This is a genomic window from Pseudomonas sp. NPDC085632, assembly GCF_044541255.1.
GTDB lineage: Bacteria > Pseudomonadota > Gammaproteobacteria > Pseudomonadales > Pseudomonadaceae > Aquipseudomonas.
Window position 1 is genome coordinate 1 of record NZ_JBITSX010000029.1, and the last position, 55,885, is coordinate 55,885.

Here is a 55,885-nt window from a genome sequence, read left to right on the forward strand (position 1 = left end):
GCCACTTAGGATCACACTGATAGTCCGGGTACCAGCCCGGATGCCCCTGCTTGTCTCATTTCTTCAAAATAAGAGCCGCAGCTTATGGCTACTGCTCTGGTTATAGCCATGACGCGGGTTGAAGCCCGCGCCACAGCCTCTACGGTGCAGCGGTTACAGCAGCTGAATCACACGCCGCTCGAAAGCAACATGTTACGGATGTGACCGATGGCCTTAGTCGGGTTCAGGCCTTTCGGACATACGTTGACGCAGTTCATGATGCCCCGGCAGCGGAAAACGCTGAACGGGTCATCGAGCGAAGCCAGACGCTCGGTAGTCTTGGTATCACGGCTGTCTGCCAGGAAGCGATAAGCTTGCAGCAGTGCAGCTGGACCCAGGAACTTGTCCGGGTTCCACCAGAAGGACGGGCACGAAGTCGAGCAGCAGGCGCACAGGATGCACTCGTACAGACCGTCGAGCTTTTCACGCTCTTCTGGCGACTGCAGACGCTCGATGGCCGGAGCCGGCGTGTCATTCTGCAGGTAAGGCTTCACCTTCTCGTATTGCTTGTAGAAGATGCTCATATCAACGACCAGGTCACGGATAACCGGCAAACCTGGCAGCGGACGAACGATCAACTTGTTACCTTTTACAACGGCAGACAGCGGCGTGATGCACGCCAGACCGTTTTTGCCGTTGATGTTCATGCCGTCGGAACCACAAACGCCTTCACGGCAAGAGCGACGATAGGAGAAACCTTCGTCCTGCTCTTTGATCAGGGCCAGTACGTCCAGCACCATCAGGTCTTTACCACCGGTATCGACCTGGAATTCCTGCATGAACGGCGCGGCGTCCTGATCAGGGTTGTAACGATAAACGCTGACTTGCAACATGGCGGCCACCCTTAATAAGTCCGAATCTTAGGTTCAAAAGTCGGAACAGTCTTCGGCGAGAAGTTCACGGCACGCTTGGTGACGCGCTTGTCACCCGGGAAGTACAGGGTGTGGCACAGCCAGTTTTCGTCGTCACGGTCTTCGAAGTCTTCACGGGCGTGAGCACCGCGCGACTCTTTGCGGACTTCAGCGGCGATGGCGGTAGCTTCAGCCACTTCCAGCAGGTTTTGCAGTTCCAGCGCTTCGATACGGGCAGTGTTGAACGCCTGCGACTTATCGTTGATCTTCACGTTGGCGATGCGGGTACGCAGGTCAGCAAGCTGAGCGATACCTTTCTGCATGTATTCGCCGGTACGGAATACACCGAAGTAGTTCTGCATGCAGTTTTGCAGTTCGCGACGCAGGGTAGCCACGTCTTCGCCATCCGTACGGCTGTTCAGCGCGTTCAGACGCGACAGGGCAGCTTCGATGTCGGCTTCGGTAGCGTCGTCGTATTCGATGCCGTCGGTCAGCGCTTTTTCCAGGTGCAGGCCAGCAGCGCGGCCGAATACCACCAGGTCGAGCAGCGAGTTGCCGCCCAGACGGTTGGCACCGTGAACCGATACGCAAGCCACTTCGCCTACAGCGAACAGGCCCGGGATGATCTTGTCGACGCCTTCAGCGTCCTGGGTGATCGCCTGACCATGAATGTTGGTGGCAACGCCGCCCATCATATAGTGGCAAGTCGGAACAACCGGAACCGGCGCAACAACCGGGTCAACGTGTGCGAAAGTCTTCGACAGTTCGCAGATGCCTGGCAGACGGCTGTGCAGTACTTCCTCGCCCAGGTGGTCGAGTTTGAGCAGTACGTGGTCGCCATTCGGGCCGCAACCGTTGCCGGCGATGATTTCTTTAACCATCGAGCGAGCAACAACGTCACGACCGGCAAGGTCTTTGGCGTTCGGAGCATAACGCTCCATGAAACGCTCGCCGTGCTTGTTGATCAGGTAACCACCTTCACCACGGCAACCTTCGGTCACCAGTACACCGGCGCCGGCGATGCCGGTCGGGTGGAACTGCCACATTTCGATGTCTTGTACCGGCACGCCAGCACGCAGAGCCATGCCGACGCCGTCACCGGGGTTGATCAGGGCATGGGTGGTGGATGCGGAGATACGACCTGCACCGCCGGTAGCCAATACGGTGGCTTTGGCGCGGATGTAGGTGGTTTCGCCGGTTTCGATGCAGATCGCGATCACACCGACGAAGTCGCCTTCCTGGTTTTTCACCAGATCGACAGCGTAGTACTCGTTCAGGAACGTGGTACCGGCTTTCAGGTTGCCCTGATAAAGGGTGTGCAGCAGTGCGTGACCGGTACGGTCGGAAGCGGCGCACGTACGGGCAGCCTGCCCGCCTTTGCCGTAGTCCTTGGACTGACCACCGAACGGACGCTGGTAGATACGGCCCTGTTCGGTACGCGAGAACGGCATGCCCATGTGGTCCAGCTCATAAACAGCAGCCGGGCCTTCCTGACACATGTATTCGATAGCGTCCTGGTCACCGATGTAGTCGGAACCCTTGACGGTATCGTACATGTGCCAGCGCCAGTCATCGTTCGGGTCAGCGGACGCGATTGCGCACGTGATGCCGCCCTGAGCGGATACGGTGTGCGAACGGGTCGGGAAAACCTTGGTGATCACGGCAGTCTTGTGACCGCCCTGTGCCAATTGCAGCGCAGCGCGCATGCCGGCACCGCCACCACCAATAATGATGGCGTCGAAAGAAATCGTTGGAATGTTAGCCATGACTCAGATACCCCAGAGAATCTGCACACCCCAGACGAAGTAAGCGAACATCGCAACGCCGCATACTGCCTGGAAAAGGAAACGTATCGCCGTTGCGGACTTGCCGAACGCCATTGGCGTCAGGTAGTCAGTCGCGATGGTCCACATGCCGACCCAGGCGTGAGCGCCGAGAGCAACAAGGGCCAGCAGGCTGAAAATACGCATCCCGTTGTGGGCGAACAGTTCATGCCACTGGGCATACTCGAGGCCTGGGTGGGCCACGACGTATCCGATCAGAAAGATGAAGTAAGCCGCGAGAACGACCGCAGACACACGTTGCGCCATCCAGTCATAGAGGCCCGAACGCGACAGGTTCGTGACGTTAGTTACCATATCCAAACTCCTGCCAGAACGATTACCACCACGGAAACGGCGATAACGATTTTCGAGCCCAGCTTGCCGCCTTCCAGCGTCTCACCGATGCCCATGTCCATGATCAAATGGCGCACACCGGCTACCAGGTGATACAGCAGAGCGGACAGGATGCCCCAAATCACTAGCTTGGCTAGCGGACTGGTCAGACACGCTTTCACCTGACCGAAGCCTTCCTCGGAGCTCAGCGACTTGTCCAATGCGTAAAGCATGATGGCAAGGCACACGAAGAGGATGACACCGGAGATTCGGTGAAGAATGGACGTGTAAGCAGTGACTGGGAGTTTGATGGTCCTTAGGTCTAGGTTTACAGGTCGTTGGCTTTTCACGGCTTTTTTTTCACACTGAAGAGCCCCTAACAATCAGGGCAAAGTTGTTGGGGAGTGCACTGGTCAGGTAACCACCACCCAGGGATGCGACCCCCAATGAAAGCAAGCCCAAAAGCCCTTGGCGGTCGGTGGCCGAGTATAGACAGTTAGGCTACTAATGACAACGCAATCACCTACCCCCAATAGCTGATTGCACAAGTTGCATAAAAGGCGTAAATGGCAGTCAATTTCGAGGAAAAAGTGCGCTTAAAGCCTTCTGGAGCAAGACTTTAGGCAAATTGACATTCGAATTTATCTCACTATAGTGGTGCGGGCCCTGCGTGGGGGGTCTGTCTGATGGTTCAAGCATAAATAGGAGGCCACATGGCTGACAAAAAAGCGCAGTTGATCATCGAGGGCGCAGCCCCCGTCGAGCTGCCCATTTTAACCGGCACCGTTGGTCCCGATGTAATCGATGTTCGGGGCCTGACGGCCACGGGCCGCTTCACGTTCGACCCTGGTTTCATGTCGACCGCTTCGTGCGAGTCGAAGATCACCTATATCGACGGCGACAACGGCATTCTGTTGCACCGCGGCTACCCGATCGAACAGCTGGCTGAAAAGTCGGACTACCTGGAAACCTGCTATCTGTTGCTCAACGGCGAACTGCCGACCGCAGAGCAGAAGGCCCAGTTCGTCAGCACCGTGAAAAACCACACCATGGTTCACGAGCAGCTGAAAACCTTCTTCAACGGTTTCCGTCGCGACGCCCACCCGATGGCCGTCATGTGCGGTGTAGTCGGCGCCCTCTCGGCCTTCTACCACGACTCCCTCGACATCAATAACCCGCAGCATCGCGAAATCTCCGCGATCCGTCTGGTTGCCAAGATGCCGACCCTGGCAGCGATGGTTTACAAGTACTCCATGGGCCAACCCATGATGTACCCGCGCAACGACCTGACGTACGCGGAAAACTTCCTGCACATGATGTTCAACACCCCGTGCGAGATCAAACCGATCAGCCCGGTGCTCGCCAAGGCCATGGACCGGATCTTCATCCTCCACGCCGACCACGAGCAGAACGCATCGACTTCCACCGTACGTCTGGCAGGTTCTTCGGGTGCCAACCCGTTCGCCTGTATCGCCGCCGGTATCGCCGCACTGTGGGGCCCTGCCCACGGCGGTGCGAACGAAGCCGTGTTGACCATGCTTGACGAGATTGGCGATGTGTCGAACATCGACAAGTTCATCGCCAAGGCCAAGGACAAGAACGATCCGTTCAAACTGATGGGTTTCGGTCACCGCGTTTACAAGAACCGCGACCCTCGCGCGACTGTCATGAAGCAGACCTGCGACGAAGTACTGAAGGAACTGGGCATCAACAACGATCCGCAACTCGAACTGGCCATGCGCCTGGAAGAGATTGCGTTGACCGACCCGTACTTCATCGAGCGCTCGCTGTACCCGAACGTCGACTTCTACTCGGGGATCATCCTCAAGGCGATCGGCATTCCGACCAGCATGTTCACGGTGATTTTCGCGTTGGCACGTACTGTTGGCTGGATTTCGCACTGGAAAGAGATGCTTTCGAGCCCGTACAAGATTGGCCGTCCGCGCCAGTTGTACACTGGTTACGAGTCGCGTGATATTTCCAAGCTGGAAGACCGCAAATAAGATTTGTCTTGCGATAACGTTTTAATGTTGTACCGGGAACGGCCTCTATTTATATAGGGGCCGTTTTTGTTTGTTTGGGTTTGGGATTGGGATTGGGATTGGGGGCATATCCGTTGCTGCGGGTGTTGCCGCTGGCGGTTTCGCTCTTACAGCGACTCACTTTTTCAAACGCCGGAGTGCCGGCCCAGCAAAAAGGAACCAAAAGGCTTTGCCCCTGGCGTACGGCACTTCGCTGAGGCTCAGTGTTCCCTCGCTACGGTGTCCATCCGGGGGCATCGCCTACGGTTTGCTTCGCTGCACCTCCTCTCGATGTATGCGGCTTCGCCGCACGGCGCTTCGCGCCTAACCCCCGGATGAACACCTCCGCTCGGCCTGCCGAAAGGGGCAAAAGATCAAAAGCCAAGGCCAAAGCAAGATCAAAAGCCAGATCAAGAGCCCCTCACCCTAGCCCTCTCCCGGAGGGAGAGGGGACTGATCGCGGTGTTTGGGAAATGTACGCCGACGTGAAATACCGAGTCGAATTCAGATTCTGGAACAGATCAAAAGCCCCTCACCCTAACCCTCTCCCGGAGGGAGAGGGGACTGACCGCGTGGACTGGAAGAGCTACGCCGACGTGCGATAGCGCGTTGAACTCAGATTTTGAAAAGCCCAAAAATCGGCTCCCTCGCCCTCGGGAGAGGGCTGGGGTGAGGGGCGGCAACAACGCAAATCAAAAGCCGAACACCCGCGCTCTTCACCACTCAATAGGCCGAGTGTCAGCTCGCCTGCTCTTGATCTTGCTCCACGGGCGACGTCGGAAGGCTTCGTTCCGGGATTGATCCGGGCGTGGGAGCGCAGCGACCGTTTGGCGAAGCCAAACACAGCGAGAGGAGGTGCAGCGAAGCAAACCGTAGGCGCTGCGCCCGGATCGATCCCGGAGCGAAGGAACCCCGAGCCCCAGCGAGCGGGCCGCACGTAGGAGCAAGCGTTTTTTTGCTTACTTTTTTTTGGCGCTTGTAAAAAAAGTGAGTCGCCGTAAGGGCGAAACCCTAAGAAGCCGTTACCGCAGCAACGGATATGTACACAGCTCTAGCCGATAACCGCCCAATAAAAATGCCCCGATCTCTCAACCGGGGCATTCAGCACAACATTAAAAAACCATCAAACCATCAATGCGAAACCGCCCCACTCGCCCCCAACCCCGTCTGCGAACGCACAAACTGCGGGAAGAACAACGCCCGCTCGTTATCCGCAGCCGCCGACTTGTCAGTGATCGAGAAGAACCAGATCCCGACAAAGGCAATGATCATCGAAAACAGCGCCGGATACTCGTAAGGGAAGATCGCCTTCTCATGATGCAGAATCTGCACCCAGATGGTCGGACCAAGAATCATCAGCCCCACCGCACTCACTAGCCCCAACCAGCCGCCGATCATCGCACCACGAGTGGTCAGCTTCTTCCAGTACATCGAAAGCAGCAGCACCGGGAAGTTACAGCTCGCCGCGATCGAGAACGCCAGACCCACCATGAACGCAATGTTCTGGCTTTCGAACAAGATACCCAGGCCAATCGCCAGGATCCCCAGTGCGATGGTGGTGATCTTCGAAACGCGAATCTCATCCTTGTCGTTGGCCTTGCCCTTCTTGATCACGCTGGCATACAGGTCGTGAGACACCGCCGAAGCACCGGCCAGGGTCAGACCCGCCACAACTGCCAGAATGGTCGCAAAGGCTACCGCCGAGATAAAGCCAAGGAAGATACTGCCGCCCACCGCGTCAGCCAGGTGCACCGCCGCCATATTGTTGCCACCGAGCAGAGCGCCCGCCGCATCTTTAAAGGCCGGATTGGTGCTGACCAGCAGGATCGCGCCGAAGCCGATGATGAAGGTCAGGATGTAGAAGTAACCAATGAAGCCAGTGGCGTAGAGCACGCTCTTACGGGCTTCTTTTGCGTCACTCACGGTGAAGAAGCGCATGAGGATGTGCGGCAGACCAGCCGTACCGAACATCAGTGCCAGGCCCAGCGAGAACGCTGAAATCGGATCTTTCACCAGACCGCCCGGGCTCATGATCGCCTCACCTTTCGGGTGAACCTTGATCGCTTCCGAGAACAGCATGTTGAAGTCGAAGTTGACGTGCTTCATCACCATCAGCGCCATGAACGAAGCACCGGACAGCAACAGCACGGCCTTGATGATCTGCACCCAGGTGGTCGCCAGCATGCCGCCGAACAGCACGTACATGCACATCAGGATGCCGACCAGAATCACCGCCACGTAGTAATCGAGGCCGAACAGGAGCTGGATCAGCTTGCCGGCACCGACCATTTGCGCGATCAGGTAGAACGCCACCACCACCAGCGAACCGCAGGCCGACAGCGTGCGGATCTGGGTTTGCCCGAGGCGGTAGGACGCCACGTCGGCAAAAGTGTATTTACCCAGGTTACGCAGGCGCTCGGCGATCAGGAACAGAATGATCGGCCAGCCCACCAGGAAGCCGATCGAGTAGATCAGGCCATCGTAGCCGGAGGTAAACACCAGCGCGGAAATCCCCAGGAAGGACGCCGCCGACATGTAGTCACCGGCAATCGCCAGACCGTTCTGGAAACCGGTGATCTTGCCGCCCGCCGCATAGTAGTCGGCAGCCGACTTGTTGCGCTTGGACGCCCAGTACGTGATGCACAGAGTCGCACCGACGAACACGACGAACATGGCGATCGCTGCGACGTTGAGCGGTTGTTTGTGGACTTCGCCGGTCAGGGCGTCAGCGGCCCAGACGGCAGGCGCGAACGCCGAAATGCTCAAAAGAGCCAGTAGACGCCGGATCATTGCTGAGCCTCCTTGAGAATCGCATTGTTCAGGTCGTCAAACTCGCCATTGGCGCGGCGCACATAGATACCGGTCAGGATGAAAGCCGAAATAATCAGGCCGACACCGATCGGGATACCCCAGGTAATTGAAGATCCAGGACTGAGTTTCGCCCCGAGCACTTGCGGCCCGTACGCGATCAGCAAAATGAATGCAGAGTAAAGCCCGAGCATGATTGCCGAGAGTATCCAGGCGAATCGTTCCCTTTTCTTGACCAGCTCCTTGAATCGGGGACTGTTTTGAATCGAGAGGTAAATGCTGTCGTTCATTGTTTTTATCCTCGCAGCACAGATTATTGTTGGAACATAGCTAATGTATGCGGCTGCGAGCGCGGTAACAGACGACCTTAGTAGTAGAACGCCATGACACTTTTGCCAATTTCAAGCATGCATAAATAAATGTGGGAGCGAGCCTGCTCGCGAAAGCGTCGGATCAGTCGAAATATGTATCAACTGACAGATCGCATTCGCGAGCAGGCTCGCTCCCACAGGGTTAGGCGGTGAGGCGGTTATTTGGTCCAGTCAGCCACGCGATCCGGGTGCTTGGCGACCCAATCCTTGGCCGCGGCTTCAGGCTTGGCGCCGTCCTGAATTGCCAGCATGACTTCGCCGATCTCGTCTTTCGACGCCCACTGGAAGTTCTTCAGGAACTTGGCCACTTCCGGCGCCTTGGCGTCGAGTTCTTTGCTGCCGATGCTGTTTACAGTTTCAGCCGCGCCATACACGCCTTTCGGGTCGTCAAGGAAGCGCAGTTTCCACTTGGCGAACATCCAGTGCGGCACCCAGCCGGTGACGGCGATGGATTCGTTTTTCTTCTCGGCACGGGTCAGCTCGGCGATCATGCCTGCGCCGGAACTGGCCTTGAGCGAGTACTTGTCGAGGCCATAATCCTTGATCGCCTGATCGGTCTTGAGCATCACGCCTGAACCGGCATCGATACCGACGATACGATTCTTGAAGGTGTCATCGGTTTTCAGATCTTCGATCGACTTGGCTTTCACATACTCCGGCACGATCAGGCCGATTTTTGCATCCTTGAAGTTCGGGCCGTAATCGACGACCAGATCCTTGTTCTTCGTCCAGTATTCGCCGTGGGTCACTGGCAGCCAGGCCGAGAGCATGGCGTCGAGTTTGCCGGTGGCCACGCCCTGCCACATGATCCCGGTGGCGACGGCTTGCAGCTTCACGTCGTAGCCGAGTTTCTGCTTGATCACTTCGGCCGCCACATGGGTGGTCGCGACGCTGTCGGACCAGCCATCAACGTAACCGATGTTCAGGGTCTGTTTTTCTGCGCTGGCGAAAGTGGAACTCATCGCAAGCACCAGAGCAGCACTTGCGCCTAAAAGTCGTCGCATCTTCATCGTTACTTCCCCGAAATGCTGCGCCCGACGGATGACGGGCGGCGTCAACGTATTGTTATGGTGCACGGCGCCCCCATCACGCCCGACCGCAAACTCGTTAGAACATCAGCGGAGTACTGACACTTCGATCATCGACCTGACGACAATAGCGACCTGCTCTGCCAGCGACCTCAAGACAACGAGAAACGACATCACAAGGCCATTAATGGCGTCTGAATATTTGACGCCAGACAATCCGCCCGAACTTTGCATGTCAAAATCGTGCGGACCACCAACCCCTCTATAAATGCAGGTAACATGCGTCGCTTTGCAGCCACTCGGCCTGACCATGTCCGCGACTTCCCGCTTCCCTTTTTTGCCTTATCTCTTCGCCTGCCTGCTGGGCTTGTTCGCACTCGCTGGCTTCTGGTACGGCCTCGGCCAACCGGTGATCCTGCCGGACGCAGCGACGCCGACGCATAAATTGCAATGCGCCTCCTACACCCCATTCGACAAAGATCAGTCGCCGTTCGACGTGCCGTTCAAGCTGCGCCCGGAGCGCATGGACGCCGATCTCGCATTGCTGGCGACACGCTTTGAGTGCATTCGCACTTATTCGATGACAGGCCTGGAAGCACTGCCGGATCTGGCGCGCAAACACGGTTTGAAATTGATGATCGGCGCATGGGTCAACAGCAACCCGGTAGACACCGAGAAAGAAGTCGACCTGCTGATCAAATCAGCCAACGCCAACTCGGACGTGGTTAGCGCGGTGATCGTCGGCAACGAAGCGCTGCTGCGCAAGGAAGTCACGGGCGCGCAACTGGCGAAGCTGATCAATAAGGTCAAGCGCCAGGTCAAGCAACCGGTCACCTATGCCGATGTCTGGGAGTTCTGGCTCAAGCATCCTGAAGTCGCGCCAGCGGTGGACTTCCTGACCATCCACTTGCTGCCGTACTGGGAGGATGACCCGTCGAACATTGACGTTGCCCTGCAACATGTCGCGGATGTGCGTCAGGTGTTCGGCAATAAATTCGCACCGAAAGACGTGATGATTGGCGAAACCGGCTGGCCGAGCGAAGGCCGCCAGCGCGAGACCGCCCTGCCGAGCCGCGTCAACGAGGCCAAGTTCATTCGTGGTTTTGTCGCGATGGCCGAGAAAGAAGGTTGGCATTACAACCTGATTGAAGCGTTTGACCAGCCGTGGAAGCGCGGCAGTGAAGGCGCGGTCGGTGGGTATTGGGGCTTGTTTGACGCCGATCGTCAGGACAAGGGTGTGCTGGCCGGGCCGGTGACCAACGTGCCGTACTGGAAAGAATGGCTGGCGGTCGGTGGACTGATCTTCCTCGGCACGCTGATGCTTGGCGGGCGGGTTCGCACAACGCGCTCGGCTTTGGTCTTGCCGCTGCTGGGCGCCCTCGCCGCTTGCTCCATCGGCGCCTGGGGTGATCTGGCGCGGGTGACCACGCGGTTTGCCAGTGAATGGTTGTGGGTTGGACTACTGACTCTGTTGAATCTGCTGGTGTTGGCGCACGCCGCATTGACGCTGAGTGCGCGTGCCGGTTGGCGTGAACGGGCGTTCAATTTGCTTGATCGTCGCGCTGGGTGGCTGGTAGCGGCGGCTGGTTTTGCGGCGGCAGTGATGATGCTCGAGATGGTATTCGATCCGCGCTATCGCAGCTTTGCGAGCATGGCATTTGTGCTGCCGGCGCTGGTTTATCTGTGCCGGCCAGTGAGCGTGCCGCGTCGGGAGATTGCGTTGCTGACCTTTATTGTCGGTGCGGGGATTGCGCCGCAGTTGTATCAGGAAGGGTTACAGAATCAGCAGGCGTGGGGTTGGGCGTTGGTCAGCGCTCTGATGGTCGCTGCGTTGTGGCGCTGCCTCCGCGTTCGCAAGGCCTGATCTTTAGCGCCTTCCAAGCCCTCATCGCTGGCAAGCCAGTTCCCACAGGATATTGATTGAACACAACATGTGTGTACGACACAAAAACCTGTGGGAGCTGGCTTGCCAGCGATGACTGACTGTCAGGCGCTACGGGACTCGCGGACCAGACGCAACCCGGCAATCACCAACGCAAACACCGCCAACGTGGTGTTGTACAACGCCAGTGCCGGCGCCCCAAACACCAGCGCCAGCACCGCCAGCCACCACCCTGCTCGCCTCGGCAAGACGAAACCGATCAACGCCGCGCCCAGCGCCGTCCAGCCCAGCACCTTGAAGTGAATCATCAAACCCAGGTTCGAACGCACCTGACACTCCCAGCGACTGGCCTCGTCCACGCAGATACCGACCCACTTTCCGTCCTCCATAAAGCCATAACGCACGCCATAACTGGCGGCCAGCCACAACGACAACAGAACGAGCAGCACAATCACGGGCAAGCGGCGGGACATGAAGCACTCCAATCATGAGAAATCGGCGGCCAGCTTAATCTGCCGTCATGCATACGCAAGCGCTAACAACACTTAACTGTTCATTCAGACCGTGCAAAGTGTATCGTCCAGCTACTATTACTCCGAATTCTACCTGTTTGGTGCCGCAGCATGGCACTTTGGCGCAAACCCGGTGGTCATAGCCTGCGAACTTCATTCGGCACCTTCCTCTAAGGGATCTAGTCATGCTCCGTTCCTTGCGCTTCGCCGCGCTGTTCAGCGGCCTTATTTTGAGTGCGTCCGCACTGGCGGTAGATATCGATGCCGCCAGTTATGGCTACCCCCTGACCAACCCGTTCGAGGCGACTATCGCCACGACCCCGCCGGACTTGCGCCCGGAGCTGCCGCTGGATGACGACATCACTCAGTCGGACCGCAGCCTGACGCTGCGCCCGGAACGCGAGTTCATCCTGCCGGACAATTTCTGGGCAGTGAAGAAGCTCACTTACCGCATCGCCACCCAGGACAAACCGGCCCCGCTGATCTTCCTGATTGCCGGTACCGGTGCGCGCTTTGACAGCACGCTCAACGAATACCTGAAAAAGCTCTATTACAAGGCCGGCTACCACGTCGTGCAGTTGTCGTCGCCAACCAGTTTCGACTTCATCAGCGCCGCCTCACGCTTCGCCACCCCGGGCGTGACCAAGGAAGACGCCGAAGACATGTATCGGGTGATGCAGGCCGTACGCGCACAGAATCCGAATCTGCCGGTGACCGAGTATTACCTGACCGGCTACAGCCTGGGCGCGCTCGATGCCGCATTTGTCGCGCATCTGGACGAAACGCGTCGCAGCTTCAACTTCAAGAAAGTCCTGCTGCTCAACCCGCCGGTCAACCTCTATACCTCGGTGACCAACCTCGACAAGCTGGTACAAACCGAAGTTAAAGGCATCAACAACAGCACGACGTTCTATGAACTGGTGCTGTCCAAGCTGACCCGCTACTTCCAGCAAAAAGGCTACATCGACCTCAATGATGCACTGCTCTATGACTTCCAGCAGTCCAAGCAGCACCTGACCAACGAACAGATGGCGATGCTGATCGGCACCTCGTTTCGCTTCTCGGCGGCCGACATCGCCTTCACTTCGGACCTGATCAACCGTCGCGGCCTGATCACTCCGCCGAAATTCCCGATCACCGAAGGCACCAGCCTCACGCCGTTCCTCAAGCGTGCGCTGCAGTGCGACTTCGATTGCTACCTGACCGATCAAGTGATTCCAATGTGGCGTGCGCGCACCGACGGCGGCAGCCTGTTGCAACTGATCGACCAGGTCAGCCTGTACGCGCTCAAGGATTACCTGCACGACAGCCCGAAAATCGCCGTGATGCACAACGCCGACGACGTGATCCTCGGCCCGGGCGACCTCGGTTTCCTGCGCAAGACCTTCGGTGATCGCCTGACTGTTTATCCACTGGGCGGCCACTGCGGCAACCTTAACTACCGCGTCAACAGCGACGCCATGCTGGAGTTCTTCCGTGGCTAAATATCTCCTGCTGATTGCAGCGCTTCTCTGCGCAGGCGTGGCCCAGGCCGACAACAGTAAAGCCAACGCGCCCGTCGTGGTCGACAGCGACGGCTTCAAAGAGCCGCTGTCCAAACTCAAGTTCAACCCGGGGCTGGATCAACGCGAATTCGAGCGCTCGACGCTCAACGCGCTGAACGTCTACGACCCGCTGGAATCCTGGAACCGCCGGGTTTACCACTTCAACTATCGCTTCGACCAATGGGTGTTCCTGCCGGTGGTCGATGGCTATCGTTACATCACGCCGAGCTTCGTGCGTACGGGCGTGAGTAACTTCTTCAACAACCTCGGTGACGTGCCGAACCTGGTCAACAGCCTGTTGCAGTTCAAGGGCCAGCGCTCGATGGAAACCACCGCGCGCCTGCTGCTCAACACCACCATCGGCATCGCCGGCCTGTGGGACCCGGCCACCGCCATGGGCCTGCCGCGCCAGAGCGAAGACTTCGGTCAGACCCTGGGCTTCTACGGTGTTCCGGGCGGCGCTTACTTCGTACTGCCGATCTTCGGCCCGTCGAATATCCGCGACACCGCTGGCCTGGCCGTGGATTACACCGCCGAATCGGCGATCAACTTCCTCAATGTCTCGGAAGTCAGCTCCAACCATCCGGAAATCTGGGCTCTGCGTGCGGTCGACAAGCGTTATCAGACCAGCTTCCGCTACGGTCAGATGAACTCGCCGTTCGAGTACGAGAAAGTGCGTTACGTGTACACCGAGGCGCGCAAGTTGCAGATTGCCGAGTAGTTTTCGGCAGGCGCAAAACACTGTGGGAGCGAGCTTGCTCGCGAATGCGGTAATCCAGTCAACATTTAAGTCGACTGATACTCCGCTTTCGCGAGCAAGCTCGCTCCCACATTTGTTTTGTGTCGCGGGTTAGCCCTTCACGGCTTTCCAGATTTTGCTGACCACAGAAACCACCGCCAACACCACAGCACCGGCAATAATCCCCGCCACACCGTTGAGCAACATCGGCACCGCAAACCCGGCACTCCCCGCCGCCGCACCGACACCCTCAATCCAGTGATGCACCACCGGCACACCGTGAGTCAGGATGCCGCCGCCAACCAGGAACATCGCCGCCGTACCGACCACCGACAGGGTTTTCATCATGTACGGCGCAGCGCTGAGAATGCCGCTGCCAATCTTTTTGGCCATCTGCCCAGGTTTCTGCGTCAGCCACAGGCCGAGGTCGTCAAGTTTGACAATGCCCGCCACCAGCCCATACACGCCCACCGTCATGACAATCGCGATGCCCGACATCACGATTACTTGCTGAGTCAGCGAAGCAGTAGCCACGGTGCCGAGCGTAATCGCGATGATTTCAGCCGAAAGAATGAAGTCAGTGCGAATCGCACCTTTGATCTTGTCCTTTTCATAGGCCACCAGATCGGTCGCTGGATCAGCGACAGCCTCAGTCAGCTGCGCGTGCCCTGCTTCATCTTCAGCCGCGCTGTGCAAAAACTTGTGCGCGAGCTTTTCAAAACCCTCGAAGCACAAATACGCACCACCGACCATCAACAACGGCGTCACCAACCACGGCACAAACGCACTGATCGCCAGCGCCGACGGCACGAGGATCAGTTTGTTGACGAACGAGCCCTTGGCCACGGCCCAGACCACGGGAATTTCCCGCTCGGCACGCACCCCGGAGACCTGCTGGGCATTGAGCGCCAGATCATCACCGAGCACGCCGGCGGTCTTCTTGGCGGCCATTTTGCTCATCAACGCCACGTCATCCAGCACGGTGGCAATATCGTCGACCAGCACCAGCAAACTGCTTCCTGCCATGAATCCTGTTTCCTTTTATGTATGAATGTTGCGAAGCATAACGCGACCACAGACCACGCGGGGCATTCTTGAGCGCTGCGCGAGGCCGGTGCTACCATGCGCAACCGCCAGAACAGGCAAGGAACCACCGGGTTTATGAGCACAATCCGCGAGCGCAACAAAGAACTGATCCTGCGTGCCGCCAGTGAGGAGTTTGCCGACAAGGGCTTCGCTGCGACCAAAACCAGCGACATCGCCGCCAAGGCGGGATTGCCCAAGCCCAACGTCTACTACTACTTCAAGTCCAAGGAAAACCTTTACCGCGAGGTATTGGAAAGCATCATCGTGCCGATCTTGCAGGCTTCGACCCCGTTCAATCCGGACGGCGTACCGAGCGAAGTGCTGAGCGGCTACATCCGCTCGAAGATCCGCATCTCCCGCGACCTGCCCTTCGCCTCGAAAGTGTTCGCCAGCGAAATCATGCACGGCGCGCCGCACCTGAGCGCCGACCTGGTCGAGCAGTTGAACGGCCAGGCCAAACACAACATCGACTGTATCCAGAGCTGGATAGACCGCGGGCAAATCGCCCCGATCGACCCTAATCACCTGATGTTCAGCATCTGGGCCGCGACCCAGACCTACGCCGACTTCGACTGGCAGATTTCTGCAGTCACGGGGAAGGACAAGCTGGACGAGGCGGATTATGAAGCGGCGGCGCAGACGATTATCCGGTTGGTGCTGAAGGGGTGTGAGCCGGACTGAAGTATTGCGGTGACGCCATCGCTGGCAAGCCAGCTCCCACAGGTTTCTGTGTTGAGTTCAGATTTAGCAACCAACACAAATCCTTGTGGGAGCTGGCTTGCCAGCGATGGAGGCAACTCCATTCAAAATTGTTAAAGCCAGACTGCATCCCACAGCGGATAGTCGCCAATCTCTTCGACGAGTCCCGCCCTTAAAGGGTTGGCTACGACATATCGCGCCATTTTCACCAGATCCTCTTCCCGCCGCAGCGCACGGTCGTGAAAACCCTGTTGCCAAAGCGGTCCTTTCCGGTTGATGGACATATTCACTTCCCGCGTAATCAGCGACTTGGTTTCACGCATCAGTTTTTTGAGCGAACAATTTTCCAGTTCGATCAGCCAGTGAAAATGATCCGGCATAACAACCCAGGCCAGTGACTTTGCCAGTCCAAGATTTTGCGCACGACGAAACTGATGAACGACCAATCTGCCCAAAGTGAAATCGGCAAAGATCGGTTCTCGATCAAGTGTGTTGGTAGTCAGTAGATAGATTCGATGCGGCTCGGCATAGCGGCCGGCTCGCAGGCGATGTGAAGCAGGAAGATCAGGCAATCCATTGCCCCTTCATGATGAGTTCATCAGAAGGCTAGACCTCAGTGATCCATTTGGTTGGTTTAGTCTTTTTTCTTGATGTGTCAATCAGGCTGCCATCGCAGGCAAGCCAGCTCCCACAGTGGTTTGTGTCGTTCAAAAATCTTTGCTCAACACAAAACCTTGTGGGAGCTGGCTTGCCAGCGATGACTATCGATCAGACGCCAGAGATCAAGCAGCCACCCCCGCATCCGCCCGCAAATCCAGCGCCTCCACCGCTTTAATCGCCACCTGCTCATCAATATCCGACAGATCGCCACTAATCCCGATCGCGCCCAGCACGTTCCCCGCCTGATCCCGAATCAATACACCACCCGGTGCCGGCACGACGCTGCCCTGGCCCATGCTGTTCAGTGCGGCAATAAAGGCTGGGCGTTGTTGCGCGTCGAGTGCCAGCAGGCGTGAGCCTTTGCCCAGGGCGATGGCGCCCCAGGCTTTGCCGATGGCGATGTTCGGGCGCAGCAGGCTGGCGCCGTCTTCGCGTTGCAGGGTGATCAGGTGGCCGCCGGTATCGAGTACCGCGATGGTCAGCGGCGCAGCGTTGATGCCGCGCCCTGCGTTGATGGCTTCGTTGACCAGGTTGACTGCGACTTTCAAGGTTAAAGCGCTCATGGTGCCGTCCTCATTTTGTTATAGGGAAAGTCGTGGGCCTGCGGTTTTCTGCCGCAGGCCGATGCAACAAATAGAACACAATGAATTATTTTTTTGTATACAATAATTCTCGAAAAGCGCCACATGCGACGAAAAGCCACAGTCATAAAGGCTTCCGACGAATGAAACAGGCGCTTGAGAAAATGGATTGACCTGCGCCGTCCGCCGTGAATACACTCTGCGCAAAGCCACTTGTATACACTTACAAAACGTAAAGAGGCACAAAACCATGAGCAAAATGAGAGCAATCGAAGCCGCCGTTCTGGTGATGCGCCGTGAAGGGGTTGATACCGCTTTTGGCATCCCGGGCGCTGCCATCAACCCGCTGTACTCCGCCTTGCAGAAAGTCGGTGGCATCGATCACGTCCTTGCTCGCCACGTTGAAGGCGCCTCGCACATGGCCGAGGGCTACACCCGCACCAAGGCCGGCAACATCGGCGTGTGCATCGGCACTTCCGGCCCTGCCGGTACCGACATGGTCACCGGGCTCTACAGCGCCTCGGCCGACTCGATTCCAATCCTCTGCATTACCGGCCAGGCACCCCGCGCCCGTATGCACAAGGAAGACTTCCAGGCTGTCGACATCACCAGCATCGTCAAGCCAGTGACCAAGTGGGCGACCACTGTTCTGGAACCGGGCCAAGTGCCTTACGCGTTCCAGAAAGCGTTCTTTGAAATGCGCTCCGGCCGTCCAGGCCCAGTGCTGATCGACCTGCCGTTCGACGTGCAGATGGCCGAAATCGAGTTCGACATCGACGCTTACCAGCCGCTGCCATTGGCCAAACCGACCGCGACCCGCGTTCAGGTCGAGAAGGCTCTGGCTCTGTTGGATCAGGCTGAGCGCCCACTGTTGGTTGCCGGTGGCGGCATCATCAACGCCGACGCCAGCGATCTGCTGGTTGAATTCGCTGAGCTGACCGGCATCCCGGTGATCCCGACCCTGATGGGCTGGGGCACCATCCCGGACGATCACCCGCTGATGGTCGGCATGGTCGGTCTGCAGACTTCGCACCGTTACGGCAACGCCACCATGCTGAAATCCGACGTGGTGTTGGGGATCGGTAACCGTTGGGCTAACCGCCACACCGGTTCGGTTGACGTTTACACCGAAGGCCGCAAGTTCATTCACGTCGACATCGAAGGCACGCAGATCGGTCGTGTGTTCACGCCGGATCTGGGCATCGTTTCCGACGCCGCCGCTGCGCTGACCGTGTTCATCGAAGTGGCTCGTGAATGGCAAGCCGCCGGCAAGCTGAAAAACCGCAGTGCCTGGTTGCAGGACTGCCAGCAGCGCAAAGCCAGCCTGCATCGCAAGACCCACTTCGACAACGTGCCGGTGAAACCACAGCGCGTTTACGAAGAAATGAACCAGGTGTTCGGCAAGGACACCTGCTACGTCAGCACCATTGGTCTGTCGCAGATTGCCGGCGCGCAGTTCCTGCACGTCTACAAGCCGCGTCACTGGATCAACTGTGGCCAGGCAGGCCCGTTGGGCTGGACCATTCCGGCCGCGCTGGGCGTGGTGAAGGCCGATCCGAACCGCAAAGTCGTGGCCCTGACGGGGGACTATGACGTCCAGTTCATGATCGAAGAACTGGCGGTCGGCGCTCAGTTCAAACTGCCTTACATCCACGTCGTGGTGAACAACTCGTACCTGGGTCTGATCCGTCAGGCCCAGCGCGGGTTCGAAATGGACTACTGCGTGCAGCTGTCCTTCGATAACCTCAACGCGCCGGAACTCAACGGTTACGGTGTTGACCACGTCGCAGTGGCTGAAGGCCTCGGCTGTAAAGCGCTGCGTGTATTCGAACCATCGGAAATCGCCCCTGCCCTGCGCAAGGCCGAACAGATGATTGAAGAGTTCAAGGTGCCGGTGATCGTCGAGATCATTCTGGAGCGTGTGACCAACATCTCCATGGGTACCGAGATCAACGCCGTCAACGAATTCGAAGACCTGGCGCTGGTCGGCAACGATGCGCCAACGGCGATTTCGCTGCTTGATTGATTGCTTTTAGCCCCCTCTCCCCTTGGGAGAGGGCTGGGGTGAGGGAAAGGTTTTGCGGTGCTCGCACAATCGGGATCAGACTCAGGATTCCCCCTCACCCTAGCCCTCTCCCCCAGGAGAGGGGACTTGATCGCGTTCAGTCTGACCAACCGTGTCACATCCGTTTTTAGGAGACCACCATGCCGCGTTTCGCAGCCAACCTGTCCATGCTGTTCACCGAACAGGATTTCCTTGCCCGTTTCGACGCCGCCGCCAAGGCTGGTTTCAGCGGTGTCGAGTATCTGTTCCCGTACGACTTCAGCTCCGCTGAAATCAAGGCCAAGCTCGACGCCAACGGTCTGACTCAAGTGCTGTTCAACCTGCCGGCCGGTGACTGGGCCAAGGGCGAGCGCGGTATCGCGTGTCTGCCGGATCGGGTTGAAGAGTTCCGCGCCGGTGTCGATCTGGCGATCGCTTACGCACAAGTGCTGGGCAACACCCAGATCAACTGCCTGGCCGGTATTCGTCCGCAAGGCGTTGACGATGCCACGGTAGAAAAGACCTTCGTTGCCAACCTGAAATACGCCGCCGACAAGCTGCAGGCAGCGGGCATCAAACTGGTGATGGAAGCGATCAACACCCGCGACATCCCGGGCTTCTACCTGAACAACACGGCGCAAGCCCTGTCGATTCGTGAACAGGTCGGCAGCGCCAACCTGTTCCTGCAATACGACATCTATCACATGCAAATCATGGAAGGTGATCTGGCCCGCACCCTGCAATCGCACCTGGGCGAGATCAACCATGTGCAGCTCGCGGACAACCCGGGGCGCAACGAACCAGGCACCGGCGAAATCAACTACCGCTTCCTGTTCGAACACCTCGATCGCATCGGTTATCAGGGTTGGGTCGGCTGTGAGTACAAGCCGCTGACCACCACCGAAGCAGGCCTCGGCTGGCTGAAAACCCACAACGCAATCTGACAAATACATGACCCTGCAGGAGCTGCCGCAGGCTGCGATCTTTTGATCTTGTTTTTACAGATCAAGATCAAAAGATCGCAGCCTGCGGCAGCTCCTACAGGGAGACATACAAAAACAAGAGGATTTTCTCATGGCTAAAATCGGATTTATCGGCACCGGCATCATGGGCCACCCAATGGCTTCGAACCTGCAGAAAGCCGGTCACAGCCTATTCCTGTCGGCGCACCACGACGCCGCTCCAGCCGACCTGGTTGCCGCCGGCGCCGTCGCCCTGGCCAACCCGCGCGAAGTCGCGCAGGAAGCTGAATTCATCATCGTCATGGTGCCGGATACCCCACAGGTCGACGACGTACTGTTCCGCGCCGACGGCGTTGCCGCGGGCCTGAGCAAAGGCAAAATCGTTATCGACATGAGCTCGATCTCGCCGACCGCCACCAAGGCATTCGCTGCGAAGATCAATGAGAAAGGCGCGCAATACCTCGACGCACCGGTATCCGGCGGTGAAGTCGGCGCTAAAGCCGCAACCCTGAGCATCATGATCGGTGGTGACGCCGATGCCTTCGAACGCGCCCTGCCGCTGTTCCAGGCCATGGGCAAGAACATCACTCTGGTCGGTGGCAATGGCGACGGTCAAACCGCCAAAGTCGCCAACCAGATCATCGTTGCCCTGAACATTCAGGCCGTCGCTGAAGCCCTGCTGTTCGCGTCGAAAAACGGTGCTGATCCGGCCAAGGTGCGTGAAGCACTGATGGGCGGTTTCGCTTCTTCGAAGATCCTTGAAGTGCACGGCGAGCGCATGATCAAAGGCACTTTCGATCCAGGCTTCCGCATCAGCCTGCACCAGAAGGACCTGAACCTGGCCCTGCAAGGCGCCAAGGAGCTGAACATCAACCTGCCAAACACCGCCAACGCCCAGCAAGTGTTCAGCACCTGCGCGGCGATCGGTGGCAGCAACTGGGACCACTCGGCGCTGATCAAAGGTCTGGAACACATGGCCAACTTCTCGATTCGCGACAAAAAATAATCTGTGCTTCTGGCTCGCTCCCTGTGGGAGCGGGCTTGCCCGCGATGGCATCAATGCGGTTTGCCTGAATGACCGCGCTGCCTGAATCGCTGGCAAGCCCGCTCCCACAAGGACCGCATCGCTGCACCGTTGTCGCTCCATCCCAATAACAAGAATTCCGGGAGCCCGCCATGTCGGTCGATCCGCAACAACTGCTGCGCGAGCTGTTTGCCACAGCCATCGACGCGGCCCATCCGAACCAGGTCCTCGAAGCCCATTTGCCCGCCGACCGCAGCGGTCGAGTGATTGTCATCGGTGCCGGCAAAGCCGCCGCCGCCATGGCGCAAGTGGTCGAGCGCTGCTGGGAGGGTGACGTCTCTGGCCTGGTTGTGACCCGTTACGGTCACGGCGCCCCGTGCGAAAAAATCGAAGTGGTCGAAGCCGCGCACCCCGTGCCGGACGCTGCCGGCCTGGCCGTGGCCAAACGCGTACTCGAACTGGTCAGCAACCTGACTGAAGAAGACCGCGTGATCTTCCTGCTCTCCGGTGGTGGCTCTGCCCTGCTGGCGCTGCCGGCCGAAGGCATCACCCTCGCCGACAAGCAATCGATCAACAAAGCCCTGCTCAAATCCGGCGCGACCATCGGCGAGATGAACTGCGTGCGCAAGCACCTCTCGGCGATCAAGGGCGGCCGTCTCGGCAAGGCCTGCTGGCCTGCCACTGTTTACACCTACGCGATTTCCGATGTGCCGGGCGACCTCGCCACGGTCATCGCTTCCGGCCCGACCGTGGCCGATCCAAGCACCTGCGCCGAAGCGCTGGCGATCATCAAACGTTACGGCATCGAGATTCCCGCATCCGTGCGCAACTGGCTGCAAAGCCCCGAGTCGGAAACCGTCAAACCCGGCGACCCAAGCCTGGCGCGCAGCCACTTCCAGTTGATCGCCCGCCCTCAGCAATCGCTGGACGCGGCGGCGGTGAAATGCCGTCAGGCCGGGTTCAGCACGCTGATCCTCGGCGACCTCGAAGGTGAGTCGCGCGAAGTGGCGAAAGTCCACGCCGGCATCGCTCGTCAGATCATCAACCATGGCCAGCCACTCGCAGCGCCGTGCGTGATTCTCTCCGGCGGCGAAACCACCGTGACCGTGCGCGGCAATGGCCGTGGCGGGCGCAACGCCGAGTTCCTTCTCAGCCTCACCGAAAACCTCAAAGGCCAGCCCGGCGTTTACGCCCTGGCCGGAGACACCGACGGCATCGACGGCTCGGAAGACAACGCCGGCGCGATCATGACCCCGGACAGCTACGCCCGCGCCGCCGCGCTGGGCCTGAGCGCCAGCGATGAACTGGATAACAACAACGGCTACGGCTATTTCGCGGCGCTCGATGCGCTGATCGTCACCGAGCCGACCCGCACCAACGTCAACGACTTCCGCGCCATTCTGATCCTTGAGAGCTGCAAATCATGACGCCTGATAAAAAGGTCAAAATTCTCGCCACCCTCGGGCCTGCTGTCGACGGCATCGAAGACATCCGTGAACTGGTCGAGGCCGGGGTCAATATCTTCCGCCTGAACTTCAGCCACGGCGATCACGCCGACCACGCCAAGCGCTATCAGTGGATCCGCGAGGTCGAGCGCCAGCTCAACTACCCGCTGGGCATTCTGATGGACTTGCAGGGGCCGAAACTGCGCGTCGGCAAGTTCGCCGACGGCAAGGTGCAACTGCATCGCGGTCAGGCGTTCCGTCTGGATCTGGATGCAACACCGGGTGATGAGCGCCGGGTAAACCTGCCACATCCGGAGATCATCGAAGCGCTGGAAGCGGGCATGGATCTGCTGCTCGACGACGGCAAGTTGCGTCTGCGCGTGGTCACCAAGTACGACGATGCGATCGATACCACCGTGCTCAATGGCGGCGAACTGTCGGACCGCAAAGGCGTCAACGTGCCGCAAGCGGTGCTCGACCTCAGCCCGCTGACGGCCAAGGATCGCCGCGACCTGAGCTTCGGTCTGGAACTGGGTGTGGACTGGGTCGCGCTGTCGTTTGTGCAGCGTCCGCAAGACATCATCGAAGCCCGCGCATTGATCGGCGACAAAGCCTTTTTGATGGCGAAAATCGAGAAGCCTTCCGCCGTTGAACAACTGCGCGAAATCGCTGAATTGAGCGACGCGATCATGGTGGCTCGCGGCGACCTCGGCGTTGAAGTGCCGGCCGAAAGCGTGCCGCAGATTCAGAAAAACATCATCACCACCTGCCGTGAACTCGGTAAACCGGTGGTGGTGGCGACGCAGATGCTCGAGTCGATGCGCTTCTCCCCTGCCCCGACCCGCGCCGAAGTGACTGACGTTGCCAACGCCGTGGCCGAAGGCGCCGATGCGGTGATGCTGTCGGCAGAAACTGCCTCCGGCGAGTACCCGCTGGAAGCCGTGCAGATGATGAGCAAGATCATCCGCCAGGTAGAGAACGGCCCGGATTATCAGACTCAGCTCGACGTCAGTCGGCCGAAAGCTGAAGCGACCGTTTCCGATGCGATCAGCTGCGCGATCCGTCGCATCAGCAACGTGCTGCCAGTGGCGGTGCTGGTCAACTACAGCGAGTCCGGTGCATCGAGTCTGCGTGCAGCGCGGGAGCGGCCGAAAGCGCCGATCCTCAACCTGACGCCGAACCTGCAGACCGCGCGCCGCTTAAGCGTGGCGTGGGGGATTCACTCGGTGGTCAACGATCGCCTGCGTCAGGTCGACGAAGTCTGCTCGACCGCGCTGGAAATCGCCCAGGCCCAAGGCATGGCCGAGCGTGGCGACACGCTGCTGATCACTGCCGGTGTGCCGTTCGGCCAGCCTGGATCGACTAACTCGCTGCGGATCGAAACATTGATTTAACCGCCCACCATGATCGTTCCCACGCTCCGCGTGGGAATGCGGCCCGGGACGCTCTGCGTCCCAAGAGCAGACGCAGAGCGTCCTTTGAGGCATTCCCACGCAGACGGTTCGACGCCTCGACGTGGGAACGATCAGTAACGAATGAACTGCCCATGCCTGCCAATCATTTCAACACCCACTGCCCCGACTGGGCCGAGGCATTGCTCAACGGTTTCAGTCAAATATTCCTCCAGCGTCATCCGCTGTGCGGCCTGTTGTGCCTGTTGGCGATCCTGCTGACGGCGCCCGTGCTGTTCGCCGGTGCGCTGCTCGGTGCCGTCGCCGGTTTGCTCACCGCGCAACGGCGCAACTACGCCAAGGCTGATCGTCAGGCCGGGTTGTTCAGCTATAACGGCGTGCTGCTCGGTCTGCTGCTGAGCCTGTATTTCCCGTGGTCGCCGATGCTGCCGCCGCTGATTCTTGCCGCTGGCGGCTTGAGCGCGATGGTCACCCAGCAATGGCTCAAACATGTCTACAGCAGCCGTTCGATTCCGGCCTACACCTCGCCGTTCGTGGCGATGAGCTGGGTTCTGCTGCTGTTCGCTGAACCGTCGGCGCCGATGACACACGTAGAAATGAGCACGCTGAACCTGCTTGCCGCCGAACTGCGTGGTTTGGGCCAGGTGATGTTTCTCGGTCATCCACTGGCCGGCGCCCTGATCGCCATCGGTTTGCTGATCGCCGATCGCCGCGCCTTTTGCTGGGCGCTGCTGGCCTCTGCAATCGGCCTCGGCTCCAGTCTGCTGCACCACGAAACCAACGCTGCGCTTTTCGGCCTCGGCAGCTATAACGCTGTGCTCGCTGCCCTCGCCTTCTCTTCGCAACGTCAACAACCTTGGTTGCCGCTGCTTGGCATCGTTCTCGCGCTGCTGGTCACACCGCTGTTTGCAGCGGTTGGCCTTGCGACCCTGACCGCGCCCTTCATCCTCGCCGGCTGGCTGATCCGCGCCGGGATTCAGATGCTCGGCAAAACCGTCGTCGAGCATGCGCCTTGCGCTCATGGGGAGAATCAACCTAGGCTGCGCTGATCTTCGATTCAGGCGTTATCCATGGACAGCAGCAACAGTTGGCGCGAACGGCTTTACGTCATGATTTTCCAGAGCGACACCCGCGCCGGGCGTCGCTTCGACGGCATCTTGCTGTTGATCATCCTCGCCAGTCTGGTGATCGTGATGCTCGACAGCATCGACAGCATTCACCAGAACTACGCCGACGTGCTGGCCTACATCGAGTGGGGCTTCACGATCATCTTTCTCGGCGAGTACATCCTGCGTCTGTACTGCTCACCGAAGCCGTTGCGCTATGCCTTCAGCTTTTACGGGCTGGTGGATTTGCTGGCGATCGTGCCCGGCATCCTCGCCCTGTATTACAGCGATGCGCAGTACCTGCTGATCATTCGGATCATCCGCATGCTGCGGATCTTCCGCGTGCTCAAGCTCAGTCCGTACCTCAAGCAAGCCAACTATTTGATGTCGGCGCTGCGCGGCAGCAAACAGAAAATCGTCGTCTTTCTGGTCAGTGTCTGCACGCTGGTGACGGTGTTCGGCACGCTGATGTACGTGATCGAAGGCCCGGAGCATGGCTTCACCAGCATTCCCAAAGGCATCTATTGGGCGATTGTCACGCTGACTACGGTGGGCTTCGGCGACATCGTGCCGAAGACGCCGCTGGGCCAGGTGATTTCTTCGCTGGTGATGATCACCGGTTACTCGATCATCGCTGTACCGACGGGGATTTTCACCGCCGAACTGGCCAACGCCATGCGCGGTGAACAGTTGCAACACGACTGCCCGGTGTGCAAGAAAAACAGCCACGAACATGGCGCCGCGTTCTGCTCGCGATGTGGCAATGCGTTGTTCAAGAAACTGGAATAAGCAAAGAGCTTTTTAATCTTTAAACGACTATGCGTGCCCCGTTATAGTCAGTGGCAATTGAATATCACCCCCCAGCTCCTACACAGATAAAACAAGGAATGCGCAGTGAAAAAACTCTTTGGCGCCTCACTTCTCGCCGCCGGCCTGGCCTTGTCCAACATCGCTCAGGCAGCCCCGACGCTGCTCAACGTTTCTTACGACGTGATGCGCGATTTCTACAAGGACTACAACACTGCGTTCCAGAAACACTGGCAAGCCGAGCACAACGAAAACATCACCGTGCAGATGTCCTTCGGCGGTTCGAGCAAGCAAGCGCGTTCGGTGATCGATGGCCTGCCCGCTGACGTCATCACCATGAACATGGCCACCGACATCAACGCCCTCGCCGACAACGGCAAACTGGTGCCGGAGAACTGGGTCACGCGCCTGCCGAACAACAGCGCGCCGTTCACTTCGGCCACTGTATTCATCGTGCGCAAAGGCAACCCGAAAGCCCTGAAAGACTGGCCGGATCTGCTCAAGGATGGCGTGCAAGTGATCGTGCCAAACCCGAAAACCTCGGGTAACGGCCGCTATACCTACCTGTCAGCCTGGGGTTACGTGCTGAAGAACGGTGGTGACGAGAACAAGGCCAAAGATTTCGTCGGCAAACTGTTCAAGCAAGCGCCAGTGCTGGATACCGGTGGCCGCGCGGCGACCACTACCTTCATGACCAACCAGATCGGCGACGTGCTGGTGACCTTCGAAAACGAAGCGGAAATGATTGCCCGCGAGTTTGGTCGTGATCAGTTCGAAGTGGTTTACCCGAGCGTTTCGGCTGAGGCTGAGCCGCCGGTATCGGTGGTCGACAAAGTGGTCGACAAGAAAGGCTCGCGTGCGGCGGCGGATGAGTACCTGAAGTACCTGTGGTCGCCGGAAGGTCAGGAGATTGCGGCGGCAAACTACCTGCGTCCGCGTGATCCGGCGGTGCTGGCGAAGTACACCGATCGTTTCCCGAAAGTTGATTTCCTTTCGGTTGAGAAGACCTTTGGTGACTGGCGCACGGTGCAGAAGACTCACTTCAATGATGGTGGGGTTTTCGATCAGATTTACAGTGGGCAGTAAGGCTTAGGTTGGCATGAAAAAGGCGATCCGAAGTGGTCGCCTTTTTTTGTGGCCGCTTTACCCTCACCCCAGCCCTCTCCCAGAGGGAGAGGGGGCCAACCGAGGTGTCTCGCGAGTTACATCGACCTGAAAGACCTTATCGATTATGGATTCACCACAGCACGTTCAGGTCGGCGTACCTCTCATGCATCCCGCAATCAGTCCCCTCTCCCTCTGGGAGAGGGTTAGGGTGAGGGGCTTTTACATCGGCGGCGTCACCCCATCCTTACCCGCAGAAATCGATTGCGCCGTCAGCGTGCCATCCGCACCCTGCGTGACGAACGTAACGATCTTCACCCCAACCTTCAGCAAACTCCGATCCCCCGGCATCAAATTGACGATCGGCACATCCTCCGGCACCAGAATTTTCTGCTGCCCGCCCTTGTAGTTCACCGTCAGCACCCGCCCGTTACTCACCACCAGATCGCCGACGCTGCCATTGGTCATGCTGCTGCCCTTGGCCAGATCGAACGGCCGATGCCCGTCGCCGCTACCCGCCAGCTCTGGCGGAAACACATGAACCTCAAGCGCCTTCAGCGTGCCATCTTCCTGTGGCATTGCCGCCGAACCGATGTAACTGCCGGGTTTGATGTCCTCGATATTGGCCAGGGTGACCGCGCGAACTTTGGTGTCACCGGTCAAGTGAATCACCACGTTCTCGCCGCTGTTGACGTGGACTTTCAAGCTGTCGGCGCTGACCCCGGTGATCTCGCCGCGCACGCCGAGGCGCATGCCCGGTGCGTCGGCGGCCTGTGCGCTCATCGCGCCGAGCAGGCTGATCAGGACAATCGTTGCGGTGTGGCGAAGCCTCTGACGAAACATTGCAATCCTCCGGTGATGAACGTTGAACAAGCCGATGCAAACATAAGCACGCTATCGAACAGGATGTAAGTGAATGTATCATCGACCCTCAACGGTCGGACGCAAGGTCTGCCGCTGGATGACAGGCCGATAGCATCCGGTCATTCCGCAACGGAATAACTGATATCAACCGCCGGCGTCTTCTACCCGCCCGGTCTGTCCCATAGTCTCATCGCATTCCCCTTTCGCTGGATCGAGAAACCTTATGACCACCACTCACGCAATGACCCGAGGCATGGTGCTGTTGTTCGCCTTCTGCTGCGGCGCGATTGTTGCCAACATCTACTACGCACAGCCGATCATCGGTCTGATCGCGCCGGACATAGGCCTGAGCGACACCATGGCCAGCTTCATCGTCTCGCTGACGCAGATCGGTTATGCGCTGGGCCTGTTCTTCCTGGTGCCGCTGGGTGATCTGCTGGAAAACCGCCGGTTGATGATCATCACTACGGTGGTGGCGATTGCCAGTCTGCTGGCGGCGGCGTTTACCGATCAGCCGAATGTGTTCCTGCTGATCTCGTTGTTGGTGGGCTTCAGTTCGGTGTCGGTGCAGATCCTGATTCCTTTGGCCGCACACTTGGCGCCGGAAGAATCCCGTGGTCGTGTGGTTGGCGGGATCATGGGCGGTTTGCTACTGGGTATTTTGCTGGCGCGGCCGGTGTCGAGTGTGGTCGCCGACCACTTCGGTTGGCGGGCGATGTTCATGATTGCTGCCGCGTTGATGGCGGCGATCAGCGTGGTACTGGCGTTGACCGTGCCCAAGCGCCAACCGGATCACAGCGCCACCTACGGCCAACTGATCGGTTCGCTGTGGACGCTGCTGCGTCAGCAACCGGTATTGCGCCAGCGCGCGTTTTATCAGGGCTGCATGTTCGCCACGTTCAGCCTGTTCTGGACGGCGGTGCCGCTGGAACTGGCGCGTAACCATGGCCTGTCACAAAGCGAAATCGCGATCTTTGCTTTGGTCGGCGCCATTGGTGCCATCGCCGCGCCAATCAGCGGGCGCCTGGCTGATGCTGGTCACACCCGCATCGCCTCGCTGCTGGCCATGCTGTTCGCCAGCCTGAGCTTCCTGCCCGCCTTCATTCACCCGGCCTACAGCGTCATCGGCCTGGCCGTGACCGGCGTGGTGCTCGACTTCTGCGTGCAGATGAACATGGTCCTCGGCCAGCGCGCGGTCTACTCGCTGGACGCAAAAAGCCGTGGTCGACTGAACGCGCTGTACATGACCAGCATCTTCATCGGCGGCGCCTTCGGCTCATCGGTGGCCAGTGCGGTGTACGAGCATGGCGGCTGGTTGTGGATCGTGATTGTGGGCAGTGTGTTTCCGTTGTTGGCGTTGTTGCGGTTTTTGAGTGTTTCGCAGCGTGGTTCATTGGCAACGGCGTAAGGCGTTAAAAGCTTCGCGAGCAAGCTCGCTCCCACAGGTTATTCACTGAGCCTGGGGGAGCGATGACGTTCAATATCGAACCAGTTTCTCCATCGCCGCGTCCGCCAGAAAGGAGGAGCGGCTTTTGACGTTGTGTTCGCGCACATAACGATCGATTCGCTGGATCACGTAACCGGGCAGCGTCACGTTGACCTTCTCGGTCTTGCCGAGATACGGCGAGATATCCAGTTCCAGCATGCCCCAGCCCATATCGGCGAATTCCGGATTACTGCGATGAGCAGATGCCGATGTCGGCATAGGAATCGACTCACCGTCCGCCGCAATTTCTTGCAGCATGATGTGGGCGATTTCAACCGCCGCATTGTAAGCATCTTCAAAGCTGTCCCCTGCCGTAACGGCGCCGGGAATATCGGGGATCTGAATACCGATGGCGGTATTTTCGTCACCCCATTCAATGCAGATTGGATATTGCATTATGGATCTCCTTGGTAACTGGCTGGCGGGTTGTACAACCCGGCACGCCTCCTGATGCTTTTGACCGTCCCCAGTGGCAAATCCTTCTTCGGGTGAGGGACGGGAATCGTGTACGGGTTGTATCGGTGAGTGAAGATGTGATGACTGCCAGTGATCCGATCCAGCACCCACCCAGCCTCCTCCAGCTCCTTGATCAATTGCCTGCTCTGCACCAATCGCCTCCTTGGCCTGGTCTTTTAAAAATAACCCTAGAGTTATCTTTACTCAAGCACAGAAAACCGCAAAGCGACGTCCGGTTGTTTTGCAGAGTGTGAGTTTTTATTCATTCCCGCCGAGCATGAATGCTATGCCCCGCACCTGCGTTCCCCCGCGCGCCCCTTACGGTCACTCTTGAACCCAGCCACTACCGGCGCTTCTTCAGGACTTCCGACCATGACGCTGCAAGCAAAACTCGATGCCTTCAAAGCCGACTTCAAGGCCGGCAAACCACCTTACAACGCCCCGGCCGATATCCACCCGGTGATGGAACGCGCCACCGCCGAACTGATCGCCTCTGATGCCGCCAGCCGTGCGTTGAAGGTCGGCGACACGGCGCCGCTGTTCACCCTGAAAGACCCTGAGGGCAACCCGCTCTCGTCCGCCGACCGGTTGGCGCAGGGGCCGTTGGTGCTGACGTTTTATCGTGGCGTCTGGTGCCCTTACTGCAACATGGAGTTGCAGGCACTCCAGGTTTTTCTGCCGGCGATTCAGGACGCCGGGGCGAGCCTGCTGGCGATTTCACCGCAGATCGCTGCCAACAGCCGTAAGTCGCAACGCATCAACGAGTTGCAATTTCCGATCCTCAGCGACCCGCGCAATGACGTGGCGGCAGCCTTCGGGCTACGCTTTGAACTGCCAGACTATTTGATCGAGCTGTACAAGAATCTGCGCAACGACCTGCCGACCTTCAACGACGATCCCGCGTGGACCTTGCCGATGCCGGCGCGTTATGTGATCGGTCAGGATGGCGTGATTCGTTACGCCGAGGTCAACCCGGATTACACTCAGCGTCCCGAGCCTGAAGCGATGCTGGATGCATTGCGCGGCTGAATCGATGTTCCATGCCCTGGAGTTGCCATGACCCGACGTACTTTCCTCATCACCGGCGCCAGCAAAGGCATTGGCCGGGCGCTGGCCGAGCATCTGGATCGCGCCGGGCATCGGGTGGTGGGGATTGCTCGCCAGCCGGATCTGAGCTTTCCGGGCATTCTGTTTCCTCTGGACCTGAGCGATCGCAAGCTGACCGGCGAAGTGTTGGCGGAGCTGGCGCGCACGTATGAATTCGACGGGCTGGTGAACAACGTCGGGCTGGTGCGACCGCAGGCGTTGGGTGATATCGATCTGGACGCCTTCGACGACGTGATGCGGCTGAATCTGCATTCGGCGTTGCAGGCGACTCAGGCGCTGCTGCCGGGGATGCGCACACGAGGCTGGGGTCGGGTGGTGAATATTTCCAGCCTCACGGTGCTGGGGATTACCCAGCGCACAGCGTATGCAGCGGCAAAAGCGGCGTTGGTCAGTTTTACCCGTTCGTGGGCGCTGGAGTTGGCGCAGACCGGGATCACCGTGAACGCCGTGGCACCGGGGCCGACCGAAACCGAACTGTTCCGCGCCAACAATCCGCCGGGCAGTGAAGGCGAAGCACGCTATCTGGCCGGGGTGCCGATGGGACGGCTTGGTCAGCCGGAAGAGATTGCGTCAGCGATTGCATTTTTGCTGTCCGAGCAGAGCGGCTTCATCACCGGGCAAACCCTGTTTGTCGATGGCGGCGCCTCAGTCGGCAAAGCCACATTCTAATCAACACACCGAATCCCCTGTGGGAGCGAGCCTGCTCGCGAATACGGTATGTCAGACACATTGATGTTGCTGATACACCGCTTTCGCGAGCAGGCTCGCTCCCACAGGAATCGACGATAAATCCAGATTTGTACAGGAGCATTGATGGACCGCCTCGCCGCCATGGAAACCTTCGTCTGCGTCGTCGAAACCGGCTCGTTTTCCGCCGCCGCCCGACGTCTGAACATTGGCCAGCCCGCCGTCTCGAAAACCATCGCGCATCTGGAAAAACGCTTGGCCGTCAGCCTGCTCCTGCGCTCGACCCGAGGCCTGACCCCGACCGAGGCCGGACTGGCCTTTTTCGAACGGGCCAAACGCGCCCTCGAAGAAGCCGATGAGGCCGACAACGCTGCGCGAGGCATCGCCAGCGGCCTGAGCGGCAACCTGCGCATCAGTGCCGCCGTGACCTTCGGCCGCCTGCACATCGTGCCGCAACTGGGGCCGTTCCTCGATCAGCATCCACAACTGAACATCGACCTGATGCTCGACGACCGCAACATCAACCTGGTTGAAGAAGGCATCGACGTTGCCTTCCGCATGGGTGCACTCACCGACTCAGGACTCACCGCCCGCAAGATCGCCGACTGCCGCCGCGTGGTGCTTGGCACACCGGCCTACTTTGCCAGGCAGGGCGAACCGAGCTGCCCCGCCGAACTGAGCAAACACCAGGCGGTCGTCTACAACCTCGGAGGGGGCAGCACCTGGGAGTTCGCCAAAGGCACGGAGAAACAATCAGTCATCATCAGCGGACGCCTGCGCGTCAGCGCGGCCGAAGGTGTGCGCGAAGCCGTACTGGCCGATCAGGGCCTGACCCTGGCTTCCGAGTGGATGTTCGCCCCGGAACTGGCCAGCGGCGCGGTGAAAACCGTCATGCACGACTGGACCCTGCCCGATCTGGATTTATGGGCGGTGTTTCCGACGGGGAGAATGGCGAGCGCCAAGGCGCGGGCGTTTGTTGAGTATGTTCAGGGGGTGCTGGCCTAGCCAATGCCCGTGAACGTAGTCAAACAACAGACAAAAAAACGGCGATCCTAAGATCGCCGTTTGCATTCACTGCCCGAACTGCTTGCCCAGCCCCGGCGGTACGCCGTGGATGTTGGTGTCTTCCCACGGGCCGTTCGGGCTGATCGAGCGGCTCCAGCCGTTGTTCCAGCGGTAGTAGGTGCGTTGGCGGTAGAAGGTGTTGGTCTGGTCGTCGAGGACGTAGACGCCGAGTTTCTGGTCCCAGTGGCTGTTACCGCCCGGTGGGGGGGCGAAGCTGGCCGAGGTGCGCGGCACGGGCTTGGTCGGTTTTGCCGGGATGCTTTTGCCTGGGGTCGGCGAGGTCGACGGCGTCGGACTCGGCTGCGACGGCGGGATCGGCGGCAGGTTGGTGGTCGGTTCCGGTCGTTGCACCGCACATGCACTCAAGCCCAGGGCCAGTGTGAGGACTGTGATTCGGGCGATGGTGTGCATGGCGGTGCTTTCCTGTTGTGCCCCGGCTATTTGTCCGGGCTGTCGATGGTCAGTTTTTGTAGCGCAGTGCTGCTGCTGGCCAGAGGGCCGCTGCGACCGACCCACTCGCCGGCAGTCGGTTGGCCGGCGCGTGAGATGCGCGCAACCAGTTGGACTTCAGGGAAGTTCGACAGTTTCAACTGCGGCATCATTGCGTCGGCATCGCCCAGTTCAACGGTCACCGGCAGATCGGCCACGGTCAAACGTTTGGCTGCCAATGGCGCGGGTGGGCCGGAGGTGGCGCGGGCGAAGATGAACACGCTGTCACCCGGTTGCACTTTGCCTCTGAGTTCGCTGGCCAGATCGACGCTGACTTTCAACAGCGCGGCCTTCGCGGCTATCGGTGCCTGAGCGACTTTGCCGCCACTGGCTTCCAAGCGCTCGGCGGCGCGTTTGATCCCGCCTTGCAGCGCGGCGCGGGAGCTGTCCTCCGGCGGCAATTGCGCGAGCAAGCGATTCCAGTAGTCGATCGCTTCTTGATAACGCTCGCCTTCAAACGCAGCGATGCCGAGCAGGCCGAGGCTGGTGACTTCTTTAGGATCGGCCTTCAGCGCTTCGTCGGTCAGCGCCTGGATCTTCGCCGACCACTTTTTGCCGTCAGCAAAATATTGCGCCTGCGCCCACTGGCCGAGCAGTTCCGGCTGACGACCGGCAAGGTTGGCGGCGCGTTCAAACATCTTCGCCGCGTCAGCAGGGCGCTCTTGCGCCATGTAGGTACGGCCGAGGAAATACAGACCTTCGGCAGAATCCGGTTGCGCCGCGACCGCACGTTCCAGACGTTGGGTCATCTCTTCCATCGACTGCGGTGCCTGGGCGAATTCGCGGGTCAGTTCGACCTTGTCGGCAGCGCCGAAGTGCATGTACAGACCCAGGCCCAACACTGGCACCAGGACCGCTGCCAGCAGCGGCATTGGTTTACCCAGTTTCGACACGCGCGGTGCGGCAACACCTTCGGTATCTGCCAGCAATTCACGTGCAGCCTCGGCGCGGCCGCTGTCCATTTGCGCAGCGTCGAGCACGCCTTCCGCCTGTTGCGATTGCAACTCGGCGACACGCTCCTGATACAGTGCAACGTTCAGGGCAGTCCGATCTTCTTCACGCTGGGCGCGACGTTCGCGCAGCACCGGGATCAGCAGAAAACTCAGGGCGACCAGAAGCAACAGCCCTGCGGCAAGCCAGAAATCAATCATTCTTGGTTTTTATCCAACAGTTGGTCGAGGCGCTGACGCTCATCGGCGCTAAGCGATTGCGGGGTTTCGGTGCGTTGCCCGCGACGACGGCGAACAATCACCGCGATCACCACCAATCCACCAAGCAGCAAACCGGCTGGACCAAACCACAGCAGCGCAGTCTTGGCATTGAGCGCCGGTTTGTAGCGGACGAAATCACCGTAGCGATCGACCATGAAGTCGATGATCTGCTGGTTGTCCTTGCCCTCGCCGAGCATGCGGAAAATCTCTTTGCGCAGGTCAGCGGCAATTGGCGCGTTGGAGTCCGCGATGTCCTGGTTCTGACACTTGGGGCAACGCAGTTCCTTGGTCAGTTCACGGAAACGCTCGCGATCAGCTTCTTTGGCGAACTCATACGTATCGATGGCGGCATGGGCGACACCGGCCAGACTCAAGCCCAACACCACAGCCGCTAAAAAACGCTTCATGGCTTGGCCTCATCGACCAGCGCCTGATACTTGGCGGCGAGTTTTTCGCGCCAGACCTGTTCATCGATCACGCCGACATACTTGTCGCGGATGATGCCCTTGGCGTCGATGAAGAAGGTTTCCGGCGCGCCGTACACACCGAGGTTCAAGCCCAGCGAGCCTTCGTCGTCGCGGATGTCCAGGACGTACGGATTGTGGAATTCAGCCAGCCACTTCAAGGCATCGGCGTTGGTGTCCTTGTAGTTGATGCCGTAGATCACCACGCCGCGCTCGGCGAGTTTGTTCAGCACCGGATGCTCGACCCGGCAGGAAATGCACCAGGTGCCCCAGACATTGACCAGTGCCGGTTTGCCGAGAATGTCAGCCTTGGTCAGGTTCTTGTCGCCCTGCACGTTTGGCAGGGAAAACTCCGGGAACGGCTTGTTGATCATCGCCGACGGCAGTTCCGCCGGATCAAGGTACAGACCGCGATAAAGAAATACCGCCACCAGCAGGAAAATCGCCAGTGGCACCAGCATCAGCCAACGTCTCATGCAGCCGCTCCCGTCATGCCCAGCGCTTCACGCACCTTGGCTTTCACCTTGACCCGATACCGTCGATCGAGCGCCGCCAGCAATCCACCCAGACCTGTGAGCAAGCCGCCGAACCAGATCCAGCGCACGAATGGTTTGACGTGCACGCGCACTGCCCACGCGCCGTTCTCCAGCGGTTCACCGAGGGCGACATAGAGGTCACGGGTGAAACCGGCGTCGATGCCGGCTTCGGTCATCACCGAGTTCTGCACGGTGTACAGACGTTTTTCCGGATGCAGTACGCTGACTTCCTTACCGTCACGAATGACACGGATGGTGCCTTTGTCCGAGGTGAAGTTCGGCCCTTCGAAGTGTTTGGCGCCTTCGAAGACAAAGTGATAACCGGCCAGGTCCATCGACTCGCCCGGCGCCAGACGCAGGTCGCGCTCGGCACTGTTCTGACTCGACAACACCACGCCCAACGCACACACAGCGATGCCGAGGTGGGCGATCTGCATGCCCCAATAGCTGCGAGTCAACGTCGGCAAACCTTTGATCAGGCCTTTGTGGCGGGTCTTGTCGAAAATGTCGCGTACACCGGCGAGCAACACCCATGCTGCGAGCAGGAAGGTCGCGATCACTGCCCAGTTGAAATCGCCATAAGCGACACCGGCAACCACCGCCAGCGCGACGCTGCCGAGCAGCACTGGCGTGAGCATGCTGCCCAGCCATTTCACCGGCGTGTCTTTCCAACGGACGATAACGCCGACCGCCATGACCATCATCAGCAACGCCATCAACGGAATGAACAGTGCGTTAAAGTACGGCGGGCCGACCGACATTTTCGCACCGCTCAGGGCATCGAGAATCAGCGGGTAGAGCGTGCCGAGCAGGATCATCGACGCGGCCACCACCAGCACCAGGTTGTTGCCCAGCAGCAGGGTTTCCCGCGACCACAGGTTGAAACCGACCTGACTCTTCACGACCGGTGCGCGCAGGGCGAACAAAGTCAACGAACCACCAACCACAAACAACAGGAAGATCAGAATGAACACGCCGCGCTCCGGATCGGAGGCAAACGCGTGCACCGAGGTCAGCACGCCGGATCGTACGAGGAACGTCCCGAGCAGGCTCAGCGAAAACGCGGCAATCGCCAGCAACACCGTCCAGCTCTTGAACACGCCACGTTTTTCCGTGACCGCCAGCGAGTGAATCAGCGCGGTGCCGACCAGCCAAGGCATGAAGGAAGCGTTTTCCACCGGGTCCCAGAACCACCAGCCACCCCAGCCGAGTTCGTAGTAAGCCCACCACGAACCGAGGGTGATGCCGATGCCGAGGAAGGCCCAGGCGACGATAGTCCATGGCCGCGACCAGCGTGCCCACGCTGCATCGAGTCGACCGCCCATCAACGCGGCGATGGCGAAGGCGAACGCCACCGAAAAGCCGACATAGCCCATGTACAACATCGGCGGGTGAACGATCAGGCCAATGTCTTGCAGCAACGGATTGAGGTCAGCGCCATTGCTCGGCATTTGCGGCAGGATGCGTTTGAACGGGTTGGACGTAAGGATCAGGAACAGCAGGAAACCGGTGCTGATCATGCCCATCACCGCCAGCACCCGCGCCAGCATCACCTGCGGCAACTGACGCGAAAATACCGACACCGCGAAAGTCCACCCGCCGAGGATCAGCGCCCACAGCAGCAACGACCCTTCGTGGGCGCCCCACACCGCGCTGAATTTGTAATACCACGGCAATGCGGTATTGGAGTTGTTCGCCACGTAGGCGACGGAGAAGTCATCGGTCATGAACGCGTAGGTCAGAATGCCGAAGGCGAAGAGCAGAAACGCAAACTGCCCCCACGCGGCCGGCTGCGCCAGACTCATCCAGAACCGGTCACCGCGCCAGGCTCCGACCAATGGCACCACGGCCTGAACCAGTGCAAAACATAGCGCCAGAATCATCGCCAGATGACCGAGCTCAGGAATAAAAATCGTCGACGTCATCGATCAACCCTCCTTCGCAGGCGTTGGCGCGGATTGACCGCTGTCTTTCAAGGCTTTGGTCACTTCCGGCGGCATGTACTTTTCGTCGTGCTTGGCCAGCACTTCATCGGCCACCACCACGCCGTCGGCGTTGAGCTTGCCGAGGGCGACGATGCCCTGCCCTTCGCGGAACAGATCCGGGAGGATGCCGCGATAGACGATAGTCACGGACTTGTTGAAATCGGTGACGACGAATTTGACGTCGAGCGAATCCGGCGAACGTTGCAGCGAGCCTTTCTCGACCATGCCGCCAGCACGGATGCGCGTGTCTTGCGGCGCTTCGCCGTTGGCGATCTGGGTCGGCGTGTAGAACAGATTGATGTTCTGCTGCAGGGCGCTGAGGGCCAGGCCGACGGCAGCGCCGACCCCGACCAGAATGGCCAGAATGATGATCAGACGTTTCTTGCGCAGCGGATTCACTTGCCGTTCTCCCGGCGCAGACGACGCGCCTCTTGTTGCAGATAGCGCTTGCGGGCCGCAATCGGCGCCACCACGTTGAGGATCAGTACCGCCAGACAGATGCCATAGGCCGACCAGACATACAGGCCATGATGGCCCATGGCGAGGAAGTCGCCGAATGAAGCAAAACTCATCGAGCGGCCTCCAGACTGTGCTGCACTTCTTCTTTTACCCAACTGGCGCGCGCTTCGCGCTTGAGTACTTCAAGACGCATGCGCAGCAACAGCACGGCACCGAAGAAGCAGTAGAAACCCAGCACCGTCAGCAGCAGTGGCAACCACATTTCCGCGGGCATCGCCGGTTTTTCGGTGAGGGTGAAGGTCGCGCCCTGGTGCAGGGTGTTCCACCACTCCACCGAGTATTTGATGATCGGGATGTTGATCACGCCGACGATGGCCAGCACGGCGCAGGCCTTGGCGGCGCTGTCGCGGTTGCTGATGGCATTGCCCAGCGCGATCACGCCGAAATACAGAAACAGCAGAATCAGCATCGAGGTCAGGCGCGCATCCCAGACCCACCACGAGCCCCAGGTCGGTTTGCCCCAGATCGCCCCGGTGACCAGCGCTACAGCGGTCATCCACGCGCCGATCGGAGCGGCGCATTGCAGGGCGACGTCGGCCAGTTTCATTTTCCACACCAGCCCGACCACACCGCACACCGCCAGCATCACGTAGATCGACTGAGCGAGCATCGCGGCAGGTACGTGGATATAGATGATGCGAAAGCTGTTGCCTTGCTGATAATCCGGCGGCGCGAAGGCCAGGCCCCAAACGACACCGACGCCAATCAGCAGCAACGCTGCAATGCTCAACCACGGCAAAAACTTGCTGCTGATGCCGTAGAACCACTTGGGCGAGCCGAGCTTGTGAAACCAGGTCCAGTTCATACTGTTTCCATCACGGGTGCCGCTCATCGGTGTGAGCAGTCTCAGGGTCTTTGCTGGTTAAATTTTAACCAGACCTCATTATTCGCCGACGCTGATCTTCAGGCCAGCAGCTATTGCAAAAGGTGTCAGGGTGATCGCCAGGGCGGTCAGGCTACCCAGCCACAGCAGATACCCGGTCGCCGGCATGCCTTGCAAGGCAGCCTGCAAGGCGCCACTGCCAAGGATCAACACCGGGATGTACAACGGCAGAATCAGCAGCGCCAGCAACAGGCCGCCGCGTTTCAAACCGACCGTCAGCGCCGCGCCCACCGCGCCGAGCAAGCTCAGCACCGGTGTCCCCAGCAGCAACGAAAGCAGCAAAACCGGCAGGCAGGCGGCAGGCAAACCGAGCATCAACGCCAGCAGTGGTGAGAGCAAAACCAGTGCCAGTCCGGAGAAGAGCCAGTGTGCCAGCACCTTGGCCAAGACCAGAAGTGGCAGCGGGTGCGACGAAAGGACCCACTGTTCCAGGGACCCGTCTTCGAAATCACTGCGGAACAGCCCGTCCAGCGAGAGCAGGACCGACAACAGCGCCGCCACCCAGACTAACCCGGGGGACAGGTTTTGCAACACTTGAGTTTCCGGGCCGACGGCCAGAGGGAACAACGCGATGACGATGGCGAAGAAAATCAGCGGATTGGCCAGCTCCGCCGGGCGGCGAAACAGCAGTCGGGACTCACGGGCAACCAACAGGCCAAACACACTCATACTGCCCAGTTCCCCAAATCGATGTCGCGATAACCGGCCGGCATCCGGCTCAGCGTGTGGTGCGTGGTCAACACCACCAGACCACCGCGCTCGCAGTGCCCGGCCAGATGTTCTTCGAGCTGCGCCACGCCCTGCTTGTCCAGCGCGGTGAACGGCTCATCGAGAATCCACAGCGGCGGGCTGTCCAGATACAAACGCGCCAGCGCCACACGGCGTTGCTGACCGGCGGACAGGCTGTGGCAGGGAACATCTTCGAAACCGCGCAATCCTACTGCTGCCAGCGCTTGCCAGATGGCGTCACGTTCGGCGGGATGATGCAGGGCGCAGAGCCAGGAGAGGTTCTCTTCCGGGGTAAGCAAATCCTTGATCCCGGGGGCATGGCCGATCCACAGCAGGTTGCGTGCGAGTTCGCTGCGTTGTTCGGTCAGCGGCTGGCCATTGAGCAGGACGTGCCCGGCGGTCGGCTGCATCAGCCCGGACAACAGGCGCAAAAGGCTGGTCTTGCCGCTGCCGTTGGGTCCGCTGATCTGCACCATATCGCCACTGGCGAGTCTCAATTCGAGATTTTCGAAGAGCAGCCGCAGATCACGTTCACACGCGAGGGCAACGGTTTGCAGGACAGGACTGGTCAAGGGATCACGGGCCTTATACGGTTCAAGTCGGCTCTGGCGCGGCCGTTAAAGAGATGCAGCATAGATGCATTGACGGCTCGATCTAGAGAGCTGGGTCAAACAATTGCTATGTTTTTTGAACGAAGCGCAAGACGGGCGGCATTATACATGCCGTGCCTTACTCTCAAGAGTGCATTTTCCTCAGGTTGTGTCCGCGTATGACAGGCGAAATGAACATCCTCCCGCTCCCGCCCACCACCCCGGCGACCGTTCGCCCGCAGGTCGGTGAGCTGCTCAAGCTGCTGACCCCGGTCGAAGGCCTGATCGGCGCCGGGCAAAGCGCCAAGGCCGAGGTGTTGTCGCTCAAGCAGGCGGATCAGACCTTTCAACTGTTGCTCAAGGTGACGCTGGACAGCGGCCGCCAGACCACCGTGCAAGCGACCAGCAACCTGCCGTTGCCGCAAGGCACCAGTCTGGCGATCACCCAGCCATCAGCGGGCAACCTGGCGATTACCGTGCAACAGGCGATTGCCAGCAGCGTCGCCGCCCTCACCCGCATCGACACCGCGCAATTGCCGGCCGGCACGCTACTGCAAGGCAAAGTGCTGACCTCGCAGGCGCTGCCGCAGACACCGGGGCAAGCCGCGGTATTCCGTTCGCTGGTCACTCTGCTCAATACCGCGCAGAGCGGCAGCACGCTGACCATCGACAGCCCACAGCCGCTGCGCATCGGCACTTTGCTGTCGGCGTTGGTGGAAGATTCACAAACCCTCAAATTCCTGCCTATGAGCAGCCGTCAGGAACAACTGGCCGTGAGTCAGCAACTGGTCGGTCAACAAAGTCGTCAGGCATCCCTGACGGGTTTACTGAGCGCGTTGCAAAATCTGCCGAGCGATACCGATCAGACATCGCAGGATTTGCGCGCAGTGGTCGACAAACTGCTCGCCAGCCTGCCGGACGTGCAACAACTGAGCACCGCCAAAGGCGTGGCACTGGCGCTGGCCAACAGCGGCGCGTTTCTCGAAGCCAAACTGCTGACCGGACAAAATCCGACGCTGGCACCGGACATGAAGGCCGACCTGCTCAAGCTGATTGCACAACTGACTCCGGGCCTGCCGAGCAGCACCAGTTTCAACGCGATCATCGCCGCCAACACCTTGGCGCAAGCGCTGCCAAGCTTCGTCCGCAACGCCCTTGGCATGCTCGGCCAGGTCAGTGCCAAACCGGTACCGAGCAGCTTCCCACTGCCCGACCGCTTGCTGCAAAGCCTGGAAGGCGAAGGCGATCTGGAGCAATTGCTGCGCCTCGCTGCTGCCGCTGTTTCGCGCCTGCAAAGCCATCAACTGTCGAGCCTGGAGCAGACCGGCGTCACCGACGACGGGCGTCTGCTCAGCACCTGGCAACTGGAAATCCCCATGCGCAACCTGCAGGACATCGTGCCACTGCAGGTCAAGTTCCAGCGTGAAGAAGCGCCGGAGCGCGAACCGCAACCGAACGAACGTCGCGATGAGCGCGAACCCAAGCAACAACTGTGGCGCGTCGATCTGGCGTTCGACATGGAACCGCTCGGGCCGATGCAGATTCAGGCGCAACTGATCGCCGGCAGCCTGTCCAGCCAACTGTGGGCCGAACGGCCGTACACCGCAGACCTGATCGAAAACAACCTGTTCGCCCTGCGCCAGCGCCTGCTTGATCGCGGGCTCAACGTCGGCGACATCGACTGCCACCTCGGCACGCCGCCGCAAGGCAACCAAACCCGCCTCGAACACCGCTGGGTCGACGAAACCGCATGAACGATTCCACTGCCCCACGCCAGGCCATCGCCCTCAAATACGACGGCAACCACGCCCCGACACTCACCGCCAAAGGTGATGACGAACTGGCCGAAGAAATCCTGCGCATTGCGCGCGATTGCGAAGTGCCGATTTATGAAAATGCCGAGTTGGTGCGCTTGTTGGCGCGCATGGAACTGGGCGACAGCATTCCCGAAGAGCTGTACCGCACCATCGCCGAAATCATCGCGTTTGCGTGGAATCTGAAGGGCAAATTCCCCGAGGGACAGGACCCGAATGCGCCGATGGTCGAGAAGGATGTGACCCTGCGCGGCGATGATTACTAAGCCTTAAAAGCAAAAGATCGCAGCCTTCGGCAGCTCCTACATGAGATATCTGTAGGAGCTGCCGAAGGCTGCGATCTCTTGATCTTGCTTCTAGTTCTTATGCAACTTGCGCATCAACTCCGCCTCAGCCTGGGTCAACCCGCAGGACTGAGTCAGTTCATCAACGCTTGCGCCCATGCCCACCAGCTTCGCCGCCTGGGCGAATGACAGGCTCGATGGATCGCGCTGTTCCAGCTGAACGATTTTGTCCGGCAATGGACCGACGACCGCGCGCAGCTCATGCAGGGCTTCGCCCATGCGCACGTTGCCGTTCTGGTAATCGTCGACACGTTTGGCCAGGTCCTTGATGCGCTGATCACGCAGCGCATCGCCCTGAGCCTGTTGCGCAGCGATTACGCGCTGCGCCTTGATGTACGACACAAACATTGCCAGCGTGCCTGCCCAGAAGAGGAACAGGACAATGACCGCGACCTCGAGAATCAATCAGATGTTCTCCAGGTCCGACCATTCTTCTTCGCTCATCATCTTGTCCAGCTCGACCAGGATCAGCAACTCGTTGTTCTTGTTGCACACGCCCTGGATGAACTTGGCCGACTCTTCGTTGCCGACGTTCGGCGCCGTCTCGATTTCCGACTGACGCAGGTAAACCACTTCGGCCACGCTGTCGACCATGATGCCGACGACTTGCTTGTCGGCTTCGATGATGACGATACGGGTGTTGTCGCTGATCTCACCGCTGTTCAGGCCGAAGCGCTGACGGGTGTCGATCACGGTGACCACGTTACCGCGCAGGTTGATAATGCCCAGCACGTAGCTTGGCGCGCCCGGCACCGGAGCGATCTCGGTGTAGCGCAGCACTTCCTGAACGCGCATCACGTTGATGCCGTAGGTTTCGTTATCCAGTTTGAAGGTTACCCATTGCAGGATCGGATCTTCAGAACCTTTTGCATTCGTCGCCTGACTACTCATACCCTGACCCCTCGAAAAAACCGCTCTGGGCGGTGTGTGTTCTGTGTGGCGGCATTCAACAATGCCGTCGCCTGATTGTTATGTCGGCTGCTATGTCGGTTTATGTAGCGGCTTGTGGCCGCTCAGGTGCTTTGCCCCACCACTGGCGATCAACTCGGCCAGTGCGGAAACGTCAAGCAATGCACACATGTGCTCAATCACGGTGCCGGCGAGCCATGGCCGCTGACCCCGGTGACTTCTCCATTTGATTTCATTCGGGTCCAGACGCAACGAGCGGCTGACCTGATGCACCGCCAGGCCCCACTCGTAACCTTGTACCGAAATCACGTACTGCAGGCCCTGACGGAAGTCATCGCGATAGCGATCCGGCATGACCCAGCGCGCGGTATCCAGCACTTTCAGGTTGCCGGCCTGGCTCGGCAGGATCCCGAGGAACCATTCCGGCTGACCGAACAACGGCGTCAGCTCGTGGCCGGCCAGCGAGTAGATCGAGCCGAGGCACACCAGCGGCACGGCCAGCGTCAGCCCGGCGACGTCGAACAGCAGGCATTCGAACGCTTCCGAGGCCCAGGCCGGACGGCCATCGGTTTCCACCGGTGGCGGCGTATTGTTCGGCGGCAGATGCACTTCCACCAGCGGCGGGACCAACGTCTGCTCGATGGGCGCGGGCGCGACCGGAGCAGGTGCTGGAGCCGCTTCGACCACTGCCGGTTCCGGCGCGGTTTTCAGCAATTGGGTTTGCAGCAGCGGTGCGAGTGTCGAGATCGATGCGCGAACCGGCTCGGCTTCTTCGATCAATGCAATCGGTGCTTTGGTCACCGCTGCGGCGGCAGGCGCGGCAACCGGCGCAGCAGGCCGGGCAGCCTTCTGCGCATCACGTGCCTGCTCTTCCAGTACCGCAGCCTGGAACTCGTCCAGCGCCTCGGTGCTTTCCACGATTTCAGGCTGCGCCTCAATGACCGGCGGCAGCTCTTCAGGAATTTCCAGCAGCAAATTATCCAGATAAGACTGCAGCGCCAATTGCGGACGCGATGTGAGCTTGATTGGGCGGTTCATGCTCACGCCACCTGCGGAACAAGTTGTTGCGCCAACAGGTGCTTGAGCAGCGCGCGATAGGCCAGCACGCCACGGCTCTTGCCGTCGAATTGCGACGGCGTGACACCGGCACGGCTGGCATCGCGCAGACGGGTATCGACCGGAATGTAACCCTGCCAGATCTCGTCGGGAAATTTGTCACGCAGCACACGCAACGTATGCATCGAGGCTTGCGTGCGGCGGTCAAACAGGGTCGGCACGATGCTGAACGGCAGCGCCTGTTTGCGCGAGCGGTTGATCATCGCCAGGGTGTTGACCATGCGCTCCAGACCTTTGACGGCCAGGTGTTCGGTCTGCACAGGGATCACCAGTTGCTGGCTCGCTGCGAGGGCGTTGACCATCAGCACGCCTAGCAACGGTGGGCTGTCGATGACCGCGTAATCGAAGTCCTGCCATAGCTGCGCCAGACTCTTGGCGATCACCAGACCCAAGCCACTCTGCCCAGGCGACTGACGCTCAAGCGTCGCCAGCGCGGTGCTCGACGGCAGCAGGGAAATACGTTCGTCACTGGTCGACAACAGCAACTGCCCCGGCAGACCTTGCGGCACGCTGCCCTTGTGCAGAAACAGGTCGTAATTGCTGTGTTCCAGGCTGTCGGGGTCGTAGCCGAAATAGCTGGTCATCGAGCCGTGCGGGTCGAGATCGACCACAACCACGCGCTTGCCCGCCTCGGCCAGCAATCCGGCTAAAGCGATGGAAGATGTGGTTTTACCGACACCACCCTTTTGATTGGCGACTGCCCAGACTCTCATTCAGTTCGTTCCTCCCGGCCGATATGCTCGACCGAGACATAGCTCAGCGTGTTAATGCGGGTGACGGAGAATTGACGGCACTCTCGCGTCCCGGCGTCTTGACCGGGGTCGGTGCAGTTTGTGTGCCAGCACGCTTCAACGCAGCGTCCGGTTGCGCATTGGCGGTTCCGGTGCCCGTGAGGCTGCGACGTACATCGAGATTGCGCGAGACCACCAGCACCACCCGGCGGTTTTTCCCCCGGCCTTCAGCGGTAGCGTTGTTGGCCACCGGTTGAAACTCGCCGTAACCCACCGATGCCAATCGGCCAGGGTTCACACCCTGCATGGCCAGCATGCGCACGATGCTCGCCGACCGCGCCGAGGACAGCTCCCAGTTGGTCGGGTACTGCGCGGTGCGGATCGGTTGATCGTCGGTAAAGCCTTCGACATGGATCGGGTTGTCGAACGGTTTCAGAATCGCCGCCACCTTGTCGATGATGTTGAAAGCGATGTCGCTTGGCATGGCGTCGCCGCTGCCGAACAACAGGCTGGAGTTGAGTTCGATCTCGACCCACAGCTCGTTGCCGCGCACGGTCATCTGGTTAGAGCTGATCAAGTCGCCGAACGCCGCGCTGATGTCATCGGCGATGCTTTTCAGCGGGTCACTGGCACCGGCGATACCGGCGTCGATCTGCTCGGCATCCTTGACAAGCGGCTTGGCCGGGGTCACGGTTTTCGGTCGTTCGTCGCCAATCTGGATCGGTTTGAGCGCGCGGTCGGAGTCTTTGAAGACGCCGACCAGCGCTTCGGAAATCTCTTTGTACTTGCCTTCGTTGATCGACGAAATCGAGTACATCACCACGAAGAACGCGAACAGCAACGTGATGAAATCCGCGTAGGACACGAGCCAGCGCTCGTGATTGACGTGTTCTTCCTGATGCCTGCGACGAGCCATGAGGTTATTCCCTTAATCCATGAAGCCTTGCAGCTTCAACTCAATGGAGCGAGGGTTTTCACCTTCGGCGATCGACAGGATCCCTTCCAACAACATTTCGCGATAACGCGACTGCCGCAACGCGATTGACTTCAGCTTGGCGGCGATTGGCAGCAACACCAGGTTGGCACTGGCCACACCGTAAATGGTCGCGACGAAAGCCACGGCGATGCCGCTGCCCAACTGCGTCGGATCGGCGAGGTTGCCCATCACATGGATCAGGCCCATCACTGCACCGATGATGCCGATGGTTGGCGCGTAGCCGCCCATGCTTTCAAAGACTTTTGCCGCTTCGATGTCGCGGGCTTCCTGGGTGTAGAAATCCACCTCGAGGATGCTGCGGATCGCTTCCGGCTCGGCACCGTCGACCAGCAGTTGCAGGCCTTTGCGCGAGTAATTGTCGGGTTCGGCATCCGCCACGCCTTCCAGACCCAGCAGGCCTTCCTTGCGTGCGGTGAGGCTCCAGTTGACGACGCGATCAATGCCACCGGCCAGATCGACCCGTGGCGGGAACAGAATCCAGGCGAGGATCTGCATGGCGCGCTTGAACGCGCTCATCGGCGATTGCAGCAGTGCGGCACCGATGGTGCCGCCCAGTACGATCAATGCCGCCGGGCCGTTGGCCAGCGCACCGAGGTGACCACCTTCAAGGTAGTTACCGCCGATGATGGCGACGAACGCCATGATGATCCCGATAAGGCTTAAAACATCCATCAGATACACGCCTCGACAATGTGTTTGCCGATGTCGTCGAGGCTGTATACCGCGTCGGCGAGGTCGGCTTTAACGATGGCCATCGGCATGCCGTAGATCACGCAACTGGCCTCATCCTGCGCCCACACGGCGCTGCCGCCCTGCTTGAGCAGACGCGCACCTTCACGGCCGTCAGCGCCCATGCCGGTCAACACCACCGCCAGAACTTTGTCGCCGTAGGATTTCGCCGCCGAACCAAAGGTGATGTCCACGCACGGCTTGTAGTTCAGGCGTTCGTCGCCCGGGAGGATTTTCACCGCGCCACGGCCATCGATCATCATCTGCTTGCCGCCCGGCGCGAGCAACGCCAGGCCCGGACGCAGGATGTCGCCATCCTCGGCCTCCTTGACGCTGATGCGGCACAGCTTGTCGAGACGTTCGGCGAAGGCCTTGGTGAACGCCGCCGGCATGTGCTGGATCAGCACGATCGGCGCCGGGAAATTCGCTGGCAACTGAGTCAGCACGCGTTGCAGGGCCACCGGGCCGCCCGTCGAGGTACCGATGGCAACCAGTTTGTAGGCCTTGCGTTTCGGCGCCGGCGACGACGCGCTGGCGGCTGGAGCGCGAGTCGGCGCTGGAGCGGGAGCCGGACGCGTTGGCGCGCTGGTGCTGTGGCTGCTATGGCTGCTGAAGCTGGATGCAGCCGGGGTCGGTGCAGGCGCAGGAGCAGCAACCGGCGCAGGCGCGCTGTAGGCACTGAAACGACGGTTACTGCGCGAAATGCTATGCACCTTCTCGCACAGCAACTGCTTGACCTTCTCCGGGTTACGGGAGATGTCTTCGAAATTCTTCGGCAGGAAATCCACCGCGCCGGCGTCCAGCGCATCCAGGGTGACCCGGGCGCCTTCATGCGTCAGCGAGGAGAACATCAACACCGGGGTCGGGCAGCGCTGCATGATGTGCCGCACTGCCGTGATGCCGTCCATCATCGGCATCTCGTAGTCCATGGTGATCACGTCCGGCTTGAGCGCCAGCGCCTGATCAATCGCCTCTTTACCGTTGGTTGCAGTGCCGACCACCTGAATGCTCGGATCCGCAGAAAGAATTTCCGAGACGCGGCGGCGGAAAAAACCCGAATCGTCCACCACCAGGACTTTGACTGCCATAAACACTCCATTAGGTGCAGCGGGACGTTGTCGTCCCGCCGCCCCGGATTCAAATACGCCGTGCGGCGTAACGCTTGAGCATGCTTGGAACATCGAGAATCAGCGCGATGCGGCCGTCACCGGTGATGGTGGCGCCGGACATGCCCGGAGTGCCCTGCAGCATTTTGCCCAATGGCTTGATGACCACTTCTTCCTGACCGACTAGCTGATCGACGACGAAGCCGATCCGCTGCGTGCCCACCGAAAGGATCACCACGTGGCCTTCACGCTGCTCTTCGTGAGCGGCGGAGCTGACCAGCCAGCGCTTGAGGTAGAACAATGGCAGCGCCTTGTCCCGCACGATCACCACTTCCTGGCCGTCGACGACGTTGGTGGTCGACAGGTCGAGGTGGAAGATTTCGTTGACGTTGACCAACGGGAACGCAAACGCCTGATTGCCGAGCATCACCATCAGGGTTGGCATGATCGCGAGGGTCAGCGGCACCTTGATGACGATCTTCGAGCCCTGGCCCTTGGTCGAGTAGATGTTGATCGAACCGTTGAGCTGGGAAATCTTGGTTTTCACCACGTCCATGCCGACGCCACGGCCGGAGACGTCGGAGATCTCGGTCTTGGTCGAGAAACCCGGGGCAAAAATCAGGTTGTAGCACTCGGTATCGCTCAGGCGATCGGCCGCGTCCTTGTCCATCACGCCGCGTTTTACCGCGATGGCGCGCAGGACATTCGGGTCCATGCCTTTGCCGTCATCGGAAATCGACAGCAGGATATGGTCGCCCTCTTGCTCGGCTGCCAGTACCACGCGACCGCCACGGGCCTTGCCCGAGGCTTCGCGTTCTTCCGGCGACTCGATGCCGTGGTCGACCGCGTTGCGCACCAAGTGGACCAGCGGGTCGGCCAGGGCCTCGACAAGGTTTTTGTCGAGGTCGGTTTCTTCACCCACCAGTTCCAGGTTGATCTCTTTCTTCAGCTGACGCGCGAGGTCACGAACCAGACGCGGGAAGCGCCCGAAGACCTTCTTGATCGGCTGCATCCGCGTCTTCATCACCGCGGTCTGCAAGTCAGCCGTGACCACGTCGAGGTTCGACACAGCCTTTTGCATGGCTTCATCGCCGCTGTTCAGCCCCAGGCGCACCAGACGGTTACGCACCAGCACCAACTCGCCGACCATGTTCATGATTTCGTCGAGACGTGCCGTGTCGACGCGCACGGTGGTTTCGGCTTCGCTCGCCGGTTTTTCCGGTGGCGGTGTCGCCGGCGCACGGGCCGGAGCCGGTGCAGCAGCGGCGGCCGGTTTCGGCGCTTCGGCTTTCGGCTCAGGCTTGGCGGCAGGCTTGGGCGCTGCAGCAGCGGCCGGTGCCTTGGCAGCCGGTGTGGCGACGGTCGAAGCACTGCCAGCAGCGGCGGTGCCGACTTCAGTGAACTTGCCTTTGCCGTGCAATTCGTCGAGCAGCGATTCGAACTCGTGATCGCTGATCAGATCGCTGCCGGCAGCGGCGGCCACCGGTGCGGCCGGCGCAGGCGCCGAGGCGATTGCCGACTCCAGTGCATCGACGGCAAAGTTGCCTTTACCGTGCAACTGATCGAGCAGGGCTTCGAATTCGTCGTCGGTGATGTCCGAGCTGTCGCCCTTGGCCGGTGCCGCAGGGGCTGCGGCCGCTGGTGCAACCGCGTCCACCGCGAACTGGCCCTTGCCGTGCAACTGATCGAGCAACGACTCGAATTCGGCATCGGTAATTTCATCGCTCGCGGCTTCAGCGGCCGTTTGCGCGGGGGCAGCAGCGGCCGGGGCTTCAGCTTCGGCCTTGACGGCGTTCAGCGAGTCCAGCAGCTGTTCAAATTCGTTATCGGTGATGTCGCCCGAGTCGCCTTCGACGACCAGATCTTCAATCATCTCGGCCACCGGCGAAGCCGGGGCTGCATCCGCCGATTGCGGTTCGGCCAGGCGCGCCAGAGCGGCCAGCAGTTCCGGGGTGGCGGCGGTGATCGGTGCGCGTTCACGGACTTCGCTGAACATGCTGTTCACCGCGTCCAGTGCTTCGAGCACCACGTCCATCAGTTCTGCATCAACGCGACGCTCACCCTTACGCAGGATGTCGAACACGTTTTCGGCGATGTGACAGCACTCCACCAGCTCGTTGAGCTGAAGGAAGCCGGCGCCCCCTTTTACAGTGTGGAAACCGCGAAAAATTGCGTTGAGCAGATCTGCGTCATCCGGTCGGCTTTCCAGCTCGACCAGTTGCTCGGACAGTTGCTCAAGAATCTCGCCGGCCTCAACCAGGAAATCCTGAAGGATCTCTTCATCGGCGCCGAAGCTCATTAATGGGGTGCTCCTACAGGTCTAAAAACCCAAAAAACCTAAAATTCCAAAACTCTAGAACCCGAGGCTGGATAACAAATCGTCCACATCGTCCTGACCGGACACAACGTCTTCTCGTTTATCGGCATGAATCTGCGGACCTTCACCCTGCGAGAGATGTTTTTGTGGATCTTTTTCTGCAAGCATCGCGGCACGGTCATGTTCGATGCCCGCAAAGCGGTCGACCTGACTGGCCATGAGCACGAGTTTGAGCAAATTGCTTTCGACTTCGGTGACCAGTTGGGTCACACGCTTGATCACCTGACCGGTCAGGTCCTGGTAATCCTGGGCCAGCAGGATGTCGTTGAGATTGCTCGACACCGCACGGTTGTCCGTGCTGCTGCGTGACAGAAAACCGTCGACCCGGCGCGCCAGCTCGCGGAACTCTTCAGCCCCGACCTCGCGACGCATGAAGCGACCCCAATCGGCGCTCAAGGTCTGGGCTTCATCAGCCAGACTGTTGACCACCGGCGTGGCGCTTTCCACCAGATCCATGGTGCGGTTGGCCGCGGCCTCTGTCAGCTTGACCACATAGCCCAGGCGTTCGGTGGCGTCGGTGATTTGCGACACTTCCTCGGCCTGCGGCATGTTCGGGTCGATCTGGAAGTTGACGATCGCACTGTGCAGTTCACGTGTGAGCTTGCCCACTTCCTGGTACAGGCCACGGTCACGGGTCTGATTGAGCTCATGGATCAGTTGCACAGCGTCGCCGAACCTGCCTTTTTCAAGGCTTTCGACCAGTTCGACGGCGTGTTTTTTCAGGGTCGACTCGAAATCGCCCTGTGAAGATTCGTTATGCTCCATAGCTCCCCCGCGCGTTCATCAGCCGATGCGTTCGAAAATCTTCTCGATTTTGTCTTTCAACGCCTGAGCCGTGAAAGGTTTGACGACGTAGCCGTTTACACCGGCCTGAGCGGCTTCAATGATCTGCTCGCGCTTGGCTTCTGCAGTCACCATCAGCACGGGCAGGTGCTTGAGTTTTTCATCGGCACGCACGTGGCGCAGCAGGTCGATACCGGTCATGCCCGGCATGTTCCAGTCCGTTACCAGAAAGTCGATGCTGCCGCTGTTGAGCACTGGAATGGCAGTCACGCCATCGTCAGCCTCGACGGTGTTGGTGAACCCAAGATCACGCAGCAGGTTCTTGATGATCCGCCGCATCGTTGAGAAGTCATCAACGATGAGGATTTTCATGTCTTTGTTCAATTCGACCTCCAAGCAGTCTTAAACGCGCCCAGCACCTGGACGCGCCACTTCAATCAATCGGCGCAGCACTCGAAGACTGTCTGGAGCACAACAGAGCAAGACCGGTGCCGTTCATCACCGCACCAGCCTCGTTCGCAGTGTCCCCACACTGCCTTCAGCGCGCTCGCCACTCCCCCAAACGCCCCCGCAAACGGGCCGCGCACTGGCTGTGTAACTGGCTGACCCGCGATTCACTGACGCCAAGGACTTCACCGATCTCCTTGAGGTTCAGCTCTTCGTCGTAGTACAGCGCCAACACCAGTCGCTCACGCTCCGGCAAATTGGCAATCGCGTCCGCCAACGCTGCCTGGAAACGTTCATCTTCCAGATCGCGTGACGGCTCAAGATGAGCACTCGCGCCATCCTCGTGCAGCCCTTCGTGTTCGCCGTCCTGCAACAGGTCGTCGAAACTGAACAGGCGACTGCCCAAGGTGTCATTCAAAATCCCGTAGTAATCGTCGAGACTCAATTGGAGTTCGGCCGCAACCTCGTGATCTTTAGCATCACGGCCGGTTTTAGCTTCAATTGAGCGAATCGCGTCGCTCACCATCCGGGTATTGCGGTGAACCGAGCGTGGCGCCCAGTCCCCTTTGCGCACTTCGTCGAGCATCGCGCCGCGGATTCGTATGCCCGCGTACGTTTCGAAACTGGCGCCTTTGCTGGCGTCGTATTTGGTCGAGACTTCGAGCAGGCCGATCATCCCGGCCTGGATCAAATCTTCAACCTGCACACTGGCCGGCAAGCGTGCCAGCAAGTGATAGGCAATGCGTTTGACCAGTGGCGCGTAACGCTCGATCAGTTCGTACTGCGCGTCACGTGCCGACTTCTTGTAGTAGTTCATACCGCTTGCGGTCATAGCACGGGCCCTGCCGTTTGCTGCACGAGGCGCTCGACGAAAAACTCAAGGTGGCCACGCGGGTTGGCGGGCAGCGGCCAGGTATCGACCTTCTGCGCGATCGCCTTGAACGCCAGCGCGCACTTGGAACGCGGGAAGGCTTCGTACACCGCACGCTGCTTCTGCACCGCTTTACGCACGCTTTCGTCGTAAGGCACGGCGCCGACGTATTGTAGGGCCACGTCAAGGAAACGATCCGTGACCTTGGTCAACTTGGCGAACAGATTGCGCCCTTCCTGCGGGCTCTGCGCCATGTTGGCGAGGACGCGGAAGCGGTTCATGCCGTAATCGCGGTTAAGCAGTTTGATCAGTGCGTAGGCATCAGTGATCGAGGTTGGCTCGTCGCAGACCACCAGCAACACTTCCTGGGCTGCGCGAACAAAACTGACTACCGAGTCACCAATACCCGCAGCGGTGTCGATCACCAGCACGTCGAGATTGTCGCCGATGTCGCTGAACGCCTGAATCAGGCCGGCGTGCTGCGCCGGGCTCAGGTGCACCATGCTCTGGGTGCCGGACGCGGCCGGCACAATGCGAATCCCGCCGGGGCCTTGCAACAGAACGTCGCGCAGCTCACAGCGGCCTTCGATGACGTCGGCCAGCGTGCGTTTGGGGGTCAGCCCCAGCAGAACGTCGACGTTCGCCAGCCCCAGATCGGCGTCCAGCAACATGACCCGACGGCCAAGCTCTGCCAGCGCCAGGGACAAGTTCACTGACACGTTAGTCTTGCCGACGCCACCTTTGCCGCCGGTCACCGCGATCACCTGTACGGGATGCATGCTGCCCATGTTATTTCTTTACCTTGTCTTGCATAGACGGAGGCCACATTACTGGCTGCGCGTTCACAACCGGAACAATGCATGGCAGACCATCGATGTAGGTACAAAAACTGTTCATGAATACCTCAGCCTACCTGCTTGGTCGGGCTGTGATAGATATCAGCGAACATGTCGGCCATGGCTTCTTCGCTGGGTTCTTCCTGCATTTGCACGCTGACGGCGCGGCTGACCAATTGATGACGGCGCGGCAGATGCAAATCATCCGGGATCCGTGGGCCATCGGTCAGGTACGCGACCGGCAATTCATGACTGATCGCCAGGCTTAACACTTCGCCAAGGCTGGCCGTTTCATCCAGTTTAGTCAGGATGCACCCGGCGAGCCCGCAACGCTTGTAACTGTGATAAGCGGCGGTTAGAACCTGTTTCTGGCTGGTGGTTGCCAAGACCAGATAATTTTTTGAGCGAATGCCACGCCCGGCCAGACTTTCGAGCTGCATGCGCAGGGCCGGATCGCTGGCTTGCAGGCCGGCAGTATCGATCAACACCACGCGTTTGCGCAGCAGTGGATCCAGCGCTTGCACCAGCGATTGGCCCGGGTCGACGTGAGTCACCGGCACATTGAGAATGCGCCCCAGCGTCTTCAGTTGTTCCTGCGCGCCGATACGGAAACTGTCCATGCTCACCAGCGCCACATTCTGCGCGCCGTACTTGAGCACGTAGCGTGCGGCCAGTTTGGCCAGCGTGGTGGTCTTGCCCATGCCGGCAGGGCCGACCATGGCAATCACACCGCCCTCTTCCAGTGGCTCGACTTCCGGGACGGCAATCATCCGTGCCAGGTGCGCGAGCAGCATGCGCCAGGCCTGACGCGGCTCTTCGATATCAGTGATCATCGCCAGCAGATCGCGCGACAACGGGCCGGACAGGCCGATACGTTGCAGACGACGATACAGGTTGGCTTGCGCCGGACGGCTGCCTTGCAGCTGATTCCAGGCCAGGGTGCCGAGCTGGACTTCCATCAGCTCGCGCAGGCTGTTCAATTCAAAGCGCATCGAATCCAGGGCACGCGGATCAACACCGCCGGAGGACTGCGCAGGCGCCGGGGCCGGACGCGCCGGAGCGGCGTAAGTCGGCTCGGTCAGCGGTTCAGCAGCGGTCAACGGCAGGCCGGCCGTCAACGGCAGCCCGGCGAAAATCTGGCGATTGCTGTTGCCGTCGGCTTCGCCACGCAGGCTCAACTCGGCCTGAGCGGTGACGATGCGCGACTGGGTCTTGCGCAGCTCATCTTCGAGTTCCATGTTCGGAACCCGTGGCGCCAGCGCCGACAGCTTGTAATCCAGTGCCGCCGTCAGCTCGACACCGCCGGCAATGCGGCGGTTGCCAATGATGGCGGCATCAGCGCCCAGCTCATCACGAACCAGCTTCATGGCCTGACGCATATCGGCGGCAAAGAAACGCTTAACTTGCATAAACCACTACCTCAGCCGTTGGGCCCTACTGTCGCAACGATGGTCACTTGCTTGTTGTCCGGTATTTCCTGGTAGGCCAGCACATGCAGCCCAGGGACTGCGAGGCGGCCAAAGCGCGAGAGCATCGCGCGGATCGGGCCGGCTACCAAGAGGATCACCGGCTGACCTTGCATTTCCTGACGCTGCGCCGCTTCGATGAGCGAACGTTGCAGCTTCTCGGCCATGCTTGGCTCCAGCAGAACGCCCTCTTCCGAGCCTTGTCCTGCCTTCTGCAGACTATTGAGCAATATTTGTTCCAACCTTGGTTCCAAGGTGATCACAGGCAGCTCGGACTCAGTGCCTACAATGCTTTGGACGATGGCGCGGGATACGCCGACGCGCACAGCAGCCACCAGCGCGGCGGTATCTTGACTCTTCGCGGCGTTGTTGGCGATGGCTTCGGCAATGCTGCGGATGTCGCGCACCGGCACGTGTTCGGCAAGCAAGGCTTGCAGCACTTTGAGCAACTGCGACAACGAGACCACGCCCGGCACCAGCTCTTCTGCCAGTTTCGGCGAGCTTTTGGCCAGCAATTGCATGAGTTGCTGCACTTCTTCGTGGCCGATCAGCTCACTGGAGTGTTTGTACAGAATCTGGTTCAAGTGCGTCGCGACCACAGTGCTGGCGTCGACCACGGTGTAACCGAGCGATTGTGCCTGCGCACGCTGGCTGATTTCGATCCACACCGCCTCCAGGCCGAAAGCCGGATCTTTGGCGTTGATACCGTTGAGCGTGCCGTAGACCTGGCCCGGGTTGATCGCCAGTTCGCGATCCGGGTAGATCTCGGCTTCGGCGAGGATCACGCCCATCAGGGTCAGGCGATAGGCGCTTGGCGCCAGATCGAGGTTGTCGCGGATGTGCACGGTCGGCATCAGGAAGCCCAGATCCTGCGAGAGCTTCTTGCGCACACCCTTGATCCGCGCCAGCAACTGCCCGCCCTGGTTGCGGTCCACCAGCGGAATCAGGCGATAGCCGACTTCCAGGCCGATCATGTCGATCGGCGTCACGTCGTCCCAGCCCAGTTCCTTGGTTTCCATGGCGCGGGCCGGCGACGGCAGCAGTTCCTGCTGACGCTTGACCTCTTCCAGCGCCACGACCTTGGCGACGTTCTGTTTCTTCCAGAACAGGTACGCGCCGCCCGCAGCCAGTGCAGCCATGCTCAGGAACGAGAAGTGCGGCATGCCGGGCACCAGGCCCATCACTGCCATCAAGCCTGCGGCCACTGCCAGCGCTTTCGGCGAGGCGAACATCTGCCGATTGATCTGCTTGCCCATGTCTTCCGAACCGGAAGCACGGGTCACCATGATCGCCGCCGCTGTCGATAACAACAGTGATGGCAATTGCGCCACTAAACCGTCACCGATGGTCAGCAAGGCGTAAACCCGGCCGGCATCGCCGAAGCTCATGTTGTGCTGGAAGATACCA

At 59.7% G+C, this 55,885-nt stretch carries 57 protein-coding genes (1 of these 57 cut by a window edge); 19 read left to right on the forward strand and 38 right to left on the reverse strand.

The genetic code is table 11. The features are described from left to right. Window positions 1-167: 167 nt before the first annotated feature. The 4 genes from ACIF4X_RS18275 to sdhC are packed head-to-tail and all read right to left on the reverse strand — an operon-like array spanning window position 168 to window position 3,396. Window positions 168-872, reverse strand: coding sequence for a succinate dehydrogenase iron-sulfur subunit (locus ACIF4X_RS18275; protein WP_053118486.1), 705 nt, complete (start codon window positions 870-872; stop codon window positions 168-170). An 11-nt stretch (window positions 873-883) separates the two neighbouring features. Continuing rightward, window positions 884-2,656, reverse strand: a complete 1,773-nt coding sequence (sdhA, locus tag ACIF4X_RS18280) for a succinate dehydrogenase flavoprotein subunit (RefSeq protein ID WP_397483216.1) — start codon at window positions 2,654-2,656, stop codon at window positions 884-886. 3 nt (window positions 2,657-2,659) lie between these two features. Beyond that, complete coding sequence (gene sdhD, locus ACIF4X_RS18285; protein WP_003222999.1) at window positions 2,660-3,028, reverse strand: succinate dehydrogenase, hydrophobic membrane anchor protein; 369 nt, start codon at window positions 3,026-3,028, stop codon at window positions 2,660-2,662. Beyond that, window positions 3,022-3,396 (reverse strand): succinate dehydrogenase, cytochrome b556 subunit, encoded by a 375-nt coding sequence (gene sdhC / locus ACIF4X_RS18290; protein ID WP_016773673.1) that lies wholly within the window; start codon window positions 3,394-3,396, stop codon window positions 3,022-3,024. The genes sdhD and sdhC overlap by 7 nt, the downstream gene beginning before the upstream one ends. A gap of 363 nt (window positions 3,397-3,759) precedes the next feature. Between sdhC and gltA the strand changes: the two genes are divergently transcribed. Then, window positions 3,760-5,049, forward strand: coding sequence for a citrate synthase (gene gltA / locus ACIF4X_RS18295; RefSeq protein ID WP_007919904.1), 1,290 nt, complete (start codon window positions 3,760-3,762; stop codon window positions 5,047-5,049). Window positions 5,050-6,198: 1,149 nt separating this feature from the next. Here the strand turns inward: gltA and ACIF4X_RS18300 are convergent. From ACIF4X_RS18300 to ACIF4X_RS18310, 3 genes are all read right to left on the reverse strand, one after another. Next, window positions 6,199-7,857, reverse strand: coding sequence for a cation acetate symporter (locus tag ACIF4X_RS18300; protein ID WP_397483217.1), 1,659 nt, complete (start codon window positions 7,855-7,857; stop codon window positions 6,199-6,201). Then, the gene (locus ACIF4X_RS18305; protein ID WP_397483218.1) at window positions 7,854-8,165 is read right to left on the reverse strand and encodes a DUF485 domain-containing protein; all 312 of its coding nucleotides are present in this window, start codon (window positions 8,163-8,165) and stop codon (window positions 7,854-7,856) included. The genes ACIF4X_RS18300 and ACIF4X_RS18305 overlap by 4 nt, the downstream gene beginning before the upstream one ends. A gap of 239 nt (window positions 8,166-8,404) precedes the next feature. After that, entirely contained in the window at window positions 8,405-9,256 is an 852-nt protein-coding gene (locus ACIF4X_RS18310; protein WP_397483219.1) for a glycine betaine ABC transporter substrate-binding protein, read from the reverse strand. Window positions 9,257-9,542: 286 nt separating this feature from the next. Here ACIF4X_RS18310 and ACIF4X_RS18315 point away from each other — a divergent pair, with 286 nt between their 5' ends. Then, the gene (locus tag ACIF4X_RS18315) at window positions 9,543-11,138 is read left to right on the forward strand and encodes a beta (1-6) glucans synthase (protein ID WP_397483220.1); all 1,596 of its coding nucleotides are present in this window, start codon (window positions 9,543-9,545) and stop codon (window positions 11,136-11,138) included. A gap of 122 nt (window positions 11,139-11,260) precedes the next feature. Here the strand turns inward: ACIF4X_RS18315 and ACIF4X_RS18320 are convergent, their stop codons facing one another. Further along, window positions 11,261-11,629, reverse strand: coding sequence for a hypothetical protein (locus tag ACIF4X_RS18320; RefSeq protein ID WP_397483221.1), 369 nt, complete (start codon window positions 11,627-11,629; stop codon window positions 11,261-11,263). A gap of 224 nt (window positions 11,630-11,853) precedes the next feature. Between ACIF4X_RS18320 and ACIF4X_RS18325 the strand changes: the two genes are divergently transcribed. Both ACIF4X_RS18325 and ACIF4X_RS18330 read left to right on the forward strand, forming a co-directional pair. Further along, on the forward strand, window positions 11,854-13,152 hold the full coding sequence (locus tag ACIF4X_RS18325; protein ID WP_397483222.1) for a serine/threonine protein kinase: 1,299 nt from the start codon (window positions 11,854-11,856) through the stop codon (window positions 13,150-13,152). Beyond that, entirely contained in the window at window positions 13,145-13,933 is a 789-nt protein-coding gene (locus ACIF4X_RS18330; protein WP_242209277.1) for a VacJ family lipoprotein, read from the forward strand. The genes ACIF4X_RS18325 and ACIF4X_RS18330 overlap by 8 nt, the downstream gene beginning before the upstream one ends. Window positions 13,934-14,062: 129 nt before the next feature. Here ACIF4X_RS18330 and ACIF4X_RS18335 read toward each other — a convergent pair whose 3' ends face one another. Beyond that, a complete protein-coding gene (locus ACIF4X_RS18335; protein ID WP_397483223.1) occupies window positions 14,063-14,977 on the reverse strand; it encodes a DUF808 domain-containing protein in 915 nt (304 codons plus the stop codon). A 135-nt stretch (window positions 14,978-15,112) separates the two neighbouring features. On the opposite strand from ACIF4X_RS18335, the gene ACIF4X_RS18340 reads away from it, so the two are divergent. After that, window positions 15,113-15,718 carry a TetR/AcrR family transcriptional regulator gene (locus tag ACIF4X_RS18340; protein WP_007919931.1) on the forward strand — a complete coding sequence of 202 codons (606 nt, stop codon included), beginning with the start codon at window positions 15,113-15,115 and terminating at the stop codon, window positions 15,716-15,718. 131 nt (window positions 15,719-15,849) lie between these two features. Here ACIF4X_RS18340 and ACIF4X_RS18345 read toward each other — a convergent pair whose 3' ends face one another. Continuing rightward, the gene (locus ACIF4X_RS18345) at window positions 15,850-16,308 is read right to left on the reverse strand and encodes an REP-associated tyrosine transposase (protein WP_397483224.1); all 459 of its coding nucleotides are present in this window, start codon (window positions 16,306-16,308) and stop codon (window positions 15,850-15,852) included. A gap of 210 nt (window positions 16,309-16,518) precedes the next feature. Next, window positions 16,519-16,959, reverse strand: a complete 441-nt coding sequence (locus tag ACIF4X_RS18350; protein ID WP_397483225.1) for a heme-binding protein — start codon at window positions 16,957-16,959, stop codon at window positions 16,519-16,521. A gap of 268 nt (window positions 16,960-17,227) precedes the next feature. Here ACIF4X_RS18350 and gcl point away from each other — a divergent pair, with 268 nt between their 5' ends. The 8 genes from gcl to ACIF4X_RS18390 all read left to right on the forward strand — a co-directional run bounded on the left by gcl (window position 17,228) and on the right by ACIF4X_RS18390 (window position 26,863). Further along, on the forward strand, window positions 17,228-19,003 hold the full coding sequence (gene gcl, locus ACIF4X_RS18355) for a glyoxylate carboligase (RefSeq protein ID WP_397483226.1): 1,776 nt from the start codon (window positions 17,228-17,230) through the stop codon (window positions 19,001-19,003). Window positions 19,004-19,182: 179 nt separating this feature from the next. Then, on the forward strand, window positions 19,183-19,965 hold the full coding sequence (hyi, locus tag ACIF4X_RS18360) for a hydroxypyruvate isomerase (protein ID WP_077571696.1): 783 nt from the start codon (window positions 19,183-19,185) through the stop codon (window positions 19,963-19,965). A 130-nt stretch (window positions 19,966-20,095) separates the two neighbouring features. Beyond that, a complete protein-coding gene (locus tag ACIF4X_RS18365) occupies window positions 20,096-20,989 on the forward strand; it encodes a 2-hydroxy-3-oxopropionate reductase (RefSeq protein ID WP_129391024.1) in 894 nt (297 codons plus the stop codon). 170 nt (window positions 20,990-21,159) lie between these two features. Further along, window positions 21,160-22,434: a glycerate kinase gene (locus ACIF4X_RS18370; protein WP_397483227.1), complete on the forward strand. Its 1,275-nt coding sequence runs from the start codon at window positions 21,160-21,162 to the stop codon at window positions 22,432-22,434. Then, a complete protein-coding gene (gene pyk / locus ACIF4X_RS18375; RefSeq protein ID WP_397483228.1) occupies window positions 22,431-23,846 on the forward strand; it encodes a pyruvate kinase in 1,416 nt (471 codons plus the stop codon). Before ACIF4X_RS18370 ends, pyk begins: the two co-directional genes overlap by 4 nt. A 152-nt stretch (window positions 23,847-23,998) precedes the next feature. After that, window positions 23,999-24,913: an urea transporter gene (locus ACIF4X_RS18380; protein ID WP_397483229.1), complete on the forward strand. Its 915-nt coding sequence runs from the start codon at window positions 23,999-24,001 to the stop codon at window positions 24,911-24,913. Window positions 24,914-24,934: 21 nt separating this feature from the next. Beyond that, a complete protein-coding gene (locus tag ACIF4X_RS18385; protein WP_007919942.1) occupies window positions 24,935-25,759 on the forward strand; it encodes an ion transporter in 825 nt (274 codons plus the stop codon). Between the two features lie 105 nt (window positions 25,760-25,864). After that, window positions 25,865-26,863 (forward strand): sulfate ABC transporter substrate-binding protein, encoded by a 999-nt coding sequence (locus tag ACIF4X_RS18390; RefSeq protein ID WP_397483230.1) that lies wholly within the window; start codon window positions 25,865-25,867, stop codon window positions 26,861-26,863. A 240-nt stretch (window positions 26,864-27,103) separates the two neighbouring features. On the opposite strand, the gene ACIF4X_RS18395 is transcribed toward ACIF4X_RS18390, so the two are convergent. Continuing rightward, window positions 27,104-27,724 (reverse strand): hypothetical protein, encoded by a 621-nt coding sequence (locus tag ACIF4X_RS18395; RefSeq protein ID WP_397483231.1) that lies wholly within the window; start codon window positions 27,722-27,724, stop codon window positions 27,104-27,106. Between the two features lie 262 nt (window positions 27,725-27,986). Here ACIF4X_RS18395 and ACIF4X_RS18400 point away from each other — a divergent pair, with 262 nt between their 5' ends. After that, the gene (locus ACIF4X_RS18400; RefSeq protein ID WP_397483249.1) at window positions 27,987-29,153 is read left to right on the forward strand and encodes an MFS transporter; all 1,167 of its coding nucleotides are present in this window, start codon (window positions 27,987-27,989) and stop codon (window positions 29,151-29,153) included. Window positions 29,154-29,222: 69 nt separating this feature from the next. Here ACIF4X_RS18400 and ACIF4X_RS18405 read toward each other — a convergent pair whose 3' ends face one another. Together ACIF4X_RS18405 and ACIF4X_RS18410 are read right to left on the reverse strand one after the other, a co-directional pair. Beyond that, on the reverse strand, window positions 29,223-29,627 hold the full coding sequence (locus tag ACIF4X_RS18405) for a type II toxin-antitoxin system HicB family antitoxin (RefSeq protein WP_122844880.1): 405 nt from the start codon (window positions 29,625-29,627) through the stop codon (window positions 29,223-29,225). Then, window positions 29,627-29,839, reverse strand: coding sequence for a type II toxin-antitoxin system HicA family toxin (locus tag ACIF4X_RS18410; RefSeq protein WP_108226823.1), 213 nt, complete (start codon window positions 29,837-29,839; stop codon window positions 29,627-29,629). The genes ACIF4X_RS18405 and ACIF4X_RS18410 overlap by 1 nt, the downstream gene beginning before the upstream one ends. Window positions 29,840-30,059: 220 nt before the next feature. On the opposite strand from ACIF4X_RS18410, the gene ACIF4X_RS18415 reads away from it, so the two are divergent. The 3 genes from ACIF4X_RS18415 (at window position 30,060) to ACIF4X_RS18425 (ending at window position 32,486) form a co-directional block, all read left to right on the forward strand. Next, window positions 30,060-30,716, forward strand: a complete 657-nt coding sequence (locus ACIF4X_RS18415; RefSeq protein WP_397483232.1) for a peroxiredoxin-like family protein — start codon at window positions 30,060-30,062, stop codon at window positions 30,714-30,716. A 27-nt stretch (window positions 30,717-30,743) separates the two neighbouring features. Further along, the gene (locus ACIF4X_RS18420; protein ID WP_397483233.1) at window positions 30,744-31,463 is read left to right on the forward strand and encodes an SDR family oxidoreductase; all 720 of its coding nucleotides are present in this window, start codon (window positions 30,744-30,746) and stop codon (window positions 31,461-31,463) included. A 144-nt stretch (window positions 31,464-31,607) separates the two neighbouring features. Next, window positions 31,608-32,486: a LysR family transcriptional regulator gene (locus ACIF4X_RS18425; RefSeq protein ID WP_397483234.1), complete on the forward strand. Its 879-nt coding sequence runs from the start codon at window positions 31,608-31,610 to the stop codon at window positions 32,484-32,486. A gap of 66 nt (window positions 32,487-32,552) precedes the next feature. Here the strand turns inward: ACIF4X_RS18425 and ACIF4X_RS18430 are convergent, their stop codons facing one another. From ACIF4X_RS18430 to ccmA, 10 genes are all read right to left on the reverse strand, one after another. Beyond that, a complete protein-coding gene (locus ACIF4X_RS18430; RefSeq protein WP_064117383.1) occupies window positions 32,553-32,957 on the reverse strand; it encodes a hypothetical protein in 405 nt (134 codons plus the stop codon). Window positions 32,958-32,983: 26 nt separating this feature from the next. After that, window positions 32,984-34,186, reverse strand: a complete 1,203-nt coding sequence (gene ccmI / locus ACIF4X_RS18435; RefSeq protein ID WP_397483235.1) for a c-type cytochrome biogenesis protein CcmI — start codon at window positions 34,184-34,186, stop codon at window positions 32,984-32,986. Further along, a complete protein-coding gene (locus tag ACIF4X_RS18440; RefSeq protein WP_064117385.1) occupies window positions 34,183-34,653 on the reverse strand; it encodes a cytochrome c-type biogenesis protein in 471 nt (156 codons plus the stop codon). The genes ccmI and ACIF4X_RS18440 overlap by 4 nt, the downstream gene beginning before the upstream one ends. Then, window positions 34,650-35,186, reverse strand: a complete 537-nt coding sequence (locus tag ACIF4X_RS18445; RefSeq protein WP_158830022.1) for a DsbE family thiol:disulfide interchange protein — start codon at window positions 35,184-35,186, stop codon at window positions 34,650-34,652. The genes ACIF4X_RS18440 and ACIF4X_RS18445 overlap by 4 nt, the downstream gene beginning before the upstream one ends. After that, window positions 35,183-37,171 carry a heme lyase CcmF/NrfE family subunit gene (locus tag ACIF4X_RS18450; RefSeq protein ID WP_397483236.1) on the reverse strand — a complete coding sequence of 663 codons (1,989 nt, stop codon included), beginning with the start codon at window positions 37,169-37,171 and terminating at the stop codon, window positions 35,183-35,185. The genes ACIF4X_RS18445 and ACIF4X_RS18450 overlap by 4 nt, the downstream gene beginning before the upstream one ends. Window positions 37,172-37,174: 3 nt before the next feature. Next, window positions 37,175-37,630, reverse strand: coding sequence for a cytochrome c maturation protein CcmE (ccmE, locus tag ACIF4X_RS18455; protein WP_397483237.1), 456 nt, complete (start codon window positions 37,628-37,630; stop codon window positions 37,175-37,177). After that, the gene (gene ccmD, locus ACIF4X_RS18460; RefSeq protein WP_003222944.1) at window positions 37,627-37,803 is read right to left on the reverse strand and encodes a heme exporter protein CcmD; all 177 of its coding nucleotides are present in this window, start codon (window positions 37,801-37,803) and stop codon (window positions 37,627-37,629) included. The genes ccmE and ccmD overlap by 4 nt, the downstream gene beginning before the upstream one ends. Next, window positions 37,800-38,555 carry a heme ABC transporter permease gene (locus ACIF4X_RS18465; protein WP_016987487.1) on the reverse strand — a complete coding sequence of 252 codons (756 nt, stop codon included), beginning with the start codon at window positions 38,553-38,555 and terminating at the stop codon, window positions 37,800-37,802. Before ACIF4X_RS18465 ends, ccmD begins: the two co-directional genes overlap by 4 nt. A gap of 78 nt (window positions 38,556-38,633) precedes the next feature. Continuing rightward, complete coding sequence (gene ccmB, locus ACIF4X_RS18470; RefSeq protein ID WP_007919970.1) at window positions 38,634-39,302, reverse strand: heme exporter protein CcmB; 669 nt, start codon at window positions 39,300-39,302, stop codon at window positions 38,634-38,636. Then, window positions 39,299-39,934, reverse strand: coding sequence for a cytochrome c biogenesis heme-transporting ATPase CcmA (ccmA, locus tag ACIF4X_RS18475; RefSeq protein WP_397483238.1), 636 nt, complete (start codon window positions 39,932-39,934; stop codon window positions 39,299-39,301). Before ccmA ends, ccmB begins: the two co-directional genes overlap by 4 nt. A 197-nt stretch (window positions 39,935-40,131) precedes the next feature. Between ccmA and ACIF4X_RS18480 the strand changes: the two genes are divergently transcribed. Both ACIF4X_RS18480 and ACIF4X_RS18485 read left to right on the forward strand, forming a co-directional pair. Next, the gene (locus ACIF4X_RS18480; RefSeq protein ID WP_397483239.1) at window positions 40,132-41,706 is read left to right on the forward strand and encodes a flagellar hook-length control protein FliK; all 1,575 of its coding nucleotides are present in this window, start codon (window positions 40,132-40,134) and stop codon (window positions 41,704-41,706) included. Continuing rightward, entirely contained in the window at window positions 41,703-42,032 is a 330-nt protein-coding gene (locus tag ACIF4X_RS18485; RefSeq protein ID WP_141128997.1) for an EscU/YscU/HrcU family type III secretion system export apparatus switch protein, read from the forward strand. The genes ACIF4X_RS18480 and ACIF4X_RS18485 overlap by 4 nt, the downstream gene beginning before the upstream one ends. A gap of 90 nt (window positions 42,033-42,122) precedes the next feature. Here the strand turns inward: ACIF4X_RS18485 and ACIF4X_RS18490 are convergent, their stop codons facing one another. The 14 genes from ACIF4X_RS18490 to flhA form a co-directional block, all read right to left on the reverse strand. Beyond that, entirely contained in the window at window positions 42,123-42,515 is a 393-nt protein-coding gene (locus tag ACIF4X_RS18490) for a DUF2802 domain-containing protein (RefSeq protein WP_322846361.1), read from the reverse strand. Then, entirely contained in the window at window positions 42,516-43,001 is a 486-nt protein-coding gene (locus tag ACIF4X_RS18495) for a chemotaxis protein CheW (protein ID WP_007919980.1), read from the reverse strand. Window positions 43,002-43,091: 90 nt separating this feature from the next. Then, window positions 43,092-44,057, reverse strand: coding sequence for a CheW domain-containing protein (locus ACIF4X_RS18500; protein WP_397483240.1), 966 nt, complete (start codon window positions 44,055-44,057; stop codon window positions 43,092-43,094). A 2-nt stretch (window positions 44,058-44,059) separates the two neighbouring features. Beyond that, window positions 44,060-44,848 carry a ParA family protein gene (locus tag ACIF4X_RS18505; protein ID WP_008077691.1) on the reverse strand — a complete coding sequence of 263 codons (789 nt, stop codon included), beginning with the start codon at window positions 44,846-44,848 and terminating at the stop codon, window positions 44,060-44,062. Between the two features lie 43 nt (window positions 44,849-44,891). Further along, complete coding sequence (motD, locus tag ACIF4X_RS18510) at window positions 44,892-45,782, reverse strand: flagellar motor protein MotD (protein ID WP_064390875.1); 891 nt, start codon at window positions 45,780-45,782, stop codon at window positions 44,892-44,894. Window positions 45,783-45,794: 12 nt separating this feature from the next. Continuing rightward, the gene (locus tag ACIF4X_RS18515; RefSeq protein ID WP_016987476.1) at window positions 45,795-46,535 is read right to left on the reverse strand and encodes a flagellar motor protein; all 741 of its coding nucleotides are present in this window, start codon (window positions 46,533-46,535) and stop codon (window positions 45,795-45,797) included. Beyond that, window positions 46,535-47,680 carry a chemotaxis response regulator protein-glutamate methylesterase gene (locus ACIF4X_RS18520; protein WP_108226835.1) on the reverse strand — a complete coding sequence of 382 codons (1,146 nt, stop codon included), beginning with the start codon at window positions 47,678-47,680 and terminating at the stop codon, window positions 46,535-46,537. The genes ACIF4X_RS18515 and ACIF4X_RS18520 overlap by 1 nt, the downstream gene beginning before the upstream one ends. A gap of 49 nt (window positions 47,681-47,729) precedes the next feature. Next, window positions 47,730-49,997 (reverse strand): chemotaxis protein CheA, encoded by a 2,268-nt coding sequence (locus tag ACIF4X_RS18525; RefSeq protein WP_397483241.1) that lies wholly within the window; start codon window positions 49,995-49,997, stop codon window positions 47,730-47,732. Window positions 49,998-50,051: 54 nt separating this feature from the next. After that, entirely contained in the window at window positions 50,052-50,840 is a 789-nt protein-coding gene (locus ACIF4X_RS18530) for a protein phosphatase CheZ (protein ID WP_007920000.1), read from the reverse strand. Window positions 50,841-50,858: 18 nt separating this feature from the next. Next, window positions 50,859-51,230 carry a chemotaxis response regulator CheY gene (locus ACIF4X_RS18535; protein WP_161986607.1) on the reverse strand — a complete coding sequence of 124 codons (372 nt, stop codon included), beginning with the start codon at window positions 51,228-51,230 and terminating at the stop codon, window positions 50,859-50,861. A 166-nt stretch (window positions 51,231-51,396) separates the two neighbouring features. After that, complete coding sequence (gene fliA / locus ACIF4X_RS18540) at window positions 51,397-52,137, reverse strand: RNA polymerase sigma factor FliA (RefSeq protein ID WP_007920004.1); 741 nt, start codon at window positions 52,135-52,137, stop codon at window positions 51,397-51,399. Beyond that, complete coding sequence (gene fleN / locus ACIF4X_RS18545) at window positions 52,134-52,964, reverse strand: flagellar synthesis regulator FleN (RefSeq protein WP_003222917.1); 831 nt, start codon at window positions 52,962-52,964, stop codon at window positions 52,134-52,136. The genes fliA and fleN overlap by 4 nt, the downstream gene beginning before the upstream one ends. A gap of 116 nt (window positions 52,965-53,080) precedes the next feature. Next, a complete protein-coding gene (gene flhF, locus ACIF4X_RS18550; RefSeq protein WP_007920012.1) occupies window positions 53,081-54,421 on the reverse strand; it encodes a flagellar biosynthesis protein FlhF in 1,341 nt (446 codons plus the stop codon). Between the two features lie 11 nt (window positions 54,422-54,432). Then, window positions 54,433-55,885, reverse strand: the 3' portion of a protein-coding gene (flhA, locus tag ACIF4X_RS18555; RefSeq protein ID WP_007920014.1) for a flagellar biosynthesis protein FlhA. The gene runs 677 nt beyond the window's last position; the window shows 1,453 of its 2,130 coding nt (coding positions 678-2,130); its start codon lies beyond the right edge, outside the window; the stop codon is at window positions 54,433-54,435.

What these genes read in the sequence shown, in the direction of transcription:
- ACIF4X_RS18275 (WP_053118486.1), bottom strand. Translation starts at nt 872, where the DNA reads ATGTTGCAAGTCAGCGTTTATCGTTACAACCCTGATCAGGACGCCGCG.
- sdhA (WP_397483216.1), bottom strand. Translation starts at nt 2,656, where the DNA reads ATGGCTAACATTCCAACGATTTCTTTCGACGCCATCATTATTGGTGGT.
- sdhD (WP_003222999.1), bottom strand. Translation starts at nt 3,028, where the DNA reads ATGGTAACTAACGTCACGAACCTGTCGCGTTCGGGCCTCTATGACTGG.
- gltA (WP_007919904.1), top strand. Translation starts at nt 3,760, where the DNA reads ATGGCTGACAAAAAAGCGCAGTTGATCATCGAGGGCGCAGCCCCCGTC.
- ACIF4X_RS18300 (WP_397483217.1), bottom strand. Translation starts at nt 7,857, where the DNA reads ATGATCCGGCGTCTACTGGCTCTTTTGAGCATTTCGGCGTTCGCGCCT.
- ACIF4X_RS18305 (WP_397483218.1), bottom strand. Translation starts at nt 8,165, where the DNA reads ATGAACGACAGCATTTACCTCTCGATTCAAAACAGTCCCCGATTCAAG.
- ACIF4X_RS18310 (WP_397483219.1), bottom strand. Translation starts at nt 9,256, where the DNA reads ATGAAGATGCGACGACTTTTAGGCGCAAGTGCTGCTCTGGTGCTTGCG.
- ACIF4X_RS18315 (WP_397483220.1), top strand. Translation starts at nt 9,543, where the DNA reads ATGCAGGTAACATGCGTCGCTTTGCAGCCACTCGGCCTGACCATGTCC.
- ACIF4X_RS18320 (WP_397483221.1), bottom strand. Translation starts at nt 11,629, where the DNA reads ATGTCCCGCCGCTTGCCCGTGATTGTGCTGCTCGTTCTGTTGTCGTTG.
- ACIF4X_RS18325 (WP_397483222.1), top strand. Translation starts at nt 11,854, where the DNA reads ATGCTCCGTTCCTTGCGCTTCGCCGCGCTGTTCAGCGGCCTTATTTTG.
- ACIF4X_RS18335 (WP_397483223.1), bottom strand. Translation starts at nt 14,977, where the DNA reads ATGGCAGGAAGCAGTTTGCTGGTGCTGGTCGACGATATTGCCACCGTG.
- ACIF4X_RS18340 (WP_007919931.1), top strand. Translation starts at nt 15,113, where the DNA reads ATGAGCACAATCCGCGAGCGCAACAAAGAACTGATCCTGCGTGCCGCC.
- ACIF4X_RS18350 (WP_397483225.1), bottom strand. Translation starts at nt 16,959, where the DNA reads ATGAGCGCTTTAACCTTGAAAGTCGCAGTCAACCTGGTCAACGAAGCC.
- gcl (WP_397483226.1), top strand. Translation starts at nt 17,228, where the DNA reads ATGAGCAAAATGAGAGCAATCGAAGCCGCCGTTCTGGTGATGCGCCGT.
- hyi (WP_077571696.1), top strand. Translation starts at nt 19,183, where the DNA reads ATGCCGCGTTTCGCAGCCAACCTGTCCATGCTGTTCACCGAACAGGAT.
- ACIF4X_RS18365 (WP_129391024.1), top strand. Translation starts at nt 20,096, where the DNA reads ATGGCTAAAATCGGATTTATCGGCACCGGCATCATGGGCCACCCAATG.
- ACIF4X_RS18370 (WP_397483227.1), top strand. Translation starts at nt 21,160, where the DNA reads ATGTCGGTCGATCCGCAACAACTGCTGCGCGAGCTGTTTGCCACAGCC.
- pyk (WP_397483228.1), top strand. Translation starts at nt 22,431, where the DNA reads ATGACGCCTGATAAAAAGGTCAAAATTCTCGCCACCCTCGGGCCTGCT.
- ACIF4X_RS18380 (WP_397483229.1), top strand. Translation starts at nt 23,999, where the DNA reads ATGCCTGCCAATCATTTCAACACCCACTGCCCCGACTGGGCCGAGGCA.
- ACIF4X_RS18385 (WP_007919942.1), top strand. Translation starts at nt 24,935, where the DNA reads ATGGACAGCAGCAACAGTTGGCGCGAACGGCTTTACGTCATGATTTTC.
- ACIF4X_RS18395 (WP_397483231.1), bottom strand. Translation starts at nt 27,724, where the DNA reads ATGTTTCGTCAGAGGCTTCGCCACACCGCAACGATTGTCCTGATCAGC.
- ACIF4X_RS18400 (WP_397483249.1), top strand. Translation starts at nt 27,987, where the DNA reads ATGACCCGAGGCATGGTGCTGTTGTTCGCCTTCTGCTGCGGCGCGATT.
- ACIF4X_RS18405 (WP_122844880.1), bottom strand. Translation starts at nt 29,627, where the DNA reads ATGCAATATCCAATCTGCATTGAATGGGGTGACGAAAATACCGCCATC.
- ACIF4X_RS18415 (WP_397483232.1), top strand. Translation starts at nt 30,060, where the DNA reads ATGACGCTGCAAGCAAAACTCGATGCCTTCAAAGCCGACTTCAAGGCC.
- ACIF4X_RS18420 (WP_397483233.1), top strand. Translation starts at nt 30,744, where the DNA reads ATGACCCGACGTACTTTCCTCATCACCGGCGCCAGCAAAGGCATTGGC.
- ACIF4X_RS18425 (WP_397483234.1), top strand. Translation starts at nt 31,608, where the DNA reads ATGGACCGCCTCGCCGCCATGGAAACCTTCGTCTGCGTCGTCGAAACC.
- ACIF4X_RS18430 (WP_064117383.1), bottom strand. Translation starts at nt 32,957, where the DNA reads ATGCACACCATCGCCCGAATCACAGTCCTCACACTGGCCCTGGGCTTG.
- ccmI (WP_397483235.1), bottom strand. Translation starts at nt 34,186, where the DNA reads ATGATTGATTTCTGGCTTGCCGCAGGGCTGTTGCTTCTGGTCGCCCTG.
- ACIF4X_RS18440 (WP_064117385.1), bottom strand. Translation starts at nt 34,653, where the DNA reads ATGAAGCGTTTTTTAGCGGCTGTGGTGTTGGGCTTGAGTCTGGCCGGT.
- ACIF4X_RS18445 (WP_158830022.1), bottom strand. Translation starts at nt 35,186, where the DNA reads ATGAGACGTTGGCTGATGCTGGTGCCACTGGCGATTTTCCTGCTGGTG.
- ACIF4X_RS18450 (WP_397483236.1), bottom strand. Translation starts at nt 37,171, where the DNA reads ATGACGTCGACGATTTTTATTCCTGAGCTCGGTCATCTGGCGATGATT.
- ccmD (WP_003222944.1), bottom strand. Translation starts at nt 37,803, where the DNA reads ATGAGTTTTGCTTCATTCGGCGACTTCCTCGCCATGGGCCATCATGGC.
- ACIF4X_RS18465 (WP_016987487.1), bottom strand. Translation starts at nt 38,555, where the DNA reads ATGAACTGGACCTGGTTTCACAAGCTCGGCTCGCCCAAGTGGTTCTAC.
- ccmB (WP_007919970.1), bottom strand. Translation starts at nt 39,302, where the DNA reads ATGAGTGTGTTTGGCCTGTTGGTTGCCCGTGAGTCCCGACTGCTGTTT.
- ACIF4X_RS18480 (WP_397483239.1), top strand. Translation starts at nt 40,132, where the DNA reads ATGACAGGCGAAATGAACATCCTCCCGCTCCCGCCCACCACCCCGGCG.
- ACIF4X_RS18485 (WP_141128997.1), top strand. Translation starts at nt 41,703, where the DNA reads ATGAACGATTCCACTGCCCCACGCCAGGCCATCGCCCTCAAATACGAC.
- ACIF4X_RS18495 (WP_007919980.1), bottom strand. Translation starts at nt 43,001, where the DNA reads ATGAGTAGTCAGGCGACGAATGCAAAAGGTTCTGAAGATCCGATCCTG.
- ACIF4X_RS18500 (WP_397483240.1), bottom strand. Translation starts at nt 44,057, where the DNA reads ATGAACCGCCCAATCAAGCTCACATCGCGTCCGCAATTGGCGCTGCAG.
- ACIF4X_RS18505 (WP_008077691.1), bottom strand. Translation starts at nt 44,848, where the DNA reads ATGAGAGTCTGGGCAGTCGCCAATCAAAAGGGTGGTGTCGGTAAAACC.
- motD (WP_064390875.1), bottom strand. Translation starts at nt 45,782, where the DNA reads ATGGCTCGTCGCAGGCATCAGGAAGAACACGTCAATCACGAGCGCTGG.
- ACIF4X_RS18515 (WP_016987476.1), bottom strand. Translation starts at nt 46,535, where the DNA reads ATGGATGTTTTAAGCCTTATCGGGATCATCATGGCGTTCGTCGCCATC.
- ACIF4X_RS18520 (WP_108226835.1), bottom strand. Translation starts at nt 47,680, where the DNA reads ATGGCAGTCAAAGTCCTGGTGGTGGACGATTCGGGTTTTTTCCGCCGC.
- ACIF4X_RS18525 (WP_397483241.1), bottom strand. Translation starts at nt 49,997, where the DNA reads ATGAGCTTCGGCGCCGATGAAGAGATCCTTCAGGATTTCCTGGTTGAG.
- ACIF4X_RS18530 (WP_007920000.1), bottom strand. Translation starts at nt 50,840, where the DNA reads ATGGAGCATAACGAATCTTCACAGGGCGATTTCGAGTCGACCCTGAAA.
- ACIF4X_RS18535 (WP_161986607.1), bottom strand. Translation starts at nt 51,230, where the DNA reads ATGAAAATCCTCATCGTTGATGACTTCTCAACGATGCGGCGGATCATC.
- fliA (WP_007920004.1), bottom strand. Translation starts at nt 52,137, where the DNA reads ATGACCGCAAGCGGTATGAACTACTACAAGAAGTCGGCACGTGACGCG.
- fleN (WP_003222917.1), bottom strand. Translation starts at nt 52,964, where the DNA reads ATGGGCAGCATGCATCCCGTACAGGTGATCGCGGTGACCGGCGGCAAA.
- flhF (WP_007920012.1), bottom strand. Translation starts at nt 54,421, where the DNA reads ATGCAAGTTAAGCGTTTCTTTGCCGCCGATATGCGTCAGGCCATGAAG.